This window comes from Chryseobacterium mucoviscidosis, assembly GCF_002177115.1.
Taxonomy (GTDB): domain Bacteria; phylum Bacteroidota; class Bacteroidia; order Flavobacteriales; family Weeksellaceae; genus Chryseobacterium; species Chryseobacterium mucoviscidosis.
Genome location: NZ_MVAG01000084.1, coordinates 57672 through 115342, shown reverse-complemented (window position 1 = coordinate 115342; position 57671 = coordinate 57672). Strand labels below are relative to the sequence as shown.

60 protein-coding genes (2 of these 60 cut by a window edge) are annotated in these 57671 nt (G+C 35.5%); 21 read left to right on the top strand and 39 right to left on the bottom strand.

All coding sequences use genetic code 11. The features are described from left to right. The 11 genes from B0E34_RS05080 to B0E34_RS05030 form a co-directional block, all read left to right on the top strand. Nucleotides 1-326: the end of a phage tail-like protein gene (locus B0E34_RS05080; protein WP_087707487.1), read on the top strand. Its footprint begins 868 nt before the window's first position; only the last 326 of its 1194 coding nucleotides appear in the window; its start codon lies off the left edge, out of view; it ends in the stop codon at nt 324-326. Nucleotides 327-355: 29 nt separating this feature from the next. Next, nucleotides 356-2941, top strand: coding sequence for a T9SS type A sorting domain-containing protein (locus tag B0E34_RS05075; RefSeq protein WP_123956540.1), 2586 nt, complete (start codon nt 356-358; stop codon nt 2939-2941). Nucleotides 2942-3868: 927 nt separating this feature from the next. Continuing rightward, complete coding sequence (gene rpoB / locus B0E34_RS05070) at nt 3869-7690, top strand: DNA-directed RNA polymerase subunit beta (RefSeq protein WP_087707482.1); 3822 nt, start codon at nt 3869-3871, stop codon at nt 7688-7690. An 84-nt stretch (nt 7691-7774) separates the two neighbouring features. Next, entirely contained in the window at nt 7775-12040 is a 4266-nt protein-coding gene (gene rpoC, locus B0E34_RS05065; protein ID WP_087707479.1) for a DNA-directed RNA polymerase subunit beta', read from the top strand. Nucleotides 12041-12126: 86 nt separating this feature from the next. Beyond that, a complete protein-coding gene (locus B0E34_RS05060) occupies nt 12127-12432 on the top strand; it encodes a DUF3467 domain-containing protein (protein WP_029295596.1) in 306 nt (101 codons plus the stop codon). A 139-nt stretch (nt 12433-12571) separates the two neighbouring features. Then, nucleotides 12572-13222: a Crp/Fnr family transcriptional regulator gene (locus B0E34_RS05055; RefSeq protein ID WP_087707476.1), complete on the top strand. Its 651-nt coding sequence runs from the start codon at nt 12572-12574 to the stop codon at nt 13220-13222. Nucleotides 13223-13343: 121 nt separating this feature from the next. After that, complete coding sequence (locus tag B0E34_RS05050; protein WP_087707474.1) at nt 13344-14189, top strand: DUF5777 family beta-barrel protein; 846 nt, start codon at nt 13344-13346, stop codon at nt 14187-14189. A gap of 3 nt (nt 14190-14192) precedes the next feature. Beyond that, nucleotides 14193-14531 (top strand): c-type cytochrome, encoded by a 339-nt coding sequence (locus tag B0E34_RS05045; RefSeq protein ID WP_087707472.1) that lies wholly within the window; start codon nt 14193-14195, stop codon nt 14529-14531. A gap of 9 nt (nt 14532-14540) precedes the next feature. Then, the gene (locus tag B0E34_RS05040; protein ID WP_087707469.1) at nt 14541-15086 is read left to right on the top strand and encodes a YceI family protein; all 546 of its coding nucleotides are present in this window, start codon (nt 14541-14543) and stop codon (nt 15084-15086) included. Next, complete coding sequence (locus tag B0E34_RS05035; RefSeq protein WP_087707466.1) at nt 15083-15610, top strand: ankyrin repeat domain-containing protein; 528 nt, start codon at nt 15083-15085, stop codon at nt 15608-15610. Before B0E34_RS05040 ends, B0E34_RS05035 begins: the two co-directional genes overlap by 4 nt. A gap of 3 nt (nt 15611-15613) precedes the next feature. Beyond that, complete coding sequence (locus B0E34_RS05030) at nt 15614-16357, top strand: T9SS type A sorting domain-containing protein (RefSeq protein ID WP_087707463.1); 744 nt, start codon at nt 15614-15616, stop codon at nt 16355-16357. Between the two features lie 28 nt (nt 16358-16385). Here B0E34_RS05030 and B0E34_RS05025 read toward each other — a convergent pair whose 3' ends face one another. After that, the gene (locus B0E34_RS05025) at nt 16386-16565 is read right to left on the bottom strand and encodes a hypothetical protein (RefSeq protein ID WP_087707460.1); all 180 of its coding nucleotides are present in this window, start codon (nt 16563-16565) and stop codon (nt 16386-16388) included. 131 nt (nt 16566-16696) lie between these two features. Here B0E34_RS05025 and B0E34_RS05020 point away from each other — a divergent pair, with 131 nt between their 5' ends. Then, nucleotides 16697-17980, top strand: a complete 1284-nt coding sequence (locus tag B0E34_RS05020; protein WP_087707457.1) for an alkaline phosphatase family protein — start codon at nt 16697-16699, stop codon at nt 17978-17980. 492 nt (nt 17981-18472) lie between these two features. On the opposite strand, the gene B0E34_RS05015 is transcribed toward B0E34_RS05020, so the two are convergent. Beyond that, complete coding sequence (locus B0E34_RS05015) at nt 18473-19357, bottom strand: NAD(P)H-binding protein (RefSeq protein ID WP_087707507.1); 885 nt, start codon at nt 19355-19357, stop codon at nt 18473-18475. A gap of 102 nt (nt 19358-19459) precedes the next feature. On the opposite strand from B0E34_RS05015, the gene B0E34_RS05010 reads away from it, so the two are divergent. Next, nucleotides 19460-19843, top strand: coding sequence for a winged helix-turn-helix transcriptional regulator (locus B0E34_RS05010; RefSeq protein WP_087707454.1), 384 nt, complete (start codon nt 19460-19462; stop codon nt 19841-19843). Between the two features lie 140 nt (nt 19844-19983). Here B0E34_RS05010 and B0E34_RS05005 read toward each other — a convergent pair whose 3' ends face one another. Continuing rightward, nucleotides 19984-21039 carry an NAD(P)-dependent alcohol dehydrogenase gene (locus tag B0E34_RS05005; protein WP_076390724.1) on the bottom strand — a complete coding sequence of 352 codons (1056 nt, stop codon included), beginning with the start codon at nt 21037-21039 and terminating at the stop codon, nt 19984-19986. A gap of 197 nt (nt 21040-21236) precedes the next feature. Between B0E34_RS05005 and B0E34_RS05000 the strand changes: the two genes are divergently transcribed. Together B0E34_RS05000 and B0E34_RS04995 are read left to right on the top strand one after the other, a co-directional pair. Beyond that, nucleotides 21237-22139: a helix-turn-helix domain-containing protein gene (locus tag B0E34_RS05000; RefSeq protein ID WP_087707451.1), complete on the top strand. Its 903-nt coding sequence runs from the start codon at nt 21237-21239 to the stop codon at nt 22137-22139. 152 nt (nt 22140-22291) lie between these two features. Then, nucleotides 22292-23620, top strand: a complete 1329-nt coding sequence (locus tag B0E34_RS04995) for a carboxylesterase family protein (protein WP_087707448.1) — start codon at nt 22292-22294, stop codon at nt 23618-23620. Nucleotides 23621-23791: 171 nt separating this feature from the next. On the opposite strand, the gene B0E34_RS04990 is transcribed toward B0E34_RS04995, so the two are convergent. The 5 genes from B0E34_RS04990 to lpxK form a co-directional block, all read right to left on the bottom strand. Then, nucleotides 23792-25264: an alpha-amylase gene (locus tag B0E34_RS04990; RefSeq protein ID WP_087707445.1), complete on the bottom strand. Its 1473-nt coding sequence runs from the start codon at nt 25262-25264 to the stop codon at nt 23792-23794. 44 nt (nt 25265-25308) lie between these two features. Then, nucleotides 25309-26406 (bottom strand): DNA polymerase IV, encoded by a 1098-nt coding sequence (dinB, locus tag B0E34_RS04985; protein ID WP_087707442.1) that lies wholly within the window; start codon nt 26404-26406, stop codon nt 25309-25311. Between the two features lie 250 nt (nt 26407-26656). Beyond that, a complete protein-coding gene (locus tag B0E34_RS04980) occupies nt 26657-27172 on the bottom strand; it encodes a TlpA family protein disulfide reductase (protein ID WP_087707440.1) in 516 nt (171 codons plus the stop codon). A gap of 392 nt (nt 27173-27564) precedes the next feature. Further along, the gene (locus tag B0E34_RS04975) at nt 27565-28377 is read right to left on the bottom strand and encodes a purine-nucleoside phosphorylase (RefSeq protein ID WP_087707437.1); all 813 of its coding nucleotides are present in this window, start codon (nt 28375-28377) and stop codon (nt 27565-27567) included. Beyond that, on the bottom strand, nt 28361-29386 hold the full coding sequence (lpxK, locus tag B0E34_RS04970; RefSeq protein WP_087707434.1) for a tetraacyldisaccharide 4'-kinase: 1026 nt from the start codon (nt 29384-29386) through the stop codon (nt 28361-28363). The genes B0E34_RS04975 and lpxK overlap by 17 nt, the downstream gene beginning before the upstream one ends. A gap of 379 nt (nt 29387-29765) precedes the next feature. Between lpxK and truA the strand changes: the two genes are divergently transcribed. Further along, on the top strand, nt 29766-30500 hold the full coding sequence (gene truA, locus B0E34_RS04965) for a tRNA pseudouridine(38-40) synthase TruA (protein WP_087707432.1): 735 nt from the start codon (nt 29766-29768) through the stop codon (nt 30498-30500). A gap of 329 nt (nt 30501-30829) precedes the next feature. Here truA and B0E34_RS04960 read toward each other — a convergent pair whose 3' ends face one another. Continuing rightward, on the bottom strand, nt 30830-31030 hold the full coding sequence (locus B0E34_RS04960; protein ID WP_087707429.1) for a hypothetical protein: 201 nt from the start codon (nt 31028-31030) through the stop codon (nt 30830-30832). Between the two features lie 140 nt (nt 31031-31170). Between B0E34_RS04960 and B0E34_RS04955 the strand changes: the two genes are divergently transcribed. Further along, nucleotides 31171-32928: an ABC transporter ATP-binding protein gene (locus B0E34_RS04955; protein WP_087707426.1), complete on the top strand. Its 1758-nt coding sequence runs from the start codon at nt 31171-31173 to the stop codon at nt 32926-32928. A gap of 47 nt (nt 32929-32975) precedes the next feature. Here B0E34_RS04955 and B0E34_RS04950 read toward each other — a convergent pair whose 3' ends face one another. Further along, nucleotides 32976-33848 (bottom strand): CPBP family intramembrane glutamic endopeptidase, encoded by an 873-nt coding sequence (locus B0E34_RS04950; RefSeq protein ID WP_087707424.1) that lies wholly within the window; start codon nt 33846-33848, stop codon nt 32976-32978. A gap of 461 nt (nt 33849-34309) precedes the next feature. Here B0E34_RS04950 and B0E34_RS04945 point away from each other — a divergent pair, with 461 nt between their 5' ends. Then, on the top strand, nt 34310-34522 hold the full coding sequence (locus B0E34_RS04945; protein WP_029295611.1) for a hypothetical protein: 213 nt from the start codon (nt 34310-34312) through the stop codon (nt 34520-34522). Nucleotides 34523-34571: 49 nt separating this feature from the next. Here B0E34_RS04945 and B0E34_RS04940 read toward each other — a convergent pair whose 3' ends face one another. From B0E34_RS04940 to B0E34_RS04925, 4 genes are all read right to left on the bottom strand, one after another. Further along, the gene (locus B0E34_RS04940) at nt 34572-35864 is read right to left on the bottom strand and encodes an MFS transporter (RefSeq protein WP_087707421.1); all 1293 of its coding nucleotides are present in this window, start codon (nt 35862-35864) and stop codon (nt 34572-34574) included. Nucleotides 35865-35915: 51 nt separating this feature from the next. Continuing rightward, on the bottom strand, nt 35916-36578 hold the full coding sequence (locus B0E34_RS04935) for a hypothetical protein (protein WP_087707418.1): 663 nt from the start codon (nt 36576-36578) through the stop codon (nt 35916-35918). 77 nt (nt 36579-36655) lie between these two features. Then, on the bottom strand, nt 36656-37450 hold the full coding sequence (locus B0E34_RS04930; protein WP_087707416.1) for a DUF3575 domain-containing protein: 795 nt from the start codon (nt 37448-37450) through the stop codon (nt 36656-36658). Nucleotides 37451-37815: 365 nt separating this feature from the next. Beyond that, nucleotides 37816-38010: a cold-shock protein gene (locus B0E34_RS04925; protein ID WP_076390738.1), complete on the bottom strand. Its 195-nt coding sequence runs from the start codon at nt 38008-38010 to the stop codon at nt 37816-37818. 289 nt (nt 38011-38299) lie between these two features. Here B0E34_RS04925 and B0E34_RS04920 point away from each other — a divergent pair, with 289 nt between their 5' ends. Next, a complete protein-coding gene (locus tag B0E34_RS04920) occupies nt 38300-39247 on the top strand; it encodes a beta-1,6-N-acetylglucosaminyltransferase (RefSeq protein ID WP_087707413.1) in 948 nt (315 codons plus the stop codon). Between the two features lie 14 nt (nt 39248-39261). Here B0E34_RS04920 and B0E34_RS04915 read toward each other — a convergent pair whose 3' ends face one another. The 23 genes from B0E34_RS04915 to B0E34_RS04805 form a co-directional block, all read right to left on the bottom strand. Continuing rightward, on the bottom strand, nt 39262-40323 hold the full coding sequence (locus B0E34_RS04915; RefSeq protein ID WP_087707410.1) for a 3-oxoacyl-ACP synthase III family protein: 1062 nt from the start codon (nt 40321-40323) through the stop codon (nt 39262-39264). A gap of 433 nt (nt 40324-40756) precedes the next feature. Further along, nucleotides 40757-41758, bottom strand: coding sequence for a T9SS type A sorting domain-containing protein (locus B0E34_RS04910; RefSeq protein WP_087707408.1), 1002 nt, complete (start codon nt 41756-41758; stop codon nt 40757-40759). A 252-nt stretch (nt 41759-42010) separates the two neighbouring features. Next, nucleotides 42011-42355: a hypothetical protein gene (locus B0E34_RS04905; protein ID WP_087707405.1), complete on the bottom strand. Its 345-nt coding sequence runs from the start codon at nt 42353-42355 to the stop codon at nt 42011-42013. Then, a complete protein-coding gene (locus B0E34_RS04900; RefSeq protein ID WP_087707402.1) occupies nt 42352-42771 on the bottom strand; it encodes a hypothetical protein in 420 nt (139 codons plus the stop codon). The genes B0E34_RS04905 and B0E34_RS04900 overlap by 4 nt, the downstream gene beginning before the upstream one ends. Nucleotides 42772-43093: 322 nt before the next feature. Then, the gene (locus tag B0E34_RS04895; protein WP_087707398.1) at nt 43094-43870 is read right to left on the bottom strand and encodes a hypothetical protein; all 777 of its coding nucleotides are present in this window, start codon (nt 43868-43870) and stop codon (nt 43094-43096) included. A gap of 53 nt (nt 43871-43923) precedes the next feature. Beyond that, entirely contained in the window at nt 43924-44943 is a 1020-nt protein-coding gene (locus B0E34_RS04890; protein WP_087707395.1) for an RNA ligase family protein, read from the bottom strand. Nucleotides 44944-44994: 51 nt separating this feature from the next. Continuing rightward, the gene (locus tag B0E34_RS04885; protein ID WP_087707392.1) at nt 44995-45522 is read right to left on the bottom strand and encodes a hypothetical protein; all 528 of its coding nucleotides are present in this window, start codon (nt 45520-45522) and stop codon (nt 44995-44997) included. Between the two features lie 32 nt (nt 45523-45554). Beyond that, a complete protein-coding gene (locus B0E34_RS04880) occupies nt 45555-45962 on the bottom strand; it encodes a hypothetical protein (RefSeq protein ID WP_087707388.1) in 408 nt (135 codons plus the stop codon). Continuing rightward, on the bottom strand, nt 45959-46510 hold the full coding sequence (locus B0E34_RS04875) for a bifunctional (p)ppGpp synthetase/guanosine-3',5'-bis(diphosphate) 3'-pyrophosphohydrolase (RefSeq protein WP_087707385.1): 552 nt from the start codon (nt 46508-46510) through the stop codon (nt 45959-45961). The genes B0E34_RS04880 and B0E34_RS04875 overlap by 4 nt, the downstream gene beginning before the upstream one ends. A 59-nt stretch (nt 46511-46569) precedes the next feature. Beyond that, nucleotides 46570-46929 (bottom strand): hypothetical protein, encoded by a 360-nt coding sequence (locus tag B0E34_RS04870; RefSeq protein WP_087707382.1) that lies wholly within the window; start codon nt 46927-46929, stop codon nt 46570-46572. A gap of 7 nt (nt 46930-46936) precedes the next feature. After that, the gene (locus B0E34_RS04865) at nt 46937-47818 is read right to left on the bottom strand and encodes a hypothetical protein (RefSeq protein ID WP_087707379.1); all 882 of its coding nucleotides are present in this window, start codon (nt 47816-47818) and stop codon (nt 46937-46939) included. A 37-nt stretch (nt 47819-47855) separates the two neighbouring features. Beyond that, nucleotides 47856-48365: a hypothetical protein gene (locus tag B0E34_RS04860; RefSeq protein ID WP_087707376.1), complete on the bottom strand. Its 510-nt coding sequence runs from the start codon at nt 48363-48365 to the stop codon at nt 47856-47858. A 29-nt stretch (nt 48366-48394) separates the two neighbouring features. Next, the gene (locus tag B0E34_RS04855) at nt 48395-48742 is read right to left on the bottom strand and encodes a hypothetical protein (protein WP_087707373.1); all 348 of its coding nucleotides are present in this window, start codon (nt 48740-48742) and stop codon (nt 48395-48397) included. 22 nt (nt 48743-48764) lie between these two features. After that, nucleotides 48765-49610, bottom strand: coding sequence for a metallophosphoesterase family protein (locus B0E34_RS04850; RefSeq protein WP_087707371.1), 846 nt, complete (start codon nt 49608-49610; stop codon nt 48765-48767). A gap of 211 nt (nt 49611-49821) precedes the next feature. Next, on the bottom strand, nt 49822-50379 hold the full coding sequence (locus B0E34_RS04845; protein ID WP_087707368.1) for a hypothetical protein: 558 nt from the start codon (nt 50377-50379) through the stop codon (nt 49822-49824). Nucleotides 50380-50429: 50 nt separating this feature from the next. Then, nucleotides 50430-50735: a hypothetical protein gene (locus B0E34_RS04840; protein ID WP_076390755.1), complete on the bottom strand. Its 306-nt coding sequence runs from the start codon at nt 50733-50735 to the stop codon at nt 50430-50432. A 26-nt stretch (nt 50736-50761) separates the two neighbouring features. Further along, complete coding sequence (locus tag B0E34_RS04835) at nt 50762-51508, bottom strand: hypothetical protein (RefSeq protein WP_087707365.1); 747 nt, start codon at nt 51506-51508, stop codon at nt 50762-50764. 34 nt (nt 51509-51542) lie between these two features. After that, on the bottom strand, nt 51543-52076 hold the full coding sequence (locus tag B0E34_RS04830; RefSeq protein ID WP_123956538.1) for a hypothetical protein: 534 nt from the start codon (nt 52074-52076) through the stop codon (nt 51543-51545). Between the two features lie 545 nt (nt 52077-52621). Further along, a complete protein-coding gene (locus B0E34_RS04825) occupies nt 52622-52852 on the bottom strand; it encodes a hypothetical protein (protein WP_087707360.1) in 231 nt (76 codons plus the stop codon). Between the two features lie 44 nt (nt 52853-52896). After that, nucleotides 52897-53421 (bottom strand): hypothetical protein, encoded by a 525-nt coding sequence (locus tag B0E34_RS04820; RefSeq protein WP_087707357.1) that lies wholly within the window; start codon nt 53419-53421, stop codon nt 52897-52899. Continuing rightward, nucleotides 53418-53879 (bottom strand): DinB family protein, encoded by a 462-nt coding sequence (locus B0E34_RS04815; protein WP_087707355.1) that lies wholly within the window; start codon nt 53877-53879, stop codon nt 53418-53420. The genes B0E34_RS04820 and B0E34_RS04815 overlap by 4 nt, the downstream gene beginning before the upstream one ends. 15 nt (nt 53880-53894) lie before the next feature. Beyond that, entirely contained in the window at nt 53895-54497 is a 603-nt protein-coding gene (locus B0E34_RS04810; protein WP_087707352.1) for a short chain dehydrogenase, read from the bottom strand. A 141-nt stretch (nt 54498-54638) separates the two neighbouring features. Next, nucleotides 54639-54821 (bottom strand): SymE family type I addiction module toxin, encoded by a 183-nt coding sequence (locus B0E34_RS04805; RefSeq protein WP_087707349.1) that lies wholly within the window; start codon nt 54819-54821, stop codon nt 54639-54641. 309 nt (nt 54822-55130) lie between these two features. On the opposite strand from B0E34_RS04805, the gene B0E34_RS04800 reads away from it, so the two are divergent. Next, nucleotides 55131-55388: a hypothetical protein gene (locus B0E34_RS04800; protein ID WP_087707348.1), complete on the top strand. Its 258-nt coding sequence runs from the start codon at nt 55131-55133 to the stop codon at nt 55386-55388. 253 nt (nt 55389-55641) lie between these two features. Here B0E34_RS04800 and B0E34_RS04795 read toward each other — a convergent pair whose 3' ends face one another. Together B0E34_RS04795 and B0E34_RS04790 are read right to left on the bottom strand one after the other, a co-directional pair. Continuing rightward, on the bottom strand, nt 55642-56334 hold the full coding sequence (locus B0E34_RS04795) for a hypothetical protein (protein ID WP_087707345.1): 693 nt from the start codon (nt 56332-56334) through the stop codon (nt 55642-55644). Then, nucleotides 56334-57353 (bottom strand): ComEC/Rec2 family competence protein, encoded by a 1020-nt coding sequence (locus tag B0E34_RS04790; protein ID WP_087707342.1) that lies wholly within the window; start codon nt 57351-57353, stop codon nt 56334-56336. The genes B0E34_RS04795 and B0E34_RS04790 overlap by 1 nt, the downstream gene beginning before the upstream one ends. 218 nt (nt 57354-57571) lie before the next feature. Here B0E34_RS04790 and B0E34_RS04785 point away from each other — a divergent pair, with 218 nt between their 5' ends. After that, nucleotides 57572-57671 carry the beginning of a phage lytic cycle repressor MrpR family protein gene (locus B0E34_RS04785; RefSeq protein ID WP_087707339.1) on the top strand. It continues 743 nt past the right edge of the window, so the window shows 100 of its 843 coding nt (coding positions 1-100); its start codon is at nt 57572-57574; its stop codon lies beyond the right edge, outside the window.

Here is a 57671-nt window from a genome sequence, read left to right as displayed (position 1 = left end):
CAGCCGGCGCAATTGCTTTCGGAACCAATGCAAGTGCAACCATTGCCAATCAGACTGTTTATGCCAATACCTCACATGCATTTTCCGGACAGGGTGTAATTGGAACAGCAATTACGGACGTTGGTGTAAATATGACTCCCAACGGAACTAATATTCCGGATCTTGAAATCAGTAAAGGGATTTTAATTAAAGCCACCGGTGTTCCTGTAACTTCAGACTGTAACGCAAGTAATGAAGGAACTATTGTTTATGGTAAATCCGGAAATACAGGAAGCTTTTACGGATGCAGAATTTCCGCAGGAGTATATGCGTGGCAACAATTCTAAAAAATACACAAACTTTAAAATCTATAAAAATGACAAAAAAATTATTTACGAAAATTACAGCATTTCTCATGCTGTTTCTGCTGTCTGTGAAGATTTTCGGACAGGGTTACACACCGATTCGAGGAATGGGAGTTGAAGCAAAACCACTTAACGCAAACGGAATATGCCTGGCTTGTTACAGCGGAAGCACAAATCCCCTTATTGATGCCAATTTGGATAACAGCGTAAGTATGGGAAGCTTTACCACCTTGGTAAGCGGAAACGGAGTTTCTGTTAAAAATACAAATACCACTTATCCTGCAGGATATATTACTGGTTTTAATGTAGATTTAGGAACCAGCGTTTTTACGGCAAGTCTTTTAAGCAATTTAAGAATCAGCACCTATAAAGCAGGAGTTCTTCAGGAATCTTCAAATAGTGCAACTTTACTGTCTGTTCCTGCATTTGGAGGAACCAAAACAAGAATTTTCCTTCACTTTAAAACAACTAAAGATTTTAACGAAGTAAGACTGTATCAGGTTAATGCCCTTTCTATATTCAGTGCCCTGAATATTTATTATGCATTTGCTTTTGATCCCAATAAAGTTCCTGTAGATAATAATGGCATCTGTGATGATATTATTACAGGAAGCGGTGTAGATGGAAATGTTTCAGGAAGCAGCAGCTTTTTAGCACCTCTTTCTTTCGTGGTCGACAGGCAAAAGATTGGCGACGGAGATAAAAGTTCTTACGGTTCTGTTGTTTTACCGGCAGGCTTGTTGGGATCATACTCTGTAGGCGTATTAGATAAGAATCAGGTTTATCCCGCAGGAAACAAAGCCGGGTTTGTTATTGAACCGGACGATCAGGGTAAATTGCTAAGTGCTGAATTTTTGAAAAATATAACAATTGAAACCTATTTATTCGGGCAGTTACAGGATTCTAAAAATTTATTTGATGGAGGCGGGCTGATTAATATCAAAGTGTTGAGATTCGGTTCCAACAAACAAAAAATTTCCCTCAATACAACCAAGCCTTTTAATGAAGTAAGATTAAAAATTACGCAGACAGTAGGCGTGAATTTCGGAGCTTTAAAAGTATTTTATGCCTTCGAAGAACCTCAGGATTGCGACTGTAATGAGTATATTCAGACTTCGGGAACTTCAAGATTAGGAGATATTGTACAGGGTGCTTCATGGACAGGTGCTTCTGGAACGATTTTCGGATTAACCAATATTACCAACACGGGAAATGTTGTAGATACCAACACAACAAATTTTGCAACAGTAAATTTTTCTCCAATCAATTTATTAATTCCAACAGTTAGGTTAACCGTTAAAAGCAATACAGGAGAATATCCTGCCGGGACTTTCGGCGGATTTACCTTAACGAAAAGTGCTAATTTGTTAACTATAAATGCTCTAGATTATATTACCATTACTTTTTATAAAGGAACAACGGTTACAGAATCCAGAACTTCGGGAGGTTTATTCAGCGGACAGTTTATTACTTCGGTTTCCAATCAGTTTTATGTTGGTTTTACAGCAACAAAAGCGTTCGACAGAATGAAAATTGAAATCAATCCCGGAATAGGAATCACTTTGGCGCAGCAATACTACATTTATAATGCATTTGTTCAGCTTGATGACGATCAGGACGGTGTTCCGAACTGTAACGATAAATGTCCGAACGGAAACGACAGTATTGATAACAACGGAAACGGAATTCCGGATTGTGCTGAAGGATGTTCTGTGGTAAATGATAAATCTTCTGCGTTAGACAGCGATGGAGATGGTGTTGCAGATGCTTGTGATAATGATTCTGATAACGACGGCATTCCGGATGCATGGGAAGACCTTAATGGAAACGGAAAATTTGAAGATGATGATGTAGACGGAAATAAACTGGTTATTGCAGAACTGGGAGACGGAATTTCAAGTTATCTTGATCTTGATTCTGATAACGACGGTATTTTAGATTTATTTGAATCTGGAATTCCAACTTCAGTTATTGATCAGATTGATGCGGATCATAACGGAATTATCGACAGCGGTGTTGCGGTAGGAGATAACGGAATTGCAGATATTCTGGAAACATCTCCGGATTCAGGCGTTATGAAATATCCTTTAAAAAATACAGATGGAGACGATAAACCGGATTTTGTGGATCTGAAATCCAATAATATAGACTTTGATCTTTATACCATCGGAAAAGATAATCTGGATGATCTTGGAGAAGGATTTATTTCGAGAATAAACGACGCAGATGCAGATGGAATTCAGGCGGTTGTAGATACAGATCTTGTTGCGAAAGGTTCTCCGAATTCCCCTCTTTCACCATATTCTTCATTTGCGAAAAACAGTGCAATTGCAGCTAAAGCTTCTGTGGGAGAAGTAAAGACAGTAGCAAATGATGTTAAAATTTATCCTAATCCTGTAAAAGCAGGTGAAGATTTAAATGTAAAATCTGATGAAGAAGGTACATACACATTGTTTTCAGCTCAGGGACAATTAATCCGCTCAGGTAAATTTTCAGGAAATACCGAAATTGCTACTTCTTCTTTATCGGCAGGAATGTACATTATAAAAGTAGAAACAAAAACGACTGTAAAATCATACAAAGTCATCGTGAGGTAATTTCAATAAATAAAGCTTTTCTACACATAAGTCATTCGCAAGAATGACTTATGTTTTTAAATATCTGAAATTAAATGTTTTATTGATTTTTTTTAATTAACTTTATAAAAAAAGTAATTACCGTAAACAAATAGTAATTATTCTTAGTTTCTTGCAGTAAATATATATTATGACGGCTTTTTCGAATATTGATCATTTGCTAATCTATTTCGATAAAATCGGTCGTACATTAAAATACAGCTAAATCTTAGGTTATTATAATGATTTTAAGATTGAGTTTTTTTTATTAAGGGTAGGTCATCCATATTTTTGGATGACCTTTTTGTGTAAAAAATGTATAGAAATAAAATATTACTGTCCCAAAATTTTTCTTCATTAAAAAAGTTTGAGTTTTTGCTGAATGAATAAGGTGTACAGATTAGAAAACAGTTGATATTTAAAAAGAATCTTAGCGATCTCCTGCTTTAAAGAACAGTATAATTAATAATGAAATCGAAATTTTAAAACCACAACGATAAGGCAATAGGAAAATCATAAAAACAATTAACATCTTCAGAATGAAGTTGTTTTATTTGTATATGAAAATAAAATGTTGTAAATTTGCAGTCTCTTTTGGCGCGAATAATTGTTTGTAAATCTATAAAATATTGAATATCACCTCTTTCATTTCCATGAAAGAGATTTCGTGTGTATAGATATTACGGCGGTATCTGCCTCAAAAGTAATAAAAATATTTTGCATTACGCTGTGAAAAGATATACCAGTGTTGCAGTTAGGAATAAGATTCTGAGAATCAAAAGGAAAAAATAAAAGACTGTCTCTAATAGCGCCAATATTATAAGGTCTTTTACAATTTCTGCTCTCAAACTCTTCTTTCTGATATTTTTTAATGAATCAAAATATTTTTTAACCTTTCTTAAAAGTTTTATGAGTAAAACAACACCTACAACTAGGGGAAATCAGAGAGTAAATTTCTCTTCAGCGAAAGGAAAAATCATCACTCCGGACTTCCTGGATATCCAGATCGAGTCTTTCAGTGAGTTTTTTCAGCTTGATACGCTTCCTGAAGACAGGAGAGACGAAGGATTGTATAAAACATTCCAGGAAAATTTCCCGATTACCGATTCAAGAAACCAATTCGTATTGGAATTTTTGGATTATCTGGTAGATTCTCCACGTTATTCAATCGATGAGTGTGTGGAAAGAGGTTTAACGTATTCCGTTCCTCTTAAAGCAAGACTTAAATTGTATTGTACAGACCCTGAACACGAGGATTTCCAGACTGTGGTTCAGGATGTATACTTAGGTCCGGTTCCTTACATGACGCCGTCCGGTTCATTCATTATCAATGGAGCAGAGCGTGTAATCGTAACTCAGTTACACAGATCTCCGGGGGTATTCTTCGGACAGACTTACCACGCAAACGGAACTAAACTTTATTATTCAAGAATTATCCCTTTCAAAGGATCTTGGATGGAATTTACGACAGATATCAACAGCGTAATGTATGCGTATATCGACCGTAAGAAAAAATTACCATTAACAACTTTATTAAGAGCGATCGGGTATGAATCTGATAAGGACATCCTTCAGATCTTCGACCTTGCTGAAGAAGTGAAAGTTTCTAAAGCTGCCCTTAAAAAAGTAGAAGGAAGAACATTGGCTGCGAGAGTATTGAACACTTGGTTCGAAGATTTCGTAGACGAAGATACCGGTGAAGTTGTTTCTATCGAAAGAAACGAAATCATCTTAGACAGAGAAACGATTCTTGAAAAAGAACATTTAGATCTTATTCTTGATGCAGGTGTGAAATCAATCCTGATTCACAAAGAAAACAGCAACGAGTTCTCTATCATCCAGAATACATTACAGAAAGACCCTACAAACTCTGAAAAAGAGGCAGTAGAGTACATCTATCGTCAGTTAAGAAACGCAGATCCGCCAGATGAGGAAACAGCAAGAGGAATCATTGAAAAATTATTCTTCTCAGAGCAAAGATATTCATTAGGTGAAGTAGGACGTTACAGACTAAACAAAAAATTAGGTCTTAACATTCCTACAACAACTGAGGTTCTTACAAAAGAAGATATCATTGCGATCGTAAGACACTTGATCGAATTGGTAAACTCTAAAGCTGAGGTGGATGATATCGACCACTTATCAAACAGAAGAATTAAAACTGTTGGTGAGCAATTGGCAGGACAGTTCGGGGTAGGTCTTTCAAGAATTGCAAGAACAATCAAGGAAAGAATGAATGTTAGAGATAACGAAATCTTTACTCCGCTTGATCTTGTTAACGCGAAAACTTTAACATCAGTAATCAACTCGTTCTTTGGTACCAACCAGCTTTCTCAGTTCATGGACCAGACCAACCCACTATCAGAAATCACGCACAAGCGTAGACTTTCTGCATTGGGACCTGGAGGTTTATCTAGAGAAAGAGCAGGTTTCGAGGTTCGAGACGTTCACCATACACACTACGGAAGAATTTGCCCGATTGAAACTCCGGAAGGACCAAATATCGGTTTGATTTCATCTTTAGGTATTTATGCAAAAATCAACAGATTAGGTTTCATCGAAACTCCTTACAGAAAAGTAGAAAATGGTAAAATCGAGCTTAATGCAGATCCTATCTACTTAAATGCAGAAGACGAAGAATCTAAAGTAATTGCTCAGGCAAACGTTGAACTAAGCGACAACGGTGAATTCGAAACAGACAGAATTATTGCAAGATTAGATGGTGACTATCCTGTAGTTGAGCCATCTCAAGTAGACCTTATCGACGTTGCACCAAACCAGATCTCTGGTATTTCTGCTTCATTAATTCCTTTCTTGGAGCATGATGATGCGAACCGTGCGTTGATGGGATCGAACATGATGCGTCAGGCAGTTCCTCTATTGAAGCCACAAGCTCCAATCGTAGGTACAGGGCTTGAGCAGCAGGTTGCAAGAGATTCAAGAATCTTAATTAATGCTGAAGGTACAGGTACGGTAGAGTATGTGGATGCCGACAGAATCGTTATTAAATATGAAAGAAGCGAAGACGAAGATTTAGTACAATTCGAGTCTGCTACTAAAACATATAACTTAACTAAGTTCAGAAAAACCAACCAGAGTACTACCATTACCCTAAGACCAAACGTAAGAGTAGGTGATGTAGTGGAAAAAGGACAGGTACTTTGCGACGGTTATGCTACTGAAAAAGGAGAATTGGCTCTTGGTAGAAACTTAGTGGTTGCGTTCATGCCTTGGAAAGGATACAACTTCGAGGATGCGATCGTAATCAACGAAAAAGTAGTTCGTGAAGACTGGTTTACTTCAATTCACGTAGATGAATATTCTCTTGAGGTTCGTGATACCAAATTAGGTATGGAAGAATTGACAGCAGATATTCCAAACGTTTCTGAAGAAGCTACTAAAGATCTTGACGAGAACGGTATGATCAGAATCGGTGCTGAAGTGAAGCCTGGAGACATCATGATTGGTAAAATTACTCCAAAAGGTGAATCTGACCCGACTCCTGAAGAGAAACTTTTGAGAGCAATCTTCGGTGACAAAGCTGGTGATGTAAAAGATGCTTCATTGAAAGCAGATTCTTCATTAAGAGGTGTTGTTATTGACAAGAAATTGTTCTCAAGAAACATCAAAGATAAAAAGAAGAGAACTGAAGAAAAACTTAAGCTTGAAGAAATTGAAAACACTTACAAGGCTAAGTTTGATGACTTGAGAAACACTTTAATTGAAAAATTAAACACGCTTGTAAGCGGTAAAACTTCTCAGGGTGTGAAAAACGACCTTGATGAGGAAATCATCGGTAAAGGCGTGAAATTCACTCATAAATTATTAACTTCAGTTGAAGATTATGTAAACGTTAGCGGTTCAGACTGGACAGTTGATAACGATAAAAATGAATTAATCAAACAATTAATTCACAACTACAAAATCAAGTACAACGATATTCAAGGGGTTAAAAACCGTGAGAAATTTGCAATTTCAATCGGAGACGAACTACCTGCAGGGATCATGAAGTTGGCTAAAGTGTACATCGCTAAGAAACGTAAACTGAATGTAGGAGATAAAATGGCGGGTCGTCACGGTAACAAAGGTATCGTTTCGAGAATCGTTCGTGAAGAAGATATGCCATTCCTTGAAGACGGAACACCGGTAGATATCGTATTGAATCCACTTGGGGTACCTTCGCGTATGAACATCGGTCAGATCTATGAAACAGTACTTGGATGGGCTGGTCAGAAATTAGGATTGAAGTTCGCTACGCCAATCTTCGACGGAGCTAGCTTAGACCAGATTACGGAGTACACTGAGAAAGCAGGTCTTCCTAAATTCGGTCACACTCACCTTTATGATGGGGGTACCGGAGAAAGATTTACTCAGGCTGCAACAGTAGGGGTAATCTATATGTTGAAATTAGGTCACATGGTTGATGATAAAATGCACGCACGTTCTATCGGTCCTTACTCATTGATTACTCAGCAGCCGTTAGGAGGTAAAGCTCAGTTCGGAGGTCAGAGATTCGGAGAGATGGAGGTTTGGGCACTTGAAGCATTCGGTGCATCAAATATCCTGAGAGAGATCCTTACCGTGAAGTCGGATGACGTTATTGGTAGAGCGAAAACTTACGAAGCTATTGCAAAAGGTGAATCAATGCCTGAACCAGGTATTCCGGAATCATTCAATGTACTACTTCACGAGTTACAAGGTCTTGGATTAGACGTAAGACTAGAGGAATAATTTTAAATTTTAAATTATAAATGCTGAATGGAAACATTCGGAAATTAATCTAAAATCTAAAATCTAAAATTTAAAATCTAACAAATGTCAAATAAAAATAAATCAAGTAGATTTAATAAAATAACCATCGGTTTAGCTTCACCCGAATCTATTCTTCAGGAATCGAGAGGGGAGGTTCTTAAGCCGGAAACTATTAACTACAGAACGCATAAGCCTGAAAGAGACGGTTTGTTCTGTGAAAAAATCTTTGGTCCTGTAAAGGATTACGAATGTGCTTGTGGTAAATACAAGAGAATTCGTTACAAAGGGATCGTTTGTGACCGTTGTGGAGTAGAAGTTACGGAGAAAAAAGTACGTAGAGAGAGAATCGGGCATATCAATCTGGTAGTTCCAATTGCGCACATCTGGTATTTCCGTTCTTTACCGAACAAAATCGGTTACCTTTTAGGAATTCCTTCCAAGAAATTGGATATGATCATCTACTACGAAAGATATGTAGTGATCCAGCAGGGTATTGCTAAAAAATTAGACGGTTCTGATTTCGAAAATATGGAGTTCTTAACTGAAGAAGAGTACCTTGATATCATGGAAACTCTTCCGATCGAGAACCAGTATCTTGATGATTCCGATCCGAACAAATTCATCGCTAAGATGGGTGCGGAAGCGGTTGAAGAATTACTAAAAAGAATCGACCTTGATGCATTGTCTTTCGACCTGAGACACAAAGCACACAACGAAGGTTCAAAACAAAGAAGAACGGAAGCTCTGAAAAGATTGAACGTTGTAGAAGCATTGAGAGGTGCTAATACAAGAATGATCAACAGACCGGAGTGGATGATAATGCGTGTACTTCCTGTTATTCCACCAGAACTAAGACCATTGGTTCCGTTGGATGGGGGACGTTTCGCTACTTCCGATTTAAATGACCTTTACAGAAGAGTAATCATCAGAAACAACCGTTTGAAGAGATTATTGGAGATCAAAGCTCCGGAAGTAATCTTAAGAAACGAGAAGCGTATGCTTCAGGAATCTGTAGATTCACTATTCGATAATACAAGAAAATCTTCAGCCGTAAAATCTGAATCAAACAGACCGTTGAAATCACTTTCAGATTCATTGAAAGGGAAGCAGGGTCGTTTCCGTCAGAACTTATTAGGAAAAAGGGTAGATTACTCTGCGCGTTCCGTAATTGTTGTAGGTCCGAACTTACAGCTTCATGAGTGTGGTATTCCTAAAGATATGGCTGCGGAATTGTACAAGCCGTTCATCATCAGAAAACTGATTGAAAGAGGAATTGTAAAAACAGTAAAATCTGCTAAGAGAATCATCGACAGAAAAGAGCCGGTAGTATATGATATCCTTGAAAACGTGATGAAAGGTCACCCTGTTCTACTGAACAGAGCACCTACGCTTCACAGATTGGGTATTCAGGCATTCCAACCTAAGATGATCGAAGGTAAGGCAATCCAGCTACACCCATTAGTAACTACGGCCTTCAACGCCGATTTCGATGGTGACCAGATGGCGGTACACTTACCGTTAGGCCCTGAAGCGATCCTTGAAGCTCAGTTATTGATGTTAGGTTCTCAAAACATTTTGAACCCTGCAAACGGTTCTCCAATTACGGTACCTTCTCAGGACATGGTTCTTGGTCTTTATTTCATGACCAAAGAATTGAGTTCTACAGAAGATATGAAAGTAAAAGGTGAAGGTTTGGCATTCTATTCTCCTGAAGAAGCGGAAATCGCTTATGCGGAAGGAAGAGTATCTTTAAATGCTAAAGTAAGATGTAGACTTCCGGTTAAAGAAAACGGAGAAATCGTAACAAGATTAATCGAAACTACGGTAGGTAGAATCTTATTCAACCAGATTGTACCAAAGCAGGTAGGATATATCAATGAGCTTTTAACGAAGAAATCATTGAGAAACGTTATCGGTAAAATTCTTGCAGATACAGATTTCCCTACAACAGTGAAATTCCTGGATGCAATGAAAGACTTAGGATATTCAAACGCATTTAAAGGAGGTCTTTCCTTCTCATTAGGAGACATCGTAGTTCCTGTTGAGAAAAAGCAGATGATTGCAGATTCTATTGGAACAGTAGATGAAATTAGAGCCAACTATAACATGGGTCTTATTACAGATACAGAACGTTATAACCAGGTAATCGACGTTTGGACTACAACCAACGCCAACCTTACCGAGATGATCATGGGAAGAATGAAAACTGACCAAGGTGGTTTCAACTCTGTATACATGATGCTTGATTCCGGAGCGAGGGGTTCTAAAGAACAGATCCGTCAGTTATCAGGGATGAGAGGTTTGATGGCAAAACCGCAGAAAGCCGGTTCTACCGGAGCGGAGATCATCGAAAACCCGATTCTTGCCAACTTTAAAGAAGGTCTTTCCATTCTAGAATACTTTATCTCTACCCACGGTGCCCGTAAAGGTCTTGCGGATACCGCTCTTAAGACTGCCGATGCAGGTTACTTAACGAGAAGATTAGTAGACGTTGCACAGGACGTTATCGTTACAGAAGACGACTGTGGAACTTTAAGAGGTACAGAAGTTACCGCACTTAAGAAAAATGATGAGATCGTTGAAAGAATCTCTGAAAGAATCTTAGGTAGAGTTTCATTACATAATATCTATGATCCTGAAAGTGATGAATTAATTGCTGAAGCAGATCAGGTAATCAGTGAGGCGTTAGCGAAGAGAATCGAAGAAGCAGGATTAGAAGCAGTTGAAGTTCGTTCGCCACTTACTTGTGAAGCTAAAAAAGGAATCTGTGCGAAATGCTACGGTAGAAACTTAGCAACAGGGAAGATGATCCACATGGGTGAAGCAGTAGGTGTAATTGCAGCGCAGTCCATCGGGGAACCGGGAACTCAGCTTACGTTGAGAACCTTCCACCAAGGGGGTACTGCAGGAAACGTATCAGAAAACCCATCAATTGTTGCAAGAAGAGACGGTATCGTTGAAATGGATGAGGTAAGAACCATTACTTCTGAAGATGAAAACGGTAACACTGCTGAAGTTGTAGTTTCCCGTTCAACAGAATTCAGATTAGTTGCTGATAACGAGTCCAGAACTCCGTTAATGGTAGCTAACGTACCTTACGGTTCCATATTATCTGTAAAACCGGGTGATAAAGTGAAGAAAGGCGATGTAATCTGTAAGTGGGATCCGTATAACGCGGTTATCATTGCAGAAACTGCTGGTAAGGTAGAATATGAAGACATCATCCAAGGGGTTTCATTCCAACTGGAGATTGACGAACAGACAGGATTTGAAGAGAAAGTAATTTCCGAATCCAGAAATAAGAAAGCCGTACCTACCTTGAAGGTGGTAGATTCTAAAGGAGTTGAACAGAAAGCGTACAACTTACCGGTAGGAGCCCACTTAATGGTAAATGATGGTGAAAAAATTAAGGCTGGTAAAGTCTTAATCAAAATCCCGAGAAAATCTGCAAAAGCAGGGGATATCACCGGAGGTCTTCCGAGAGTTACCGAATTATTCGAAGCAAGAAACCCTTCAAACCCGGCGGTGGTTACAGAAATCGATGGGGTAGTTTCTTACGGAAAAATCAAGAGAGGTAACCGAGAATTGATCGTTGAAGCTAAAACTGGAGAAAGAAAAATTTATTTAGTTAAATTATCCAACCAGATTTTGGTACAGGAGAATGACTTCGTAAGAGCTGGTTCGCCACTTTCCGACGGTTCCATTACTCCGGACGATATCTTAAGAATCAAAGGTCCAACTGCGGTTCAGGAATATTTAGTAAATGAAATTCAGGAAGTTTACCGTTTACAAGGGGTAAAAATCGACGACAAGCACTTCGAAATCATCGTAAGACAGATGATGACAAAAGTATCTATCGTTGATGGAGGTGATACTCAGTTCCTTGAAGGTGCTCTTGAGCATAAATATGACTTCTTGGAAGAAAACAACAGAGTATTCGGTCTGAAAGTCGTAGTAGATGCCGGAGATTCTAAAGTATTCCAGCCGGGGCAGATGATTACAGCAAGAGAATTAAGAGACGAAAACTCTAAACTTAAGCGTGAAGATCAGGCTTTAGTTGAAGTAAGAGAAGCTTTACCGGCTACAGCTACACCTGTATTGCAAGGTATTACAAGAGCAGCTCTTCAGACGAAATCGTTCATGTCTGCAGCATCGTTCCAGGAAACAACTAAGGTTCTTAACGAAGCAGCAGTTGCCGGAAAAGTAGATGATCTTAACGGTCTTAAAGAAAATGTAATTGTAGGACACAGAATTCCTGCAGGTACTGGTCTTAAAGAATACCAAAATGTGATCGTAGGTTCTAAAAAAGAATTCGAAGATCTTAACTAAAAATAATGATTCGGAAATTTGAGGTTTGAATTTATTTTTATATTTTCACAACCTCAAAATTTCGAATAAAAAAATATTTTATAACAATGGACAACAATCAAAATCCACAAGACGGAAACATCAACATCGAATTAAACGAAATGGTAGCAGCGGGGATCTATGCTAACTTAGCTTTAGTAAACCACTCTCCATCTGAGTTTGTAGTAGATTTCATCCAATTAATGCCGGGAGTACAGCAAGCTAAAGTAAGATCAAGAGTTATCCTTGCTCCGCTTCACGCTAAGAGAGTACTTTCTGCTCTTCAGCAAAACATTGCTAACTACGAGCAGCAATTCGGAGAAATCAAAGAAGTTGAGCCTTTCGTATTAGGAGGAAACAACGTAAACGCTTAAGATTTACTCTCAAAAATAAAGAAAGCTGTTTCACAAAAGTGGAGCAGCTTTTTTCTTTTAAATGATGAATAGTTTCGCATTCTCTTCATTCTTATATTGATATTTTTTTAAATTTGTTTTTAGAAAGGATATAAAGAATATGATCAATAATCAGTTTATTATTAACAAATTTGGCTTTTTAGGAAATGATTTTTTAAAAGAGCTGGATAAACACGCCATCGTTACAGAAATTAGAGCAAAAACCGAGATCGTAAGAGAAGGACAGAAAAATAAATTTGTTCCGTTTCTTATTAAAGGTTCCATAAGGGTTTTCAGCCTGAATGACGGTCGAGAACTGATCTATTATTACATCCGTTCTAATGACAGTTGTCTCATGACATTCTCCTCAATCTTTACAGATTGCACAAGTCGCATTTACGCCGTTACGGAAGAAGACTCCGAAGTATTGTTATTCCCGGTGTCTGTTGTCCATGAATGGCTCATTAAGTTTCCGGAAATCAACAGGCTTTTCTATTCAGAATACGACAAAAGATTTATTGATGTGATGAATATGGTAAATGATGCCGTTTTTCATAAGTTGGATAAAAGAGTTTTAAACTATATAAAACAACAGATTTCAGCAACCGGAAACAATCCCATCAAACTTACCCACAGAGAAATTGCAAACAGTTTGGGAACTTCAAGAGAAGTAGTAAGCCGTGTTCTTAAAAAAATAGAAAACGAAGGCGAGATTATTCAGACCAAAGAAGGCATAAAAATACCTGTAAATGAAAATGTTAGTCAAGGCTAATAAATGATATTTAATTATTTTAACATTTTCATTGATAAAAACAATACAGTCGGTGACTTTTATCACACAATTGTAAGTCGATAAGTCGATAAGTTTGTTGTACTAATTTAAATAAATGTGTATGACAAAAACTCTCTTATTTTTGTCAATGTTTGCTTCAGTTTTTTCCTTTGCACAGGAAGACCTGCTGAAAGATATTGATACCGTTCAGACGAAAAACACCGATGTTTCCCAACCCGCTTTTAAAGCTTTACAAATTGTAACCGGGCAATCTACCAAACTTCCCGCAAAGAATGAATGGTATATTGTTGTGGCGCACCGCTTCGGTGATGTAAGCAAAGGTTTTAAAGACTTCTTCGGGCTGGATGATGCTTCCACAAAACTCGGAGTTATTTATGGCATTACGGAAGGGATTTCAGTAAGCCTTTCCAGAGAAACCAACCTGAAAACTTTTGAGGGCGGTGTAAAATACAGACTTGTAAAACAGAATGAAAACGTGCCTGTAGATATTGTAGGCTATAATGTTTTGGCAGTAAATACAGATCTCAGCAAAGATAATTATCCACATCTTCAGTTTGGGGACAGACTTTCTTATCTTACACAGGCTTTAATTTCCAGAAGGTTCAGCGATAAATTTTCTCTTCAGTTAACACCGTCATACGTTCACAAAAACCTTTACGAACCTACTATTGAAGACAAAAACCAGTTTTTGGCAGGTTTGGGAGGACGTTATAAAATCTCCAAAAGAGTTTCTATTAATGCAGAATATTTTGTGAATTTCGACAATCACAGTTTCTACAAAAATCCGCTTTCTTTAGGGATGGATATAGAAACCGGGGGACACGTGTTCCAGCTTTTATTCACCAATTCCCAACTCAATTCGGATATTGGTTATCTAACCAATGCCGCCGGAAAATGGGATAAAGGGCAGATTTTCTTTGGGTTTAATCTTTACAGAGTATTTTAGAGTATGAAAAAATTGATATACATCGTTTCATCAGCATTAGTATTAACGGCTTGTGAAAGCAGAACATATGAGGAAATTTCGGATAATACTCCGATTGCAGAAGTGGTAACTTACAATAAAGATGTGAAGCCCATTATGGATGCCAATTGCGTGAGCTGTCATTCACCGGGAGTTCAGGCGCTGGCAAACTACTCTCAGGTGAAAGCAAATATTGATAACGTTATAGACAGAATAAGCCGCGCTAACGGAGATCCTTTAAAAATGCCTCAAGGCGGAAGTTTATCGCCCTCACAAATTACGATCATCACGAAATGGAAAGCCGATGGGCTTCTCGAAAACTAAAAATTTAATATGAAAAAGCTAGTTTTACTCATTACAGCGTTATTCTTTACCAACTTTGCCTTTGCTCAGAAATATATGGCTAAAACAGGGAAAGTAACGTTTGAAGCATCTGTTCCTTTATTTGAAGATGTTTTTGCACAGGACGACAACAATGTGGCGGTAATTAATACCGATACTGGAGATTTTGCATCTGTTTCTGTGGTTAAAAATTTTCATTTCAAAACCAAATTAATGGAAGAGCATTTCAATGAAAGTTATGCTGAAACGGCGAAATATCCGAAGGCAACTTTCACAGGAAAAATTCTGAATTTTGATAAGTCTAAATTATCTGCAACACCTCAGAAATATACTGTTCAGGGAAAATTAAATTTTCATGGGGTGGATAAAGTATATAATTCTGCAGCTACCATTTATGCAAAAGACGGGAAAATTTATATGTCGGGTGGATTTGTAGCCAAAACAGCCGATCATAAAGTAACCATTCCGAAAATGGTATCTAAAAAGATTGCTGAAAACGTGAATGTTCAATACAATTATGTTCTTACAAAACAATGAGAAATGTAATTTTATGGATAGGAATGTTTCTGAGCTTTACGTTGACAAACGCTCAGGAAAAGGCAAAATCTATTTTTGATGTTGCCAGAAGCGGAACTATTGCTGAAATGAAAGACATGATGAAGCAGAATCCGGATATCATCAACCAGACCAACGAAAGCGGTTTTTCTCCTTTAATTCTGGCTTGTTACAGAGGAAATGTAGAGGTTGCCAAATTTTTAATGGACAATGTAAAGAACATTAATTATAAAAGCCGTGAAGGAACAGCATTGTCAGGACTTTCCGTAAAATATAACAAAGATCTGGTAACCTATATTTTAGAGAAAAAGGCAGATCCGAATATTGCGGATGCTACAGGATCGACCCCGCTATTTTGGGCGGTAAAATTCGGAAATAAAGAACTGACGGAATTACTGCTGAAATACAAAGCCGACAAAACCCTGAAAGATGCACAGGGAATGACTCCTTTTGAGTATGCTTTACAGACAAACAATAAAGAAATAATTAACCTACTTAAAAATTAAAATATGAAAAAAGTTTTACTTACATTATCAATGGCTCTTGCAATTTCTGTAGGAGCGCAGTTTTCGTCGGGTACAGTTAATTTATCGGCTGCTGCAATGACGGTGAAATTAGACACGAATGCAACTACCGCTACGCTTACTTTAACCGGAGACAGCAATTCAATGCTCGGAATCGGTTTCGGATCAAGCGGAATGGCAAACGGATCAGATGGATTTATTTACAATTCATCTTCAAACAGAGATTATACATTCGTAGGATTTTCCTCACCTTCTGCAGATGCTACGCAGGATTGGACTCAGGTTTCAAACACCGTTTCGGGAAGCACAAGAACAGTAGTAGCTACAAGATCTCTTGCCGGAGGAACCGGAGACTTTGCCATTCCTAATTCTGCGGGAACCATTAATATTTTCTATGCAAGAACTGCAGGAGGAACGGGAATATCTTACCATTCTTCAAACAGAGGCTACGCTTCTCTTACGATGGGAGCTGTTTTAGCAACCGGAGAAGTCGCTGCACAAAGTAAAAAAGTAGTTCTTTATCCAAATCCAGCAAAAGAAACCATTAATTTCAAAGATGCCGATAAAATAAAAAATATTGATGTTTTCGAATCTACCGGAAGAAAGGTAAAAACCATAAAAGCTGATGGAAAAGAAGTGAATATTTCCGACTTGAAATCCGGAAATTATTATCTGGAAATTACGTTGAAAGATGGTTCAACATCTTTTGAACAGTTAATTAAAGAATAAACGGAGACCACTGAAAGGTGGTCTTTTTTTATGAAAGATATAAAATGATAATTGTGACAAAAACGACTAATATAATTCCTGCTAAAGTATTTTTTAATCCCTCAGATTTAGGATGGGAACTGTATTTCTCGTTCATTCTTTCAGAATCGCAGTGGTAAATAAATATCCAGCGAACAAAATTTCCTAAAAGATCAAGTAAAAATTCCAATATTTTATATTTTAACCAAATATAAATATTCTTTATTTACACTCATTCTAAAAAATGCTTTTAATCTTTTTTTAACCGAAGAATCTTTTCTTTCAGGATTCTAGACCCTAATTTTGCAGAAAATATAAATCATGAAGAAAAGCCTTCAATTCTTACTGTTAATTTTTTCACTGACAGTTTTTGCCCAAAAAGATAATGTTGATACAGAAGAAGTTGTAGTTCCTGATCGTTACAATACGGCTGAAGCTCAGACAAAACCTTATGTCATCATGATTTCTACCGATGGATTCCGTTATGATTATGCTAAAAAATACAACGCAGAAAATCTGTTGAAATATTCCAATGAAGGAGTTCAGGCAAAAGCGATGATTCCTAGTTATCCAAGCATTACATTTCCCAATCACTGGACATTGATTACCGGATTGTATCCTTCTCATCACGGACTCATCGATAATTATTTCTACGATTATCAAAAGAAGGAAAGTTACGCCATGAGCGATAAAAAAAATGCTGAAGACGGAAACTGGTACGGCGGAACGCCGCTTTGGGGACTGGCTGAAAAACAGGGAATGCTTTCCGCTTCGTTAATGTGGGTAGGTTCTGCAAGTAATGCAGGAGGAAACAGACCTACTTATTATTATCATTACCACGAAAAATTCTCACCATCTGAAAAAGTGGACAAAGTAATCGAATGGCTAAAGCTGCCAATGGAAAAAAGACCACATTTCATTTCATTGTATTTTCCTGAAGTTGATGCAAGCGGACATCATTTCGGTCCGGATTCCAGAGAGGCGGAAGATGCTGTTCATCTGGTGGATGGAGCTATTGGCGAACTGGTTCAGAAAGTTCATGATTTAGGCTTACAAAATGTAAACTTCGTCTTTGTTTCAGATCACGGAATGATAAAAGTGGATGGAGGAAGTCCGTTAGAAATTCCCGCAATGCTTTTTAATAAAGAAAGATTTGATTTTTACAATTCGCAGACTTTATTGAGGGTTTACGTTAAAAATCCAGATGAGGTTAAAAGGGTTTATAAAGAATTAAAAGCTAACAAAACAGAAGATTATGAAGTCTATCTGGATAAAAAGCTTCCCAAATATCTTCATTTCTCAGCAAAAGATGACCAGTATAAAAGAATCGGACAGATTTTATTTATTCCCAATGCTCCCAAAATATTTTTGGAAAAAGGAAAAAAATCATCGGTTGGAAAGCACGGCTATAATCCGCAGATAGTTCCTGAAATGAAAGCCACATTCTTTGCGTGGGGACCGGAATTCAAAAATAGTATGGTGATCGATGAATTTCAGAATATCAACGTTTATCCTTTAGTTGCAGATATTTTAGGGTTGAAAATCGATCAGCCGATTGACGGAAAACTGAAGGTTCTGAAAGGGATTTTGAAAGAAAAGGAATAAATCAAGGTTGAGGTAAAGGTTTAGTTTAAATAACTCATTGCTAACAGTTTCGGCGAGCCAAAGGCTCGCCGAAACTGATTTGAATGTAATGATTAAATGACATAGGAAAATGGAGCGTTAAGAAAATTTAAATTTAGTCCATTAAGAAATTCCCACTGTTTGATGCGCGAGACAAATGTTAAATCAAAAGGCAAATCTTTAATTCGCGCAAGTTTTGGGAATTTTAGGATTAAATTTTAATGTTTAGCGGAAGTTTCCGAGTCTTGAATTTTTGTTTCTTTTGTTTCAAGACAAAAGAAAATTTGAATATCCGTTAAACAACCTATTACTTTGCACTGATATGAAAATCAATTATTTATAACAGGCACTTCGACAAGCTCAGTGTGACACCTCTAATACTAAACGCTTGATTTTTAGAGATGTCAAGCTGAGCCTGTCGAAGCTTTAGGTTAATAAACGGACAATCAATAAAGAAAAAGTTATAAAATAACATTAAGCATTAAATTTATCCGCAAACTCTTTCGCAAACTCCTCCAGTTTAATTTCGCCATCAACAATAGAACCATGTTCAATAAAATCCTTCTGAACAATTCCGGTACGGATTCCTCTTCCCATTTCCGTATACAATTCTGCCATTTCCTGTGGAACTCCTGCCTGAAGCATTCCGTGTAAAGAATCTTCATCTTTAAATTCTATCCAAGGAAGTTCCGGTTTTCCGATGGCATTTCCGAAAATATTTGCAAAATCCTGAGCTTTGCGAACATCGCTTACAATATATTTTACATGTTTGCCTTCAGAATTTTTTAACAGTTCTTCAGCAGCAGCTTTTGCAATATCTCTGGGATGAACCAATGGAACTTCCGTGTGATCCGGATAATTCGCGCCAAGAATTCCTGCGTTTTTAATCAGCGGAATATCATTAAAGAAGTTGATGTAGAAATATCCTGCTCTTAAAAAAGTGACGGATGTATTTTCCAGTTCATTATAGAATTTCTCAATAGCATGAAGACCTTTTATTGGTCCGTTTTCCACAGGAGATTCTGCTCCGATGCTGCTCAGCATTACGATTCTTTTAACTCCGGTTTGTTGAACGGCTTCAGCATATTTTTTTCCGGCGTTCGTCGTATTTTCAACAAGATTTTCAAATCCCATATTGGGTGGAGTCATCAGAAACGCGGCATCATTTCCTTTAAAAGTTTCAACTAAAAAGTTGAGGTCTGTAATAGAACCGATAGCGGCTTTGGCTCCCAGATTTTCAATTTCACTTTTTTTAGATTCGCTGCTGCTGATTACGGTGATGTCATGTCCTTCTGAAATTAATTGCTCTGCAAGAGGTTTTGCTACATTTCCCAATGAACCGGTGATGATGATTTTCATAATTTTTATTTTTTTGTTGATAATTATTTTTTTATTTCCTGATACAAAGGTATATTTGTACTTACTTTTATACAAGTACTTACCCTAAAGTATGTATTCATTATGATAGCCATAAAAGAAACATCCACCATTCAGCAGAATAAAAAATACGCACTGGATTCCTGTCCCGTAACGTATGTCATGGAAAAAATCGGCGGATTCTGGAAACCGATTATTTTATATCATCTTTCCAACGGAGACAAAAGGTACAGCGAACTGAAACGCGCCATTCCTGCGGTAACCGAAAAGATGCTGATTCAGCATTTAAAGCAATTAGAAAATGACGGACTGATCATCAGAACTGCAAAGCCGGTTGTTCCGCCCCATGTTACTTATGAACTGAGTGAGGCAGGAAAAGGTTTAATTCCGGTTATCAGTTCCATGGCAGAATGGGCATTTAAACATATGGAAGGAAAATATGACCATTTAAGAAAGGTAGCATTGTAAAAAATTAACCATCAGAAAAATTTAACCATCAGAAAGCTTAATTTCCATAAACCATAAACCATAAACCATAAACCATAAACCACCAACCGCCAACAAAAAAAGCCCTCCGAAGAGAGCCTCAGTTAACAATATACAAAGAATTACAAAGATTGCATATCAATTACGAAACGGTATTTCACGTCGCTTTTCAGCATTCTGTCATACGCTTCATTAATATCCTGCATTTTGATTAATTCAATATCCGATACAATATTATGTTTTCCGCAGAAATCCAAAAGTTCCTGAGTTTCGGCAATTCCTCCGATTAAAGATCCGGCAACCGAACGACGCTGGAAAATAAGCGGTCTTGTACTTGGAGCTTCATTTTCGAATTCTCCTACAAATCCTACCATAACCAGAGTTCCGTTTAAAGCAACAGTCTGCATGTAAGGATTAATGTCGTGTTCATAAGGAACAGTATCAATAATCACATCAAATTTCCCTTTTACAGCATCCATCTGATCCTGCTCCGTAGAAATCACCACATGATCTGCTCCCAGTTTTTTAGCATCTTCCGTTTTTCCCGGAGTTCGCGAGAATAATGTTACTTCAGCACCCAAACCTTTTGCCAGTTTAATCGCCATGTGTCCCAAACCTCCCAAACCTACAACAGCAACTTTAGAATCAGGACCTACATTCCAGTGTCTTAACGGAGACCATGTTGTAATTCCTGCGCAAAGAAGAGGAGCAACAGCCGCTAAATCTAAATTTTCAGGAACACTTAATACGAAATGTTCATCTACAACTACTTTCTGAGAATATCCGCCGAAAGTATGACCTCCCAAATGTTTGTCCGGTCCGTTGTAAGTTCCTGTGAAACCATTCTGGCAATATTGCTCAAGATCGTGTTTGCAGCTTTCGCACTCGCCGCAAGAATCTACCATACAGCCGACTGCCGCAAGATCTCCGACCTTAAATTTAGAAACTTCATTTCCTACATTTGTAATTCTCCCTACAATTTCATGTCCCGGAACCACAGGATACATTGATCCGCCCCAGTCGTTTCTTGCGGTGTGAAGATCGGAGTGACAAACGCCGCAGTATAGAATTTCAATTTCTACGTCTTTTGCCGTTACTTCTCTTCTTGCAATATTTAATTCCTGTAAATCGGCAGTCTTGGATTCTGCTCCGTAAGCTTTTACTGTGAATGTACTCATTTTGTTTAGTATTAATTATTTTGATTAGTTTATTCTTTGATTCAGAATAGGAAATTCGTTATTTTCTTAGCTGCAAAATTCGAACCTTTTAGAACAAATCATCTTATATAAATTACGGAAAGATGTACCAATTTTACAGACGAAATAAAACGTAGGATTAAAAGTGGTAATTTTGAAAAGCAATTAAAATTTACTTCATGAAAAATCAGGAGGTTGAAATCTACAATACGGTTTCAGAATACAATAAAATGCTGAACCATGAGACGTTACATCCTTTGGTAAGTGTAATCGATTTTTCCAAATCCGATCCTATTTGTCAGCATTTGAGACAATTTGGTTTTTACACGGTCTTTTTAAAAGATGTGATGTGCGGCGATATGCAGTACGGAAAACACAGCTACGATTATCAGGAAGGAACATTGGTTTTTATCGCTCCGGGACAGACGTACGGAATTTCTAATGCAGGTACCTACATTCAGCCAGCCGGTTTTGCTCTTATTTTTCATCCTGATTTATTAAAAGGAACCAACCTCGGAAAAAATATCAAAGACTATAATTTTTTCTCCTATGAAGTTCATGAAGCACTGCATCTTTCAGAAAAAGAAAGAGAAATTATTCTTGAATGTTTTAAAAATATCAAGCACGAACTGGAACAGACAATTGATAAACACAGTAAATCTTTAATTGTAAATAATATCGAGCTTTTCCTGAATTACTGTATGCGGTTTTACGACCGACAGTTTATCACCAGAGATCATATCAATCAGGGAGTCATCGGAAAATTTGAAACTCTTCTGAACGATTATCTCACCTCCGAAAAGCCTAAAAATATAGGCTTTCCTATGGTAAATTACTTTGCAGAACAGCTTAATCTTTCAGCGAATTATTTTGGAGATTTAATTAAAAAAGAACTGGGTGTTTCCGCTCAGGAATTCATCCACAATAAACTGATTGATGTGGCAAAAGACCAGATTTTCGATTCCGCCAAATCCATCAGTGAAATTTCGTACAATCTGGGGTTCAAATATCCGCAGCATTTTACAAGGCTTTTTAAAAGCAAAGTAGGTGTTTCCCCAAGTGAATATAAATCTTTAAACTGATTGGTTGAAGCAAAAACCAGAACAATATTTCATGGCTTACTTAAGTGATTTTAAGAATTTATTTGTGAAAAATTGTCTACAACAGGGACATTGATGTTTCATTAAATTGAGAAAATTACTACATTTAAAAAGCAGAAAAATTTTGTTTCATCATGACGCTACAGCAAAATACAGGAATTCATACTTTTCATACTTCTATCGGTAAAATCTCTGCAATAAAGACAAACGGGGTGATCAAAGCGAAAAGCATCCGTTACGCGAGATCAGAAAGATATAAAAAGCCCGTTCCTGTAGAAGATATTCAGACTCACGAAATTCCGGATAAAACACCGGTCTGTCCTCAACACATCAGTCCGTTACTTGAAAGATTGATCCAGAAAACGAATGTAGAACATTTCGAACCCGATGAATCTCCTCAGTTTTTAACAATTACCCGTCCGGAAAATTTTGAGGCAAATGAAAAACTTCCTGTGGTAGTCTGGATTCACGGAGGTTCTTATGAAATTGGCTGCGGAGATCTGCCCACTTCCGATCCTTCGGTTTGGGTGAAAGAGCAGAATCTTATTGTTGTTTCCATTACATATCGTCTCGGACTTTTCGGATTTTTGGGAGGAAACGAAGAAAGACCTGCCAATTTAGGTTTGTTTGATATCATGGAATCTCTGAAGTGGATTCAGAAAAATATCCACAGTTTTGGCGGAAATCCGGAAAATATTACCCTTTTCGGGCAGTCTTCCGGAGGCGATGCAATTGCACATCTGATGATTTCTGAAGGAATTGACGGTCTGTTTAAGCGGGCAATTATCCACAGCGCACCGCTTGGTTTCAGGATAAAAAGAAGTAAAATGTCTTTAGAATTTTTCAGGAAGACCGATTTTCTGAAAGATGAAAAAGATCCCCTGAAAATGGTGGATGAATACGTGAAATTTTTACCGTCATTCAGAAAATATGGTTTAAAAACGGCGATGCCTTTCTGTACGCAATATGGTTTTGCTCCTTTATGCACGGAAGAAGAAAGTCTGCCAAAATGGAAAGAAAATGCGAAAAAATATGATGTATTGATCGGTTCCAGTCATGACGAAACTGCTTTTTATGTAAAAACGGCTCAGGAAGGACTTTACACCTATCTCCACGAAAAAATTCTCAACAAAATCGTTCGTAAAACAACGGAATCCATTTATGAAAAACCGGCAGAGATTTTTGCTGAAAATTATGCTTCGGGTGGTGGAAATATTTATCAGTTTAAAATTAAGTCCGTTCTGAAAAACAATTATATCGGAGCTTCCCACTGTGTAGATCTTCCTTTGATTTTCGAAAATCAGGAAGCATGGAAATCGGCAGAACTTTTAAAAGATGTTCCGTGGAAGCACATTCAGGAAAACGGAAAAAAACTTCGCGCATTGTGGGCGGAATTTGCAAGAACAGGAAAAATTTCCGATCATTCAGAACGACCGGAAATTCTTGAAATCCGAAAAGTTTAGTTTTATTTTTAAACACGAATACTACGAATTTTCTACATTTTTTAAACACAAGTGTCAAAAATATTTTCATGAATAATACAATTGAATTTTAGATAGCTTCATTTAAAATTATGCTATTTGCAAAAGTATTCATGTCATTTGTGAAAGCCATTTGTGATATTCGTGTTCAAATTATTCAGCAAGCCAGACACTCACATTTCCTGCCGGAACCGGGAAATTTCCCCAACCGTTTTCATCGATGGTAATTTTATCCTCAAATCTTCCCAAAGCATCATAAAACGTTTGTCCGATGTATCTTTCTCCCATTTCCATAGGTTTTTCGTACGCGTCTTTATTGCTTAAGACAACCGCACATCCGGAATGTTCCTCATCACCTTCACGAACCCATCCAAGACAATTGGCATCCTCAAAATAATCTCTCTGTTCACCGTAAGCATTGTTTTTTCGGGCTTTCAGAAGTTCTTCAATGCCATCCACTTTATTTAAAAATATTTCCTGATCATTGCCTTCCTTATCTTTATCCACATAATGCGCTCCGTAGAGATCCGGATAAAACACACACGGATAACCGTCTTTTCTCAGCAGAATCAATGCATACGCCAAAGGTTTGAACCATTCTTCAACTGGAGCTTCAAGATCCTGTAAAGGCTGCGTGTCATGATTATCCACAAGACTTACCGAGTGAAGCGGATCTGCCTGAGTAAGACTTTCGTCAAAGATTCTCCGCAAATCGTAAGAATTTCCTTCGTTGGAAGCGGTGTGAAAATTATTCTGTAGCGAACTGTCGAACAGACTCATGCATCCTTCGGTAACTTCTATGTATTTCTGCAAGAGATTCAGATATCCGGGAGCCCAATATTCGCCGACCGCAAAAATATTTTTTCCGGTATTGGAACGAAGCAAAGTAAGCCATTCTTTATAAAAATCAAATGAAATATGCTTTAAGGCATCCAGTCTCACGCCGTCGAAATCGGTTTCATCAAAGTACCATTTTGCCCAGTTGTTCAGTTCTTCGCGCACGAACGGATTTCTGTGTTCCACATCATTGTACATCAGATAATCGTAATTTCCTTTCTCATCGTCGATCATTTCTTCCCAGTCGGTTCCGTATTCGTTTTTAATTTTAAAAATCTGCGAATCCATTCCTTCTGCATAATCCACGCCGCTGAAACAGGTGAAATTCCATTCAAATTCAGAAAATTTTTTATTTCTTCCGGGAAAGGTAAATTTGGTATAAGACTGTATTTCTATTTCATCCGAGATTATTTTTTCTCTGTTTTCTTCATCTACTTTTAATGCTTTAAAGGTTTCCAGTTCATCGCCGCCGCCTTTATGTCCAAGTACAATATCTACAATTACTTTAATATTGTTTTCTTTAAGCGCTTTTATTGCTTTCAGGTAATCTTCTTTCGTGCCGTATTTGGTGGGAATCGTTCCTTTCTGATCAAATTCTCCGAGGTCATAGAGATCGTAAGCATCGTAGCCAATAGAGTGACCTCCTGTTGCGCCTTTGTAAGCGGGCGGAAACCAGACGGATGTAATGCCGAGTCCGGCTAAATATTTTGCGTTTTGTTCTGCTTCTTTCCACAGCTTGCTGTCTCCTTCAGAATACCAATGGAAATACTGAATCATCGTTTCATTCATAAATTGTAAAATTTGGTTACTACAATTTAGTGAAAAAAAACGGATTATTGATCTTCGAATTCTTTAAACGGAATTTTTAGTTGAACAGAAACCTGTTTTTTTTCTTCGGTGTTGAGGTGGGAGAGAGATAATCCCAACAGTCTCACCGGTTTATCAAAAGGTCTTAATTCCCAAAGTTTTTTTCCGGTTTTAAGATATTGTTCGGCAGAGGAAAAATATTCTTCTTTGGTGATGCTTCTTGTATAGAGTGAGAAATCTTTGTATTTAATTTTTAAAGTTAAAGATCTTCCGAGAATATTATTTTTCTGTAAGCGCGTGTGAAGTTCTTCACTCAGGCTTTCCAGTTTTTCATTGACCTGCTGTTCATCAAAAAGATCTTCAAAAAAAGTTCTTTCTACCGCCACACTTTTCTGGATTCGGTGCGGTTTTACTTCCGAATGATGAATTCCGCGAACCACGTTGTAATAATAAGCTCCGGATTTTCCGAACAGTCTTGTTAAATCTTCAATGGATCTTTTCTTTAAATCTTTCCCTTTGTAAATGCCTAAGCTGAACATTTTATTAGCCGTTACTTTTCCGACTCCATAAAATTTTTCTACCGGAAGTTCTTCCAGAAAGCCTTCGATTTTGTCGGGATGAATGGTTTTTTGTCCGTTTGGTTTGTTGATATCTGAAGCAACTTTGGCTAAAAATTTATTCACAGAAATTCCGGCGGAAGCAGTAAGTCCGGTTTCGTCAAAAATTTTCTGACGGATCTCTTTGGCGATCTGATTGGCTGATTCCATTCCTTTTTTATTTTCTGTAACATCGAGATAGGCTTCATCCAAAGAAAGTGGTTCCACCAGATCGGTGTATTCGTAAAAAATTTCACGGATTTTTTTTGATATTTCCTTGTAACGCGCAAAACGCGGAGGGACAAAAATAAGGTGCGGACATTTTTCTTTTGCCGTTTTGCTGGGCATTGCAGAACGGACTCCGAATTTTCTGGCTTCGTAACTTGCCGCCGAAACCACACCACGATGTCCGCCTCCGACTGCAATTGCTTTTCCTTTCAATGCAGGATTGTCGTGCTGCTCCACAGAAGCATAGAATGCATCCATATCGACGTGAATTATTTTGCGCATGGGAAAAGAAGAATCCATACCGCAAAGATATGGATTCCTGTATTTTTAATTATTTTCTTTTGTCCTGAATTTATTTAATCGCAAGGATAGACAAAGATTTATAGAAATGAAATGTTTTTAAGATAAAACAAAGCCGTTTCACTTATTTTCGAAATACAATTGAATAAATTTTGTCTTACTTTATTTAAGCGAAGCGCCTTTGTATAACTTAAAATAATAGACAATATAAAAAATAAAGCTTTGTTTTACTTTGCGGTAAAAATAAGAATTACTTCAAAAGTTGATTAATTGTTGCCTGAATTTCAGGATCTTCAGGAGTAATGGCGTAATATTTTGCAATGGCGGATTTCTGATCGATCACCATATATCTCGGAATCCAGTTCAGATCAACATAATTATTGAAATCGTTTTTCCAGCCGGAGGAAAACCAGTAGTTTTCTTTGTCTTTCATTTCAAATTTTTCCAGACTTCTGTCAAAGCCTTCTTTGGAACGGTCTAAAGATAGAAATACAAAATCTATGTTTTTATTGTTTTCTTCCAGTTCTCTGGCTTTCGGAAGTGCATTTAGACAGTCTCTGCACCATCCTGCCCAAAAATCAATAACCAGAACTTTACCTTTATGCTGATCCAGAATCTGCTGAATGGTAACCGTTTTTCCGTCTTCATCTTCCAGCTTCTGCGCCAAAGCTTCTTTGGAGAAACCCTTTTTCAGAACTTTCGGCGCCTGTTGAGAATAGCCTAATCCGAAAATTCCCATCATTAATAGTAACAACAGTTTTTTCATGTTCAAAAAAATTATGTATGCAAATCTAGACAATGCCGTCCAATCTGGACTGATTTTTTGATGACTTTATAAGAATTGATTGGATTGAAGATTTCTATTGAATTTACAATTAAGAAATTCACAAATTTTATCGTTCTGAAAACATCGACAAATATTAAGTCTGTTTAAACTTTATTTAACCGCAAAAGTCACAAAAGATCTAATAAATTTTTTATTTAAAGTTGATTATTATAAATGAAAAAGAAAACAATAATTTTTAAAAATCTTTGATTTTTATTCTTTTGAGCGCTTTAATTATTCTGGAAATTCGCTTTAACATTATCTTTTGTCCCTTTTGCGGTTAATTCTGAAAATTAGTTGAAACAAGTTTATTGTTAATAATCTTAGGTTTACTAATAATTTTTCACCAAACCTTTTACCACTGCAATTACATTCGGCATGGCTGTATTGGCTGCGTTCAGAACTTCTTCGTGAGAAACGGAGTGGGCAATATCGGGACCGCCTAAATCGGTCACGACGGAAATACCAAAAACATCCATTCCCATATGTTTAGCAACGATCACTTCCGGAACGGTACTCATTCCTACAAGATCTCCGCCAATGGCTTTAATCATTCCGTATTCTGCGGGAGTTTCGAAAGTGGGTCCCTGTAAAGCTACATAAACACTTTGGTGGACGGTAATATTCTGTTCAGAAGCAGTATTTTGTGCAACGGAGATCATTTTTCTGTTGTATGGTTCGCTCATATCCACAAATCGGGGACCGAAAGAATCAATGTTTCTGCCGCGAAGCGGATGTTCAGGCATCATATTGATGTGATCCCGGATGATTGCAATATCACCGATCTTATAGCCTGGATTAATTCCGCCTGAAGCATTGGAAAGAATGAGATTTTTAATTCCCAACAGATAAAAAACACGGATCGGAAAGACCACCGTTTCTATTGAATGCCCTTCGTAGTAATGAAAACGACCGCTCATCATCAGAACTTTTTTTCCTTCCAGAATTCCGTAGATCAGTTTTCCGCCGTGTCCTGCAACGGTAGTCTGCGGAAAGTTGGGGATTTCACTGTATTCTAAAGTATGAATAGCTTCCACTTCATCCTGCAGTTTGCCTAAGCCGGAGCCTAAAACAATGGCAAAATCGGGAGTTTCTTTAATGATGTTTTTAACGAAATCTGCGGTCTGCTTAATTTTTTCTAACATAATCTAAGATGATTTGATTGAATTCTTCCTTTTTATCAATAATTACATTGATCGGCCAGTAGTACACAATATCTCTAAGATAATCAAAACTTTTCAGGCGCACGTAGTCTTTTTCAGTGGTTAAAATCAATTTATATTCCCCTAATTTTTTATATTCCGCTACGATATTTTTGATGTCTGCTTCCGTGAAATTATGATGATCTCTGAATTTTAAGTGTTTTACCCTTTGCGAAAATTTTGCAAGATGGGTGAGGAGAGGTTTAGGATTGGCAATTCCTGTAATTAAAAGAATATCATAATAATTCAGGTTGTTGTCGGGAAGCATTTTTTCTCTTCCGTATACATTTTCGTCGTATCCGATGGATGAAAAGAATACTTTTTGGGTACGATCCGGTCTTATTCTGGAAATGTAATACTGTTTGGTTTCCTCAGTAAGTTCATCGGGACATTTGCTCACCATGATGATATCCGCTCTTTTGGATCCGGCTCTGGATTCTCTTAAATCTCCCGCCGGCAAAAGATGATCTTTGAAGTAAGGATCATTAAAATCGGTCATCATGATGTTGAATCCTGCTTTTATCGCTCTGTGCTGCATTGCATCGTCAAGAACCAGAACATCAAGATCCATATCGCTGATTACTTTTTTGGCTCCGGGAACTCTTTCTTCGGAAACGGCGATTACAAAACGGTTTTTAAAACGTTCAAACAACTGCATGGCTTCATCGCCTACTGTTTTGTAATTGCTTTCATAATTCGTGACAGCATATCCTTTCGTAAGTCTTCCGTATCCTCTGGAAAGCACACCGGTTCTGTAATGCTTAGACAGGAAATGTGCAAGATACATCACCATCGGCGATTTTCCGCTTCCGCCCACAGAAAGGTTTCCGACACAGATTATCGGCGTTTTGAATTTCACAGATTTAAAAATTCCCAGATCATACATTGTGTTTCGGATACCCGTTACCATGTGATAACCGAGGGAAAAAGGATAGAGGTACCATCTTTTCATACGTTTGCAAAAATAGGAAATTTCGCAGGGATTTGGATGAATATGGGAGCTACTTTTCGATTTTTATTTAAAAAATCTGTTATTGATTATCATCAAATTAAAGTATTTTTGTAGAGTTATAATCTGCTGTGCATTTTAACTTGTCTTTCTGTAATAAGTGAAATGCCTTTGTTTATCTTTAAAATGGTTGGGAATTGTAGATAAATAAAAATCTTTGTAGTCTTTGCGTCTAAGTTCTCGCAAGGTTAAACAAAGTTTTATTAAAACAAATCTTTTTTAAGTTAAACAAAGCCACTTCGTTTATGGAAGAAATACAAATTGATATTGATTCAAATTAAGTTATATGTAGAAATAAACAACAGATATTTATTTTATTACCTTGAGATATTTTATAGAATTTTCCTACAACGGCAAGAATTATTTCGGTTACCAGATTCAGCCGAATGCTATTTCTGTACAGGAAGAGCTGGAAAAAGCACTTTCCACGATTTTACGAGAAGAGATTAAGACAACGGGAGCGGGGAGAACGGATACGGGCGTTCATGCGAAGAAGATTTTTGCTCATTTTGATACGGAGAAAGTTCTGGATCAGGAACTGGTGAGAAGGCTGAACAGTTTTCTTCCGGCGGATATTTCCATTAAAAGAATTTTTCCTGTAAAAGATGATTTCCATGCGCGTTTTGATGCTACTTACCGAACGTACGAATATTATATTTCGCTGGAAAAAAATCCGTTTACGGAAGAATCGGCGTGGCAGCACTGGAGAAAACCTTTGGATATTACAAAAATGAATGAAGCCTGTAAAATTTTATTTGAATATGAGGATTTTACCAGCTTTGCAAAATTACATACCGACAATAAAACCAACTTCTGCAAAATGTACAAGGCAGAATGGGAACAGAATGGAAGTGAACTGAAATTTACCGTTTCTGCGAACCGCTTTCTGAGAAATATGGTGAGAGCTATTGTGGGAACAATGGTTGAGGTAGGTTTGGGAAAATTGCAGCCTGAAGACGTAAGAAAAGTCATTGAAGACAAACACCGGAATTCTGCGGGAACTTCTGCACCGGCTCACGGATTGTATCTCGTGGATGTTGGATATGACTTTGAGTAATATTTGAACACAAATTCCACAAATAATTCCACGAATATTCACAAATAATTTTAGATTTTCTTTATTAGATTTGAGTCATTTGTAAAAAAATATTGGTGTAATTTGTGTTTAAAAGAAAACAAAAAAACGAAAATCATGAACGAAATCGAAAAACTTGCCTGTGCATTACAACATTTCGCGGGACTTTAGGAGTATGATTTTCAGCCGTCATTGGTAGTTTGCCTCGTCGGACATTCACATTTGCTTCCCTGAATATTGGTTTGCGCTGTCGGAAGTTCATTTTTGTACGCCCAAGAGTTGGTTTGCGCTGTCGGACATTCACATTTGTTTCACTGAATATTGGTTTGCCCTATCGGAAGTTCATTTTTGCCTGCCCAAGAATTGGTTTGCCCTGTCGGACATTCACATTTGCTTCCCTGAATATGGGTTTGCCCCGTCGGAACTTCCGACGATAAGAACCTGTAAAATCTTGCCGCCGGAGATCTCCGGTGATCCGTGTTTTTTGCTTTGCTTAGTTTTAAATTGAGCATTTTTATTGTTTTTCATCTATACCATAAATAACACCTATCTGAATTTTTCATGGGTATTTCACAAACTTGTAAAGGCAGACAAATTTGAAAGTCTTATTTTTGCATAGAATTTTATATAATTCTTTTCTTCAATTCGTACAATGAAAAAACAAGATACCTGGGGAATTGTAAAGAGGCTGTTCTTTATCGGAATGAAGTTCCGTTCTTGGTTCATCCTTACTTTAGTGATTTCCATTTTTCTGGCAATAGTTTCTACTTACCGTCCTTATCTTACCATGGAAGTGGTGGATAATGATATTACCAAACTGAAAGATAAAGCATTGATGCTAAAGCATATTTATCTTTTGATCGGTCTGGTTTTCACAGAGACCATTTTAAACTTTTTTCTGGTTTATTTCTCTAATTTCATTTCGCAGAATGTAATCAGAGACATAAGAGAGAGGTTGTATAATAAGCTGATTTATTTTAAAACGTCTTTCTTCGATAAAACTCCGATCGGGCAGTTGGTGACGAGAGCTGTGGGTGATGTGGAAACCATTGCAACGGTGTATACGGATGGTTTTTTGATGGTTTTCGGAGATGTACTGAGAATTATTTTTGTACTGGTAATGATGTTCAGCACCAATGTTCATCTCAGTTATATTACATTGGCGATTTTACCTTTAATGGTCGTGATTACAAGATTTTTCCAGAAAAGGCTGAAAAAAGCATTCGGAGATGAAAGAAACTGGACTTCGAACCAGAATTCTTTCGTTCAGGAAAGACTGGCGGGAATGCCGATCATTCAGGTTTTCAACAGGCAGGAAGCTGAATTTAAAAAGTTTGATGATATCAATATTACTTTAAAGAGTGCGCTGTTAAGAACGGTTTTTATCTTCTCGCTGTTTTTCCCTGTGGTGGAATTAATTTCGTCTCTTTTTATCGGGTTTATCCTTTTTTACGGAGGGTATATTACGATCAGTGCGGGAGTTGTGATTGCATTTATCCAGTATATTTCGATGCTGATCCGTCCTTTGAGACAGATTGCCGACCGTTTCAACAATATCCAGCGAGGAATTGTAGGTGCAGAAAGAGTTTTAGGATTAATGGATGAAGACAATGCGATGCCGAACAACGGTAAAGTGGAAAAAGATCATTTTGACGGAAAAATTGAATTTAAAAATGTACATTTTGCGTACGATGAAAAGCAGGAAGTATTAAAGGGGATTGATTTTAAAGTAAATCCGGGTGAAACTGTGGCGATCGTTGGCGCAACCGGAGCCGGAAAATCTACGATCATCAGTTTAATTACAAGATTGTATGATATCAATTCCGGAAATATTTTAATTGATGATGTGGATCTGAAAGATTACGAACTGTATAATTTAAGAAGCCACATCGGAGTCGTTCTGCAGGATGTTTTCCTGTTCCACGGAAGTATTTTTGAGAATCTTTCTTTCGGGGATGAAAGCATTACGCTGGATAAAATAAAGGCAGGAGCAAAAGAAATTGAAGTTGATGAATTTATAGAACAGCTTCCGGGAGGATATGATTATGTGGTAAGCGAGAGAGGTTCGTCCATTTCTCTGGGACAGAGACAATTGCTTTCTTTCTTAAGAGCCTATCTGTCTGATCCGAAGATTCTGATTTTGGATGAAGCCACGTCTTCCATCGATCACGAAAGTGAAAAACTGATTCAGAGAGCCACAGAAAAAATTACGAAAAACAGAACGTCGATCATTATCGCACACCGACTTTCAACCATTGAAAAAGCCGATAAGATTATCGTGATGGAGCACGGAAAAATTGTTGAAGAAGGCAAACATCTCGAACTTCTGGACAAAAACGGTTATTACTCCACGCTTTACAAAGCTCAGTTGAGACCTGAAGTGGAACTGGAAGAAGAAACTAAGAAGTAATTTGTTGTAGATATAAGAAGGTTAAAATCGATTGGTTTTAACCTTTTTTATTTGATTTCGTATTCTTTCTGTAAAATTTTCAAAAATTCATCCTTGGAAATTCCTTTTTCGGATTTGAAATGAATATTCATCAAGCCTTCGTCTGTATTAAACTGATCTTTTCTGTAAAGATGATCCAATAAACTCTGAAGTGAATATTGTCTGGTTTCAATGCTGTATATTCTGTCATCAACTATTTTTGTTTCAGATAATACAGGTTCGTTGTCATTTATAAAAGCTTTCTGTTCAATTCTTATATCGTAATCCTGTGTTTTTTCAGCAAAAGGAGACATAAAAAGCAACATGATGCAAGGAATAGAAATTCCGAACAGAAGATTCCATAACGCATGATAAAGCATACTGTAAAAAATATTCAGTCTTACACGAATGTAGCTTAAAATAAGTCCACCCGATAACTGAGAAGCCACAATGAAAGGAGAAAGGGCATAGAATTTCCATGAGTCGTTTACATAATTGTCCAAATGCACCAATCCGAAGATGATTGAAGAAATATAAACCAGAAACGGAAAAATTCTGTTCCATTTTTCCCTGTTGATAAGATGTGAAAAAAGTTTTTTGTAACGGAGAGCATATCTGAAAATAAATTCTTCTGAAAGCGGAGCGAAAATTACCATTAAAAAGACCGCCTGAAACCATGTTAAATTTTCAAAAGCATCGGATGGTTTTAGAGTGATGCATTTTTCTGCCAGATAATTTAAAGGAAGTACAACAGCAAAAAAGAAAATCATTTCAATAATCAGAAGATTGAAGATGAAGTAAAATTTTCTTTTTGAAGAAAGTTCTATCTGAACGTCATTTGGTTTTTTTATAAATTGTAAAAGATCTTTGATGTCACGCTTTAATCTTTGGAAATAATTCACGGAGTAATTTTAAAACACGAAATTAAAATTTTAGCGTTAATGAAAGTTCATTTTTTGTGAAATTTATCAACATTCATATTTTTTTCAGATGTTTTGGATCGTAAAATCAGGATTTCTCATCTTGAAGATTTTGCCGAATTGAAGCACGATCGGAAGTTCTTGAATTCAGGTTTCTCTGTATGGAAAAAAATTAAACAGGGATAAAAATAGTTCTGAAAAAGCAATTTTAAGCGCAATCTGTGGAATTTTTCAAGTTATTTATTTAAACGTTAAATATGCTGAATCTATATCTATATTTTAAAATAAATTTGATTTTATTAAAAAAAGTGATAAAATAATGTTTAAATCTTATGTTTGTAAGGAATATTTTGTTAACTTTATTCAGAATTTAAACACAACCCCTTTATTTTGGTAGGGTGTTTGATGTAAAGAGGTAATTTTAATTAAATCCAAAAATATAGATGAAGAATATACAAGATGAATTTCAGGTTTTTAAAGACGAATTAAGAAAGTTGAATATCGAAGTACAGAAAGTGGTGAAAGTAGGGAACGGCAGTATGGATTTCCACGAAGTTTTTTATAAATCGCCAAGGTATGAAGATGTGAAGAGTGTTTATGTTCAGAGGCATAATCTGGACAATATTTTAGAGAAATTTAAGCAGGCTTATCATTAGATAAAAAACGCGGCTCAGGGAACCTGAGCCGCGTTTTTTTTATTATCAATTAATCCTTATCCAGTGTTGAGGTTTTTCTGGTGTCCTTCATTCTGATGTATACTACAAAAGAAAAGAAAATACAGGCGGTAATATACCAGTAAAAATAGTGCTCCACATCTGCCTGTTTAAACCAAAGTGCAATATACTCTGCCGTTCCTCCGAAAACGGCAACCGTTAAAGCATAAGGTAACCCGACTCCCAAAGCTCTTACTTCGGACGGGAAAAGTTCGGCTTTTACTACGGAATTGATAGAGGTGTAGCCGCTCACGATAATTAAAGACGACATAATCAGGAAAAACGCACCCCACATGGATGTAGTGTGACTTAAGGCATTTAGCAGGGGATAGGTGAAGAGGGTTCCCAGAATTCCGAATGCCAATAATAAAGGTCTTCTTCCGATCTTATCCGACAGCGCTCCGAAAACAGGCTGTAAGCAAGCGAAAATAAACAGAGAAATAAAAGAGATCAGGGTAGATTCTTCTTTGGTAAGATGAACGGTATTCACCAGAAATTTCTGCATATAGGTTGTGTAGGTGTAGAACGCTAATGTTCCTCCCAGTGTTAATCCTACAACGGTAATTAATGCTTTCGGATGTTTAAGCAGTTCTTTTAAAGTCCCTTTTTTCTTCTCACCCAGATCTTTTTTGTTTTCAAAAGCTTCAGTTTCATGAAGATTGGCTCTTAAATATAAAGCGATAACAGAAAGTAAGGCTCCGATTACAAAAGGAATTCTCCATCCCCAATCTTCGAGTTGGGTTTCCGTTAAAAGCAATTTCTGTAAAATAAGCTGAATTCCCAAAGCAATTAACTGTCCGCCAATTAAAGTCACATACTGAAAGCTGGAATAAAATCCTCTCCGGTCTGAAGTTGCCATTTCGCTGAGGTAGGTTGCCGAAACACCGTATTCTCCGCCAACACTCAGTCCCTGCAATAACCTTGCGATTAATAACAGAAGAGGAGCCAAGACACCAATGGTTTTATAAGTTGGCGTTAAAGCAATTAATAAAGATCCGAAAGACATCAGCAAAACGGAAAGCGTCATTGCTTTTTTTCTCCCGACTCTGTCGGCAATACTTCCGAAAAGCCATCCTCCAACAGGACGCATCAGAAAACCTACGGCGAAAATTCCGGCTGTGTTTAAAAGCTGCGCCGTCATATCCGAATCCGGAAAAAAAGAATTTGAAAAATAAATGGCAAAGGCAGCGTAAGCATACCAGTCGTACCATTCTACCAGATTTCCGATCGATCCGCCAATAATTGCTTTGATTCTTTGGGCGGTGGTGATTTGTGATGAATTCATGCAGGAAAGATATTTCTTTTCTTTAATTGTGAAAAGTATTTTAGATTTAATTTATCTGAAAATTGTATAAAGGAATTGACTTCCCCATTCAGGAAGCATATATGTCCTTAAATTTTCGTCTTTGGGTAACAACTCCATTCCCTGCAATCCATTATGCATTTCCATATTTCCAACACCTTTGATGCTAAACATTGCCATCATCAGATGATAGTTTTTTTCATCCATCAGTCGATAGATTTCAGGTATATCATCCTCAGTTTTGCCGGTAAGATGAGAGAATGCACTTGCATAAAAATGCTGATATATGGGATCATTAGTTTCTATTAATGAACTCACATAATAATATTTAATGATGTTGTAAATTTTTTCGTACAGATGATCTTCTGTTTTCAGGATAAACTGTTTTCTGTAATTTTTTATCGGGACAATTCTTTCGTGCGAAATATAAAAGTATTCCGAATATCCGGAATAGATGACCTCAACTAATGGTTTATGATTGAAGCCGGAAAATTTTCTGACAATAAAGTTCTCGGCTATTTTATTTTCTGGAATCAATGCTAAGTTTAATGCCCCTTTTTGTTTGCACTGTCTGTAAAAATCTTCCGCTTCACTACAGTTTAAAGAACTTTCGGATAATTTATCATATTTAATGAAATACCTGTATCCTAAAACAAACTGAATAGCATAGTGAATAGAAACGTGAGATGAATACATGCGTGTTTATTTTCGACCAATATAAAAATAAAACTGCTCTACGGAAAGAACGGTATAAAATAGTTAAATAAAATTTTTTAAAATCGATATCCCAGAGACAATCCGCTTCTGAAGCCAAGCCATGGTCCGTCTACATTTATTCTGGCTCCGTTTGCATTGGTTTCTACGGTGTAATTCACATAAGGAATATCCAGATCTTCAATTTCTTTTTTTAGCTGCGCCTGCATATCGGGAGTCAGGATCACATCACTCGTCATGGTAAAATCGCCCTGTCCTTTTCCGTAATGCGCTCCTGCAATCCAGAAATCCAGAACTAAATTTTTGCTTGGCGTAAGGAAAAACTGAACACCCACCATTACGCCGCCACTGTTTCCGTGTGCGCTTCCGTTTCCTTTCAGAGGAATCTGATAGGTCGTTCCGCTGAAGGTATAATCATAATAAAAATCGAATGTGTTGGAAGTAATTTTGGAATATCTGTAATAAGGGGCTACGTAAAATCCTTTTCCGTAACCGGCTCCGAGATAAAACCGCGGTTCGATGGTAAAGTTGAACGATTTTACTTCGAGATTCTGAAATCTTTTTTCGTCTTCATCACTCAGAAAAGAATTGATGAATGGAACTTTTCCTTCAGGCATGGTTCCGAATCCCATATTTAAAGAAAACCATTTATTAAAAGCTCTTTCGTATGATAGATTGATGTTTCTGAAAACATATGCGGTAACATTCGTCTTGATAATGTTCATTTTATCCGGGTTTTCAGGTGCTGTCATTTTAATGATATCCTTTTTAGCCGGAGTTTCAGGAGCCATAGTTTCCTGTGCAGAAAATCCTGAAAAGATAAAAGAGGAAAGAAGGAAGAAGTATTTTTTCATGATCTTATATTTAGTAGGTGATAATTTTCAGAGAGCAAAAAACGGGCAAAAAAAAATAAAAAATACACTTTTGCGTGAAAAATTAAAATTATGTTAATAGTTTGTCTTATTTTGAAATGCTTTTTTAAATTTAAAAGAAATCATCAATAATATGATTGTAATTTCTTTAGTAAAGTAATGCTGTTTTTTAATGTGCTTTAATCTGAGATTATTATACAAATAAAAACCTCTTGTTTTCACAAGAGGCAGATGAACATAAAAAAATAAAAAGTAATTTCTACTTAATATAGTCAAACATTATACGAACTTACAGATTATCTATAAAGATTATGTTTCAAAAATTTTTTTGTAGAGTATGTGGAGAATTAAACTAACTTAACGTTAACAGCGTTTAATCCTTTCTCGCTTTTTTGTACTTCAAAACTGACTTTATCGTTTTCACGGATTTCTCTTGTGCTTAGTCCTGAAGAATGTACAAAAATGTCTTTGCTCCCGTCTGCAGGAGAAATAAATCCGAAGCCTTTTGCTTCGTTAAAAAATTTTACTGTGCCTTGTTGCATGGTAATGGGTATTAAAATTATGGTATTATAAATCTGTCGACTTCACAGATTCTACTTGAAATCGCTCTGATAATCGGGTGGCTGAAAAAGTAAACTGAAAGAAAAATTGTGATCTTAAACTATTACAGAATAACGAAGGCAGAAACCTGTTTTATTGATACTTTTGCAAAGATAGGATAAAATAAATGAATACTGTTTAATTTAATAGGTTGATTATCAAAATTTTATTCATACCTTTCACGCCCAACAGAATTGTTTGCATAATGCCGATGATTTTAATCTAATTCTTATGCAAAAATATTCAGATGCAATTCTGGCAAATCCACAGAAATCTCCTTCCGGATCTTTAAAGCAGGTAAGAATTGCCTATTTTATTATGCTTCATCATAAACCAGAGGTCTTTAAAGAGATGTTTGAAAAGATTTACACAAGAGATCAGATCTATCTTATCCACATAGACCGGAAAGCAAAAGCAGATTTAACGGAAGAAATACAGAATTATCTCGAGCGTTTTCCCAATGTTTATATTTTGGAAAGTGTAAACATCGTTTCGGGCGGTTTCAGCATGATCCAGACAGAACTGAATGCGATGGAATATCTTCTGAATGCAAGTGTTGAGTGGGATTATTTCATCAATTTAAGCGGTGAAGATTCTCCTTTGAAATCGCAACAGATTATCCGGCAGTTTCTTACTGTTAATAAAGGCAGGAACTATATTTTCTATTACGACCAGAAGTTTTACAGACCGGATACGCTAAAAAGAATACAGAATCATTTTACCGAACTTACCCACAAAATTTCTTCCTATGTTTACAGAAGAGAATTTATGAAGGGTGTTGTACCCTACATTGGAGGAAAATGGTTTATGTTTACAAGAGAAACCTGCGTTTTCTTAACCAATAACAAAAAGGTTATGGATTTTGAGGATTATTATCTTCATACGCTTCTTCCGGCAGAATCATTCTTTCAGACGGTCTTAATGAATACAGACTTTACGGATATTATCGTGAATGATGACAAAAGAGCCGTTATCGATCATCCTTTTTTCGGCAAAGATCTTCACGCAGATCATTTTATAGAATCTCTAAAGTCCGGAAATCACCTATTCATCAGAAAAATGAATAAGCAGACTCACCAGAATCTTCTCGATTATATTGAAGAAAGTTATCTTCTTCCACTCACAGAAGTAAATGAAATTGAAAGAGAATTAAAAAAGCATGACCGTCAGAATAATTAATAATTTTCTTCTATCTAAAATTGATAAACAAAGGCATTAATGTTCATTCCTGCGCCTACAGAGGCAAACAAAACAATATCTCCTTTCTGGATTTCGTGATTTTCAAGCTCTCCTTTTAAGATCATCGTAAGCAAAGATGGGATGGTTGCCACGCTGCTGTTTCCAAGTTTCTGTATTACCATAGGCATGATGTTTTCGGGCATTTTTAATCCGTACAATTTGTAAAATCTTTCCACAATGGCTTCGTCCATTTTTTCATTTGCCTGATGGATGATGATTTTATTCACCTGATCGATGCTGTATTTACTTTCATCAAGACATTTTTTCATGGCATCCGGAACATGCACAAGCGCAAATTCATAGATTTTTCTGCCTTCCATTTTTATATATTTTGTGTCCTGACAGGCTTCATTGTTGTAGGATTTACCAAAGAATAAATAATCTTTTTCCTTAAGTGTATAAGACGCCGAAAGATGAGACTGTATACCGGAATTGTCCTGATCGTTATATTCCAGCACAACTGCACCTGCTCCGTCTGCATAGATCATGCTGTCTCTGTCGTGGATATCAACAACTCTTGATAATGTTTCTGCTCCTATAACCAGGCATCTTTTGGCAATACCGGCTTTAATGAAAGCATTTGCCTGAATAACTCCTTCAATCCATCCGGGACATCCGAATAACACGTCATACGCAACACAAAAGTTATTCTCAATTTTCAGAAGATGCTTTACTCGTGCAGCAAGACTTGGAACCATGTCCGATTGTACGGTTCCAAAGCGGACATCGCCAAAATTATGGGCAAAAATAATGTAGTCTAATGTTTCAGGATCTATTCCGGAATCTTCTATGGCTGCTTTTGCAGCAATTAAGCCAAGATCAGAAGTTACCTGATCTCTTGATGCATATCTTCTCTCCTCAATACCTGTAATTTTCTTTAATTTTTCGGTAAGCGAGGCATTGTCGTCTTTCAGGATAATTCCCTGATCATCAAGAAAAATATGATCGTTAAAAAATAAATTATCAATTGTTTCAGAAGGAATGCAGTTGCCGATTCCAATAATTTTACCAGTCATGTGAAAACTTTATTTTGGATCTATAAACAAAATATTTCATACTTTTTATCTTTCTTATCATTGTAAATGAATAAAACAATTAATTTTACTCTTACTACAGATGGTTTTTTTCTGATGAATACAGCTCAATAAAAACTTTTTATTTAAAAGCGGTAATATTATTATTTTCTAGACGAATTTCTAACTCTAAAGGTAGCAGATTAAAAATGAAAAATACTATATTAAATGTGCTTTATTTATAAATTTATATGAGTTGCATCATACTATTTTTTGCGAACCATGTAATGTACAGATGAGTTTTTTTGATAATTCAAATCTCAGAACAGATTAATTGTAAAGCTTAATCATCTAAAAGCTTACTGTATAACGGATTGATAATAAAGTAATTCAGCCCGAAAAAATCGGGCTGAATTTTATTTAACAGGAAAACTCTTTATTTTTTAATAAATTTTGTCGTCTCTGGTTTATTTTCTTTGCCTGAAACCTCAATGAAATAAGATGCCGGCGGAAGATCAGAAACCTGTATTTTTCCGGATCCCAGATCTGATGTTTTAACGAGTTTACCATCCAGACTGTAAATTTTTGCCTGAGTGTAATTTTGGGTATTTCCTTTAATATTGATAAAATCGTAAACAGGATTCGGATAAATTTCCAATCTCTGCTTTTGGGCAGACCAATCTCCGGCTGCCAAAACTGTTGTGTTTAGAGCCTGTGCCGAATTCGTTGTCTGGTTATTAATTCCGGCTACAGGAATGTTTACCACAGTTTCATTGGTGGTGAGAAGCGGAAATTTATATGAACTTCCATAATAGGAGTAAGAAGTATTTACAATAGTTCCTATCGGAAATAAGAAAGAGGTGTCGTTAGGAAGATAAAGGTTGAAATTCTGTACAGATTTTACCCTTAAAACATTGGTAAATGTAGAAGATGCCAAAAGTAGATTTCCCCACGCATCGGCGGTAAGGGTTATTGTTCCTTTGCAAAGGCCGTTTGCAGAAGTGGACGTGAATGTTCCCTGTGCCTGATCTGTCTCGCTGTATCCGTAAGCGGCAGGATAGGAGATAAATGTACCGTTGTTAGATGATAAATTAAGCGTGGCATCCGTGGTTACAAGGCCTGTAATTTCAAGTTTGGAAGCCGACTGTTTGTAGTATACGGTGTTGGAACTTCCGGTGAGCTTGAGAGTGGATCCGGGAAATGTTGAAATTTCAGAAGCAGAAGGAGTAGAGTAGTTTCCGGGTGCGGAACCGCTTAATACCAACGAAGAATTGTTAAACGTAATGTTTGCTCCTGTTCCGGAATTGTTGGGCGTTCCGGTGGCAAGAAGATAATTGGGATTGTCTCCGGAAACAGGATCATTAAAAGCTTTGGTAACGGTAGTCTGCGCGTTGCATACTCCATACAATGACAGCATCAATAGTAAAATTTTTTTCATTTTCGATTTTTTCTTAAAGATAATCAAAAAGTTACGTTCAGAAAGTATTTTTTATTTTAAAATTTCAGTAAATCTTAAAGAATAAATTTTTTATAGGCAAAATGAGATTTTGGGTAAATAAAATTCCCTATTAGGATAAAAAAATATAAAAAAAGCCGCTCAAAAAAGAATGGCTGATCTGGGTATGAGATTGAGATTAGTTTTTACTGTATGTTTTTGGCTGATCTTCTTTTTTCTGTAAGATAGATATCTTCAATTGTAACGACTGTTATTCCTTTTTTTCTGCGAAATCTGCAATATTTTTCTACGATAGGCATCTACTTTTTGTGCAATATGTTGTTCCAATATTTTCTGCTCCTCGTAAGTAGGAGTATTTTTTTCATTTTCGAATATATTGTAGATACAATAATTCGAAATAAGGGTATCTGTGATTTTTCCAAAATCTTCGACAAAAACTTCTTTGTTCTCGTTACTTTGAAGTTGTTGAGTATAACCGTAAAAGTTTTCAGGATTTAATTTTTTTAATGTTTTATCTGTATTTCGAATATATACTCTTTTGTCTGTATCATCTGTCTCTGATATTGTAGTATCAATCACCAAGATTCCGTCTTGAGGAATTTTAAGTATCCATCTCCATCCTTCTTTTTGATGTTTAGTGCTGCCTTTTTCATCAAAAACAACAATGAATGGCTTGGATATATTATAATTAGTAAGATATATGAAACCCTCTTTCTATTAGTAACTTCGTAAATATAAGCTGCTGAAAAATATAATATTACAGGAAGGGTAACAAAAAAAATATTTTTCCGGCTATGATAAGGAATCAGTATGAATAATGAGCCGAAAAAGTAAATCAGTAATGACATCATAAATTCCTGAAATGCCAAATAAATATTAGAAAATAAATAAGCGTGAATACCGATTAAAACTGCGAAAATTAAAATAACCAATCCACAATAAAAAAGAATTTTCTCTCCATCTGAGTGAGGAATTGGTGGATTGCTTCTTTTCATAATTAATATTTTTGTATTTTATTCGTTTTTGTAAAAGATAATGAAACTTTTGAACGGAAATTATAATTCAACCGTTTGGTCTCTAAAATAATTTTGCTCTTTTTAATAAAATTATTTTTTATTTTAATGTAGGTTTCGTGTTTATTTTTTTTATCCGAAACAGCAATAATTCATTGTCCGATAATATTTTGTATTTATAACCAATTTCCTTCCAAATGGCAATTAATTTTTCTTTCGCTTTACTGTCGTCTGAAACTACGATGCATTTTGAGTAAAATTAATTACATCTAATTTTATTTAAAACTAATGATTCAGGTTTCTGTTACATCTCTATCGTGTGCCATTTCATTACTAAACTTCCATCTCCTTTTTTGTCTGAGATTTCGAGAAACTGAAATTTATTTTTAGAAATTTTTTTATATAGTTTATGAAAATCCTCAAAGGCTTTAAATTTACCGTTGTTATAGTAAAAAGTAAATACCCCGACAGATTTCCACTGGCTGTTTTTCAAAGTCCAGATTCGGATTGACTTAAAATTACTGGCGCATGATGAATAATATTCTGCAATTTCGTTTCCGCCATCTTCGTCTATATCTCCAATGCTGAAAATACTCTCTGTATGACAACAGTTTGATTCAGTTTTTATCCTTGGAATTTTATTATTGGTAAAATAATAAGATTGTCCTTCTTCGCACAAGTTCAGACTGGGCAAAATGAAAACGGAGTCATTTTTTTTATCGCCATCCAGATCGCCCAGATTTTTAAAATTTTTGGTGAAACTGACATCTCCTTCAACAGGAGATTCATAAAAAGAGTTTTTCAAAATTATATTCGGCAGACATTTTTTTTGAATATCTTTAGAATTATATTGAGAAATATCCAATTTGAATTTTCTTTTAAGAATTGAGTCGTTAATGTATTGAATATCGTTTGATAATATAGAGTCGCCTGATTTATTGATTTTAAAATTCTCAATTTTATCTTCAAAAGAAAGTGTTTTTTGAAAATTCTCTTTAGCTGTTATTTTTCCGTTGTTTTCTTTTTTATTTGTACAGGCAAACCATCCCAAAAGTATAATTAAAAAGATTATATTTCTCATTGTAAGACTGTGACTTGTTTTTTTTTAGTTGAATGGTAAAAATCAAAAATATTCTACAAAATCATTTTATTAATCTCAGCATTAATTCTCTCCACAATCCACGCTTGATCATCGTAAGACAGATCATTTAAAAGACCGTCATTGTTTTCATTAAAATCGGTGATCACATCTTCCAGAAATTCCTTTTTAATTTCGGAAACTCTTGAATGATTATTTAAATCTAAAGTTCCGATTTTAGAAACAGCACTTTTCAGTCTGTTTTGAGTGACGTAGTTTCTCAGTTCGTCTACAATAAAGGAGAGTTCCTCTGTTTTGGAAGAAACGTTTGGAATGAAAGACCATTTTTCAGCTTCATGAAACTTTTCTTCCTCATCAAATTCAGGATTTTTCAATTTGATAATTGGTCTTTGAAAATCATTGTTATCCAATTGATTAAAAGGCTTTATTACGACGCCTTCAATTAAATTATCGTTCAGTTCCGGAAGATTAAATTCTTTGGGAACAGCAGAATTGATCCTGATATTGAAATTCATCGCTTCATTAAATTTTCCTATCAGCAAAGGTTTTGCATAAAATATTTTAAATTCATCAAAATAAGCAACGGAACTTTCGTAATCCAGATAATATTTAGAATCTGAACCACCGGTTTCGATAGCAATATCAAAAGCGCAGAATTCAATATCGGGAGTGTAGTAAACTCCGGTCTGGATCGCATGTACATCTTTTACAGGTTCTATTTCAGTATGAGGATATTTCCCTCCGAAAAGTTCTCCGTAGATGATATATTTTGCGGCAGTAATGTCGCTGCTCAGTTTTTCAAAAAGACGGAGAATATTATTTTCCAGTTTACTGATCACGAGCTGAAAACCAAAAAAATCGTCACTCCAGTTGAGGTATTCTTTTCTTTTGGCAAATTTAAGACTGCCGTTTTCATAGACGAAGCTGAAGTTGGCGCCATGTACTTTTTCTGTAACCACCCATTTTAGTTTTTCCATTTTGGAAAAATCGCTTTCGCTAAGACCTAATTTTTTTAGGTTGTTGGGCATTTTTTCGTACCCCGAAAATTCACTCATTGTTTTATCTTATAAGAAGTTTCTTAATTTTGTAGAATTAACCTGTCTTTTTTACTCGTAAATTCTGCCCAGTTCTAATAAGTCGCCCAAAGTTCGCCAACTTACTTCAAACTCTTCATTATTACTTTCGTCATCGCCATGATCTAAGTAACATCTCATACCACATTCCAAAATAGAATCCGGATCAAAATTGTACCATCGGTTGCCTGTTTCAGAATCGATTCCAAAATAACGCCATTCATCTTCCAACTGTTTTCCTTTCATTTTGTGCAGCTCTGCAATCTGAAACTTTATAACGGCAATTGTATAATCATATTCGCCACTGGTTGAAGTACTTGTCTTTGGATTGATGAATGTTTTTTCGTCAGGTGCTTTTATAATCTTTAACCATTCAGTACCAAATTTTTTCGGCTCCGAAGTAAATGCATTCATTAGAAGTTTCGATAATAAATCGGCTGTCAAAGGTTGTTTTCTTATCTGTTCCACAAGCTCCAGTAAAGCTAGAAGATATGTTTCTAAATCTCTTTTTTCTATATTGTTGTTGCGATTGATGCAATTGTAAAATTCATTATACGTCATATTTAATAAAATGTATTTTTAATAAAAGCAGGCTAATCCATAAAAATATCTAAATAATCCTGTAGAATAGCATCATTGCCTGTTATCTCAATTGTGAGTTCTTTAATTTTTTGTATCAGTTCAGATTCGTTTGTATTTTTATCGATATCTACCAGTCGCAATGCAATTTGCGATTCGTCATCTTTCAGATTGATTTTTATTGATCTTCCGTCAAGAATAGTTATTCTTGTGGGTACAGAAGGTTTTCTGTAACACTCTTTTATAAGATTTACGATTTCAAAAAGCTTTTCAGTTTCCTCAATTTTTCCACTCCAAACTCTGCCATCTTCTTGGAAATATTGCGATTTGGATAAAATAACTAAAAGGATATAAAAATCTTCGTTTTTCTTGATTTCAATATCAAATTGCCCATCAAGAGTATGTATTTCAATCTTGATCATTTGTTTTTATAAGCTTCAATTTTTTCTGATAATCTTTTGGCTAAATAATCATTACCATCTTTTAAATGCTCGTAAATAATTTTTGCTTCTTCAAGGTATTTTTCTTTTTTGGCTTCTTTCCAAAAATAGGGTGGAGCATATAAATTACAGATTCTGTCAGCCATTTTAACCGCCCAGATTTCTTTGGGCTGTTGCTTTATTCGGTGTAAGCTATCCTTCATTTGGTGTTCCTTTTCAAGCTCTGTATTTTTTGTGAGGGCAAGTACACCTTCTTTCACGTCTTTACCATATTCTTTTTCGAGATCTTCGATTGGGTAATCTGTATCTTCTATGGTATCGTGCAAAAACGCACATTTGATGGCGAGATCAAAATTAAAATCAGGAGTATTTTTAGAAGCATTGATGATTTCAAATACCACGCTTCCGATGTGATTAATGTATTCTATTTTTTGGTTTTTGTTTTGTCCGCCGTATGTTTGTCCGTTGTGCAGAATGCTTACTTTCTGCCATATGTCCTGTAAATCGTCTATTGTAAAGTTGTTGTTCATTTTTGTGATTGTTTGTATGTAGATTTTATTTAGATAGAGCTGATTTTTCCAATTAAATTTTACTCTATAACCAGTTTCACATAAGTAATTCCGTCTTCTCCGATATATTCGGAATTATAAACTCTCTTTCCGATAATTGATTGAATAGCGTTCTGAACATCTGCTAATTCTCCTGCTAATTCAAGACTGATATTTTTTGAGCTGTAAAAAGCATCTTCATCAAGAAAATCAGAAACGTGCAGATAAAATTTATCCAAAACATCTTCAAGCGGATATTGAGAATCTTCCTCTTCTTCCAGATCAAAATTTACTGCAAAAACATAGATGTCCTCTTCTGTATTTTTATAGATTTTATCTTCAATAAGTTCATATTTAGAATTTCTGTGCTTCTCCAGATCAATTGGTTGTATGTTTTTCATTTATGATTTAATATTGTGGTTTTTTAAAAATATCTTCAGGCTTAATATTTTCATCAGCAAAAAAATCTATGATTTTATTATAATCTTTTGTTGCTGATTCTTCAAATTCTTTTAAAAATTCATGCAGTGTTTCTGTTCGGTCATTTGGTAATTTCAACTCAGAGCTTCTGTGTTCAACCGAAAAAAATGTAGCCAGTAGAAATTCCATGTAAATAACAAAGTCACAATAGGTAAGATCATTATAAGATGCACTGTGGTCTTCACCTAAAATAATGCTGAGATTGGGATCGTCTTTTGATAAAACAACAGCCGTATCGTTATAATAATTGAAATAGTCTAAAAAGCACATTTGTAAACCTTCCTCTTTATTTAGCCCTTCATTATATCCTGTATAATCAAAATCAGATTCAATAGAGTATTTATAAGGATCTATAAATGCCTGAAGAGGAATCAGAGCACAGAAACCTTCAAAATCGGCTCTGTCATCTTCTCCGGGGGTTGCTGAAAAGAAAGATTCAATATTTTTATCTTTTGTGTGGATGTTTTCCAAACCGGAAGAATGCAGATTAGAATGCCATATGATATTCAGTCCGTTACTGATTTTGTAAAATGCTCTGATATAATTGTTAAATCTAAATTTTTTATCAAAATCGTATTTTATTTCATCTATGGCTTCATGATTATCTTCAAATTCATAATCATCAATAACGGATTGTACATTGTTGTTTAACATTAGCATAATTTCCTCTTCAATTTGATCTATTTCGGAATCATTTAAACCTTTATATTGGATGCTTACCACTTTATCCACTGAAGGATGTGCATTAAGAATACTAAGTTTTTCTTCTAATCTTAAGAAATAATTATTTGCCCATTCTGTTTCGTTCATCTTATATTTTGTTTAATTATAGACTTTTAGGGTTTTATTAAATTCGATCCAAATATTTAGCTCTCAATACATTAATAATGGGAACAAATAGTTGGATGTCTTCAGTAGCTGCTCTCCAACAATAATCAATATTTTTGTTTGCCAGACAAACTCCGAATTTCCATTCGGAACCATCCAGAATAATTGCTTTTTCCTCGTTTATACTTTCAGGCAGATGTATTTTTTCCAATTTTGCCAAATGCTCCTTTAAAAGGTCTGATTCTGTCTCCGAAAGTACATTTTCATCAGTGATGATTCTCAGTCTGTCCAGATTGTAAATTCCGGAAGTCCAATGTTTCAAGTTATATGCTGTGTCCCATTGCCTGAATTTTGAATAAATTTTACCTTCAGCATTTTTTACCAGAATTATTTTATATGGAAATCCGCTAATTGAGGGTAACTCCGAGAAAGAAGCAATTATTTTTTCTGCTTCTTTTAAATCAAAATTTTCTATTTCAATCTCTGCGGTTTTCATCAATTCTTCTATTTTGTTTGAGAATCTTTCCATTTTAAATTTTCATTTAATAAGGTTTTTATTTAAGCAACTCCCTCAATAATTTTTCCGAAGAACTTTTCTCTGGCTTCATCAAGATTCATATTTTGATTTTTAATGCTCCACGCATTTTCAAACAAATCGAATACATGAGACATTGCGAGAGATCGGGCAGGATCTCCGGGAAAACAGAAAAAATGAGCTTCTTCGGACACACTTCTGCCTTTCCCATTTTCCTCTAAAGTTACCCAAACAGAAGATTTTGCATCTGCTCCGGAGCCTCCAAATTCTTTTTCCAGATTCCAGTGTATATTGTCGGTTGCTCCAACCAAAATCATGTGATGATCTACCTCAATCCAGTTGATGATAAGATGGGTAAGCTTTTCTTCCATTTTGTATAGTATTTTAGTCTGGTTACTGAGTTTTCCAGTTAAATTTTGTCATTTTATTCGTGAAATTCTCGTCGACAATTTCAATGTTCAGTTCACCGTTTTCTTTTGTGAGAATAATCATGCAGCCTTTTTCCAGCATTCCGTTTTCATTGAATTCCAGCTCTCTTACTTTTATAGATTGTGTAATGCCGTTAACATCCGTTTCTTCTTTAAAAGGTTCTCCTGTATGTCCATAAAAGTGATATTGAAAAATCACGTTATCCAAAACCTCTCTGATTTCCGCCATTCCGTAACCACTTTGGCTGTCATCTTTGTCGTGAGTAATCAGGACATCAAAAGTATTGTTTGTTTTCAGTAGTTTTTTAATTTCAAATCTTTCGTAATCCTGAATAAATCGTTTTTCTGTTCTGCCTTTCCGGTCTCCGATTCTTCCGATTCCAACAAAATGCAAAACCTCATCTTCCGTCTCTAATTTTTGTTCCAAGCCCGATCTGCAGACAAAAACTCTTCCGTAGATATCAATAGGAAATATACTTTGGTCAGGATTTTCTTTTTCAAGTTCGTCTAAAAAATCGTGGTCTTCATGATTTCCACGAACGCAGATCATGTTCATATTAAGCTCATTCAAAAATGCCCTGATCTCGGGATTTTCTTTTGTGAAATCGTCATGAAAACCGAGTTCGTCTCTGTCGTATTGTGCGTGTTTTATCGTTGCTTTATCAAGATTTTCAATAATAGGGTAGGCTCCTATGTCTCCGCACTGCAAGATGAAATCAATTTTGCTGCCTGTTTCTTTCTGGTAAAGATCAACAAGTTTGAAAGGTAACAAAATTTTACCGTGAATGTCTGAGAAAATGGCAATTTTCATATTTGAGTTTGGTTATTTTATTTTCGGTATCAGTTTTAGCCTTTCAGAAAGCTAATCTGAAAAACAAATATATCGAAAACAATTAAAGGAAAAACGTTAAGTATACAGAAATAAAAATCCCGGATCTGAAGTCCGGGATTCTGTATTGTTTACTCTGGAACTTTTACAGAACTAAGAGCTGATGAAAATACTCTTTGTAGAACTTTTATAATTATTTTGCTACCGTTGCTTTTGCAGCTTCATACATCACTCTTATATCCTCATCGGTATACTTTGTAAATTTATCGGGTGATATATCATAAGTAATACCATCCGAGATCATAATGGCATTATCTCCGGCTTTTACCCCATAAGTAAATGATAGACCGCTTGCTGTACTTCTGTTCAGGAAACCGTTTTTATCTTCTGCTTCAAATTTTACAAAGCCAGGATTCATTTCTTTATCGCTTGCTAATGTTTTAATATCTGCCACTTTCTCGGCAATATTGCTGTATTTTTCATCTTCATTAAATGGGTTTGAAAAATCTTGTTTAGAAAAAGTCATTTTGAAAAATTTTCCTCCATAAACAGCAATATCTTTTCCATCCTGAATTATTCTGGCTCCTTTTGGAGCTTTGGTAATTACATTATACCCTTTGCTGCTTAAGTCAAGATCTACAAGATCTGATATTTTGAAATGATTTTCATTGATCCCTTTTTTAGAAGTTTGTGCCTGAAACAGCGTAAACGAAAATCCGAAAATCAGTAAAAGTAAATTAAATTTTTTCATTGTATAAGTTTTGTAGAATTTCAACAACAATTTGTTAAAAATTTTATTGTTTAAATTTTAAAGAGGTTCATGGAAATGATAAATCCTACAACTCCTGCAACCAGCCAGACTATTTTGTGACTTTTCGGAGCTTCATTTATCCATGCTTTTGGATCTTTAGTCTTATTCCTGCTTTCGGCTGTTGTAATGTCCCCACCGGGGAAAAATAACATGGCAATTCCAATTAAAACAAAAACCGGTGCTGCTATTACAAACTTAAAAACAGATCCTGTGGTTTGCATCATTTCATATCCCATGTAAGTAACATAACCTCCGCCCAGAATAGCAAGAATTCCAAATAATCTTCCTAATTTCATACTCTATTTTTTTATTAAGATTTGTTTTATTGTCTGTAATGAGGCTTTACTACAATGCTTGTAATTTTCCCATTTTCCCAGGTTGTATACACTTTTGCTATGTTTTTAATAATATCGGTTACTTTAAAGATATACAGCTTTCCATCCGGTGAAAAGTAATTTACCTCAGCTTTCATGCTCAAACGGTTAACAGGTAAATCTCCCTCGTCTTTCGTGATCGAAAGAACGTCTTTACCATCTTTTACATATGGAGCAAAAGCATTTAAAAGATTTATTTCTTTAGCGAAAGAGTCTACTATTTTCTGAGCTTCGGGAGAAATTGCAGTAGTAGATTTTGTAATTTTCGGATTCGTCAAAACAAATTGCGTTTCGGAAGGATCTGTGATCACTAATTTATCAATCGAGCTGTTGTCATCAACAAGGAAATAATCATCGGTAAATCCTTTGTCGATATCATGTTTGTAATCTGACAAAGATAAATCGTCATCATATTTTACCTCCGAATCTTTACTGAAAGCTTTTATGAAGATCATTTCATTTTTTGGATTTTTCACTTCTGCATAGACGTATTTTTTTCCATTGGGAGCAATCAAAAGGGTAGAATCTTTGTCGTTTCTGAGAATTTTGCTTTCTTCTACTTTTAAAACGGTAATGGGATTTTCATACACTTTGAATTCTTTTCCCATTTCTATGTTTTGAGGTTTTTCTCCACAAGAGATAAGCGTTATGGAAACAGCAAAAAAAGATGCAGCTAAAACAGATTTATTTTTCATGTTATTAATTTTAAGAATATTTATTTATGATATTTTAAAAAGCTTCTCCTGCCTCTTTCTTTGATCCGTTGTATTCAATTAAAGTCGTAACCGCTTTTTTTAACCTTTCTACCAAAATCTGATCTGGGGTAAAATTGAACGGAGCTGAATAGTCATTATAGTTAGGACCGCTTATGGAAAATACCTGCTTCAGTGTGGCATTCTTTTCACCATCACAAATAACTGATAGGCAGCCTTTTCCTGTTACATAGAAATCGTCTGAATATTCAGAATTCATTCCTGTAATTTTATTCAGATCGATCGTTGTTGTGCAGAAGTTTGTTTCTCTTTCATATGGCTTTTTATAGACAAATTTTCCGTCGGAATAAGAAACAAATATTCTGTATGATCCTAGGTTTTCCTTCATCTTTCCGGCTATCCAATCCATTGTTTCCTGCTTGCTTGGTTTTGAAGATTTGCTTTCTGTGGCAGGTTTTGTAGCTTTTGCAGGTGTTTTTTTCTGAGCATTTGCATTCATGCTTGCAACTGTTAGTAATAATACAACTGCAAACTTTAATTGTTTGGTCATTATGTTTTATTTAAATGTTGTTTTTTTTAAGGATTTAAAATTCTGGCTTTGTGTTTTTTAATCTTTTAACGGATTTTTTAAAAAAGATTATGACTGTAAGCGGTAGATTTTAAATGGAAGTTTTCTTGTGTCTTTACGTGTTAAAATATAGAATAACACTTTTACAAATAAAAAGTAATTTTTGTGGTATAATCTAAATATTTCAACGGTTTTTAGTTTTTAATTTTGGCAAATATAGAATTTACTTTACAAATCCGCAAATTTAATGAATGAAGGAAAATTAAATTAATGCTTCACAATTTAATTTTATAATTTTTAAAGATAGCTTCCTCATTCATTTTCAGTTCGATAAGTTTTTGGATGTGGTAGGCTTCTTTTTCCTTGCCTAATTTTATGGTTCCTTCAACTAAACCGTTATTTTTATTTTTACAGTTTGATAATGTGGTATCTGTATCTGCAAATCATCTATTTTTGTTGATTATAATATCATTAATTCTTTTTCAGCATTTTGAAGTTCAATTTGTAAAGTTGAATGTTTCAGATTCTCAATCCAACGCTTCGATCCACTTGCCCAGTTTTTCAGCAATAGAATCATTGGTCATATTTGCGATTTTCCATTGGTCGCCATCAAATTTTGAAATGACAATGAAACTTTCTTCATCAAATTTAAAAGTGTAATAAATAAATCCGTCCGATTTATCTACGTTTCCTGTAATTTCAACTTTGTATGCTCTGTTGTTGAAAATTAAGTCGATTATTTTATCTGGTTTCTGCATCTTGCTTTTGTTCTAAATAGTGGGCGACTGATCTTTATTATTCCTCAAAATTCTTTAGAAAAACCATCCTGAATTATTGAAATCACCAGTTCTTCTTTATTTAAAATCGTTGAGCACCAAAATCCTTTTCCCCAGATTCTTTTTCCGGAAAATTCTTCGGTATATTTTGAACGTAATAAGGCAGAAGAGGTTTTGCTTTTCAGTCTTGAAATTTTCTGATTCAGTACTTTTATATTAGAAAGCACGAGTATTTCAACTTTTGATTCGTTAATATGAAGCGCTTTAATTTCAAGTCCGTCAATTATCCTGTCGCTGTTCTCCCTGCAAAATTCATGAATATCAATTCTCAATTGGTTTATAGATTTTTCCTGTAAAAGAATCCTGTTGTTTTGTGGATTTTTATTTACATATTCATAGGATAACTCATGGGACAAAGTGTAGCTTATATTTTGCAGGCGTAATTTCGAGTAAGTATCAGTAAGTTTTTTCCAACGTCCATTTTTATCCCAGACAGGATATTCGTTATAGGTTGTCCAGATAATGTGGAAAAGTTGGTTGTTATTCGTCATTTACTTTTCAAAATATCATTAATGATTTCCAGATGATGATTCGTATGTATTTCCAGAAATTTAATTGCCTTTTTCAGTTTTAAATCTCCGAAAAAAGGATGGTTGAAATATTTATTGGGATCAAGATTTTCCATTTGCCTGATTTTCGTTTTGGTGAATTGCAAATGCTGCTCTAAAGTCTGCTCATCATAATGTCCCGGAGTTACTACTTTTGGGGATTTTGCACGGCCTCGCGGAATTTTATTCAACGCAAAAACCATAATTTTCGAAAGTTTGAAGCTCCATTTATAATTTTGGGGATCAGATTTTTCTATGTTTTCAATAATGGCATTAATTGTCAGCAGAATATGTTCGATTTGCCATCCTACAGTCGATTTCGAAACTTCAGGATTGGAAATAGTATGCTTTGAGATTTTTTCTTCGAGATCATTTAAATATTTCGGCAGTTTATTCATCATTCAACCTTTTATTTTTTAGTTATAAATTCTGATGATTTCGCCGTTTCCTTTTCCGTTTACGCTTCTTACGTAACCGTTGATGACTTTTTTCATCGGAATAGGGTTATGTCCCGGAAAATAATCTCTGTATTTTTCGTAAGCGTCTTCCACCATTCCGGAAGATACAACGTTGAGTCTGATTCCGTTTTCCAGTTCCAAAGCTGCCGCCTGTACAAAGCTGTGAATTCCGCCATTCACCATTGCAGCACTTGCAGTCTGTACAACAGGGTCGTCCGCTAAAATTCCTGTAGATAATGTTATAGAACCGTTGGAATTCAGATAATCTTTTCCGATGCGGACGAGATTAACCTGCCCCATCAGTTTGCTTTTCAGTCCGATATAATAATCTTCTTCGGTAAGGTCTTTAAAATCTGCCCATTTTGCTTCACCGGCGATACAGATGATGGCATCCAGTTTTCCGGTTTTTTCGAACATTTCTTTAATGGAATTGCTGTCTGCAATATCCACCGTTACATCTCCTGAGTTTCTTCCGGCAATTACCACTTCGTTGTTCTCTTTAAAATGTGCTGCTACTGTTTTTCCGATGGTTCCGTTACCGCCAATGATGAGTATTTTCATTCTGTGATGTTTATTATTGATGATTTTCAGATGTAATCAAAGGTACGGAAAGTATTTTATCAAAAAGAGTGCAAAATTTGAGTTTTCTATAATTGAATTTCATCATTAAATGTTGCGAATAACAAATACATCGTACTGTATTTATAAGTCATCAACGGTAATAATCAGTTTATTTTTCTTCTGCTGAATATTCACCATTTTTCCTTTTCCGAAACCCAGTTCATCAAGCCATTTTCCTCTGAGGCGGATTTCCGGAACGATGATCACTCGGTTGCTGCTTTTCTGAAATCTTGAATGGATTTTTAGTTTTCTTGAATTCATCATGGTGTTTTTGTTATCTGATAAATTTGGTTTTGGTTATTTGTTTTTACATTTTTCTGGCTGTACAGGAGGAAGCTGTAAAAAGACATGAACTTCCTTCCTATACAAACCAAGGGTATATGATAAATTGTGTTTTTAATCTCTAAATAAGCAAATTTTTGTTCATCTAATTATCTTGTTTTTCGTCAGAAGATATAAGATTGTTCTAATCAATTATTTGTTCTACAAATGTAATAAAAATATTTTTATATTACCGAATTCGGTAATGATAATTTATACTAATAATTTCAATTTGCACAAAAGAGTGCAGTTATGAATGAATTTAAGACCGATGAAATCAAAAAACTGGTTTCAGAAAAAATAAAAGAAATAAAAGGAGAGGTTCCTTATTCTAAGATTTCTGAAAAGTGCAATATTACAGCGGCAAGAATTAGTGATGTTGCCAATAACAAAATCGATTGTCAGCTCAGTACTTTCATTGAAATTGCTACCGGATTAAGAGTTCATCCAAAAGAATTATTTGATATTATTTTTGATTTTGAAGAGTATTATTCCGAATTGGATAAATAAACACGATGTCGCGGATTTGTAATTCGTTATTTTAATTTTTATATTCCGAAAGTATAGGTTGCAAATTTTTACGAACGAGGTTCTTCGTTAGAAAAATGTCACGGATTGCAAATCCGCGACATCTGGTTTTTAGTACAAAAGTTCAATCGAAGAACGAATGTTGAACCTTGCAAAAATGTCCAATCGAAGCCGTTCAGTCCCGCTTTTGGCAATACCTTGTTATGCGATGGCCTTCTTCTACCGCTTGTTTGCATTAGATTGTTAAGAATTGTTCATACAGGATTTTCGCATAGTATTTTCCATACCTGTTTACAATTATTTTGCTAAATAAAATAGGCAAAAAGTAAATTGAGGTTAGTATCCAACCTAAATTTCTTGTTGTTATGTCTCCTTCGAAATACGAGGAAATAAGTATAACAAGAGAAATAATAAATGCTAACAATGAGCCACCGATTAAATTTCTAAAAAAACCGTATTCGATATTGTGTTGTAACAGTAAGGAATTGTCTCTAAGAGCATTTCTAATTTGGGAAACGCTTGTAGCAATTAACTTTCTTGCCCTGAGTTGGTCAGCAGATTCTTCAATTAAATTTAATAGACTAATAGCAAATTTATCTTTTATTTTTTCTTCAATTTTTTGCTTTATACTCGTTTCAAGTTCGTTGTTTGATTTAAGCAATAAATTGGTTGTTGGCATTTTAATTTCATCTTTGAAATAAAGTCTTTGAAATATCTCTTTGGAAAGAAAGCGATTTATTTGGACGAGTAAAAAAACAATTGCAGAAGAAAGTATGACGTCAGTTACTGTTGGAAGTGCGGAGTATATATTTTCAAGTTTATCATGATATAGAGTTGAAATATATTTGTTGTATAGTATTATTGCTGGTACTGACGTCAATACAGTCGAAAAAAGTCTTGCCTTAATGTAGTAACTATTTATTGCCATTATTTTGCTAATAAGTGTCCAATTGAATATGCATGATGAGTTTTATTAATAGGAGGAACATCTCTATTACGATGTGCACAGAAGTCTTTTGCAAACTCAAAGTTTTTTACAAATATTTCTATGTGCTCTGTAGTAATATCTAATATTACGTATCCAGCTTGATTGTTTGTTATTCGTATTTCAGGATATTTTGAATAGGCTAAGTGCTTCGAACTTGCATTACCCAAAAGTGTAACTGTCGGAGTAAGTGATTTTAAAAAATCAAAATTTCTACCAGAATCTCTTCCATGATGGGGCGCAAAAAGAATATCCACATTTCTTACTTTTTCGGTATAGTTTTTAACTATGTGTTCCCAAGTTAAATCTTCACTATCTCCTGCAAATAGAATCTTCCAATGTCCGCCGTTTGCTTTGGGAGGAGTATAAAGTAAAACATATGAGGAATCATTCCAATCACCTTTTTCATTGCAACTATTAAGGATTGATGGTGTAGGAGATAAAATTTCGATGTAGTCTTCGTTGTAGTAAAGATTTGAGTTGCCCGCATAATATGTCAACCGAGTACCTGGTGTAATTTTTCCGTCTCTGACATTTTTATAGAACTTCCAATCTTCCATGTTGTAACCACCTGAATTTGCCTTATCAGATATTTCCTTTTTATTGTTTGTGTCCCAAATATTACTGATGTTAAACTCGTCAAAAAAGTCTTTAATTCCATCAAGATGATCCATATCTGGATGTGAAATAATAAATCTAAAAATATTCTTGATTCCCTTTTGTTTTAGGTAAAATATTGGATTGTCAGGTGTACCTTTCTGTTTGTAATCTTTTTTGTCTGAGGGAACCTGGGTTCTTAAATACATATCTTTCCTAATCTGTGAATTTTTAACAGCAATTTCTTCTGCCGTATCATAGTCATTATAGGCATTACTTATATCAATAACTGTTGTTCTACCAGAGTCATGCTGGATAATGTTACAGTCTCCTTCAAGTACGTTTAGAAAATGAATTGTCGCCATTATTATTCGTTGGTTTATGTTGTAATGTTGGTTTTAGGTTTTCGCATCTAAATTTACGCATTGCATAAAATTCACATTTATAACATGCGTCCATTCATTTTATAATGAATTCAATAATAGTGTTTAAACTACTGATTTAAAGATTGTAAAGTATATTTTTTTGAGGTTTTATTTTTTTTGTATGGGTGAAGTTTTATATATTTGATGAAAACTTAACCATGGAAATTATTTCGCTTGTAGATTCTTACAAAGAGAAATTAATTATTCAAAGATACAGTTCATCATCTGTAAAAAACTATTCAAGTGCTCTTCAGAATT

Excerpts from the sequence above, each read along its gene's own strand:
- B0E34_RS05075 (WP_123956540.1), top strand. The coding sequence starts at position 356 with ATGACAAAAAAATTATTTACGAAAATTACAGCATTTCTCATGCTGTTT.
- rpoB (WP_087707482.1), top strand. The coding sequence starts at position 3,869 with ATGAGTAAAACAACACCTACAACTAGGGGAAATCAGAGAGTAAATTTC.
- rpoC (WP_087707479.1), top strand. The coding sequence starts at position 7,775 with ATGTCAAATAAAAATAAATCAAGTAGATTTAATAAAATAACCATCGGT.
- B0E34_RS05060 (WP_029295596.1), top strand. The coding sequence starts at position 12,127 with ATGGACAACAATCAAAATCCACAAGACGGAAACATCAACATCGAATTA.
- B0E34_RS05055 (WP_087707476.1), top strand. The coding sequence starts at position 12,572 with ATGATCAATAATCAGTTTATTATTAACAAATTTGGCTTTTTAGGAAAT.
- B0E34_RS05050 (WP_087707474.1), top strand. The coding sequence starts at position 13,344 with ATGACAAAAACTCTCTTATTTTTGTCAATGTTTGCTTCAGTTTTTTCC.
- B0E34_RS05045 (WP_087707472.1), top strand. The coding sequence starts at position 14,193 with ATGAAAAAATTGATATACATCGTTTCATCAGCATTAGTATTAACGGCT.
- B0E34_RS05040 (WP_087707469.1), top strand. The coding sequence starts at position 14,541 with ATGAAAAAGCTAGTTTTACTCATTACAGCGTTATTCTTTACCAACTTT.
- B0E34_RS05035 (WP_087707466.1), top strand. The coding sequence starts at position 15,083 with ATGAGAAATGTAATTTTATGGATAGGAATGTTTCTGAGCTTTACGTTG.
- B0E34_RS05030 (WP_087707463.1), top strand. The coding sequence starts at position 15,614 with ATGAAAAAAGTTTTACTTACATTATCAATGGCTCTTGCAATTTCTGTA.
- B0E34_RS05020 (WP_087707457.1), top strand. The coding sequence starts at position 16,697 with ATGAAGAAAAGCCTTCAATTCTTACTGTTAATTTTTTCACTGACAGTT.
- B0E34_RS05015 (WP_087707507.1), bottom strand. The coding sequence starts at position 19,357 with ATGAAAATCATCATCACCGGTTCATTGGGAAATGTAGCAAAACCTCTT.
- B0E34_RS05010 (WP_087707454.1), top strand. The coding sequence starts at position 19,460 with ATGATAGCCATAAAAGAAACATCCACCATTCAGCAGAATAAAAAATAC.
- B0E34_RS05005 (WP_076390724.1), bottom strand. The coding sequence starts at position 21,039 with ATGAGTACATTCACAGTAAAAGCTTACGGAGCAGAATCCAAGACTGCC.
- B0E34_RS05000 (WP_087707451.1), top strand. The coding sequence starts at position 21,237 with ATGAAAAATCAGGAGGTTGAAATCTACAATACGGTTTCAGAATACAAT.
- B0E34_RS04995 (WP_087707448.1), top strand. The coding sequence starts at position 22,292 with ATGACGCTACAGCAAAATACAGGAATTCATACTTTTCATACTTCTATC.
- B0E34_RS04990 (WP_087707445.1), bottom strand. The coding sequence starts at position 25,264 with ATGAATGAAACGATGATTCAGTATTTCCATTGGTATTCTGAAGGAGAC.
- dinB (WP_087707442.1), bottom strand. The coding sequence starts at position 26,406 with ATGGATTCTTCTTTTCCCATGCGCAAAATAATTCACGTCGATATGGAT.
- B0E34_RS04980 (WP_087707440.1), bottom strand. The coding sequence starts at position 27,172 with ATGAAAAAACTGTTGTTACTATTAATGATGGGAATTTTCGGATTAGGC.
- B0E34_RS04975 (WP_087707437.1), bottom strand. The coding sequence starts at position 28,377 with ATGTTAGAAAAAATTAAGCAGACCGCAGATTTCGTTAAAAACATCATT.
- lpxK (WP_087707434.1), bottom strand. The coding sequence starts at position 29,386 with ATGAAAAGATGGTACCTCTATCCTTTTTCCCTCGGTTATCACATGGTA.
- B0E34_RS04960 (WP_087707429.1), bottom strand. The coding sequence starts at position 31,030 with ATGCTCAATTTAAAACTAAGCAAAGCAAAAAACACGGATCACCGGAGA.
- B0E34_RS04955 (WP_087707426.1), top strand. The coding sequence starts at position 31,171 with ATGAAAAAACAAGATACCTGGGGAATTGTAAAGAGGCTGTTCTTTATC.
- B0E34_RS04945 (WP_029295611.1), top strand. The coding sequence starts at position 34,310 with ATGAAGAATATACAAGATGAATTTCAGGTTTTTAAAGACGAATTAAGA.
- B0E34_RS04940 (WP_087707421.1), bottom strand. The coding sequence starts at position 35,864 with ATGAATTCATCACAAATCACCACCGCCCAAAGAATCAAAGCAATTATT.
- B0E34_RS04935 (WP_087707418.1), bottom strand. The coding sequence starts at position 36,578 with ATGTATTCATCTCACGTTTCTATTCACTATGCTATTCAGTTTGTTTTA.
- B0E34_RS04930 (WP_087707416.1), bottom strand. The coding sequence starts at position 37,450 with ATGAAAAAATACTTCTTCCTTCTTTCCTCTTTTATCTTTTCAGGATTT.
- B0E34_RS04925 (WP_076390738.1), bottom strand. The coding sequence starts at position 38,010 with ATGCAACAAGGCACAGTAAAATTTTTTAACGAAGCAAAAGGCTTCGGA.
- B0E34_RS04920 (WP_087707413.1), top strand. The coding sequence starts at position 38,300 with ATGCAAAAATATTCAGATGCAATTCTGGCAAATCCACAGAAATCTCCT.
- B0E34_RS04915 (WP_087707410.1), bottom strand. The coding sequence starts at position 40,323 with ATGACTGGTAAAATTATTGGAATCGGCAACTGCATTCCTTCTGAAACA.
- B0E34_RS04910 (WP_087707408.1), bottom strand. The coding sequence starts at position 41,758 with ATGAAAAAAATTTTACTATTGATGCTGTCATTGTATGGAGTATGCAAC.
- B0E34_RS04900 (WP_087707402.1), bottom strand. The coding sequence starts at position 42,771 with ATGAAAAGAAGCAATCCACCAATTCCTCACTCAGATGGAGAGAAAATT.
- B0E34_RS04895 (WP_087707398.1), bottom strand. The coding sequence starts at position 43,870 with ATGAGAAATATAATCTTTTTAATTATACTTTTGGGATGGTTTGCCTGT.
- B0E34_RS04890 (WP_087707395.1), bottom strand. The coding sequence starts at position 44,943 with ATGAGTGAATTTTCGGGGTACGAAAAAATGCCCAACAACCTAAAAAAA.
- B0E34_RS04885 (WP_087707392.1), bottom strand. The coding sequence starts at position 45,522 with ATGACGTATAATGAATTTTACAATTGCATCAATCGCAACAACAATATA.
- B0E34_RS04880 (WP_087707388.1), bottom strand. The coding sequence starts at position 45,962 with ATGATCAAGATTGAAATACATACTCTTGATGGGCAATTTGATATTGAA.
- B0E34_RS04875 (WP_087707385.1), bottom strand. The coding sequence starts at position 46,510 with ATGAACAACAACTTTACAATAGACGATTTACAGGACATATGGCAGAAA.
- B0E34_RS04870 (WP_087707382.1), bottom strand. The coding sequence starts at position 46,929 with ATGAAAAACATACAACCAATTGATCTGGAGAAGCACAGAAATTCTAAA.
- B0E34_RS04865 (WP_087707379.1), bottom strand. The coding sequence starts at position 47,818 with ATGAACGAAACAGAATGGGCAAATAATTATTTCTTAAGATTAGAAGAA.
- B0E34_RS04860 (WP_087707376.1), bottom strand. The coding sequence starts at position 48,365 with ATGGAAAGATTCTCAAACAAAATAGAAGAATTGATGAAAACCGCAGAG.
- B0E34_RS04855 (WP_087707373.1), bottom strand. The coding sequence starts at position 48,742 with ATGGAAGAAAAGCTTACCCATCTTATCATCAACTGGATTGAGGTAGAT.
- B0E34_RS04850 (WP_087707371.1), bottom strand. The coding sequence starts at position 49,610 with ATGAAAATTGCCATTTTCTCAGACATTCACGGTAAAATTTTGTTACCT.
- B0E34_RS04845 (WP_087707368.1), bottom strand. The coding sequence starts at position 50,379 with ATGAAAAAATTTAATTTACTTTTACTGATTTTCGGATTTTCGTTTACG.
- B0E34_RS04840 (WP_076390755.1), bottom strand. The coding sequence starts at position 50,735 with ATGAAATTAGGAAGATTATTTGGAATTCTTGCTATTCTGGGCGGAGGT.
- B0E34_RS04835 (WP_087707365.1), bottom strand. The coding sequence starts at position 51,508 with ATGAAAAATAAATCTGTTTTAGCTGCATCTTTTTTTGCTGTTTCCATA.
- B0E34_RS04830 (WP_123956538.1), bottom strand. The coding sequence starts at position 52,076 with ATGACCAAACAATTAAAGTTTGCAGTTGTATTATTACTAACAGTTGCA.
- B0E34_RS04825 (WP_087707360.1), bottom strand. The coding sequence starts at position 52,852 with ATGCAGAAACCAGATAAAATAATCGACTTAATTTTCAACAACAGAGCA.
- B0E34_RS04820 (WP_087707357.1), bottom strand. The coding sequence starts at position 53,421 with ATGACGAATAACAACCAACTTTTCCACATTATCTGGACAACCTATAAC.
- B0E34_RS04815 (WP_087707355.1), bottom strand. The coding sequence starts at position 53,879 with ATGATGAATAAACTGCCGAAATATTTAAATGATCTCGAAGAAAAAATC.
- B0E34_RS04810 (WP_087707352.1), bottom strand. The coding sequence starts at position 54,497 with ATGAAAATACTCATCATTGGCGGTAACGGAACCATCGGAAAAACAGTA.
- B0E34_RS04805 (WP_087707349.1), bottom strand. The coding sequence starts at position 54,821 with ATGATGAATTCAAGAAAACTAAAAATCCATTCAAGATTTCAGAAAAGC.
- B0E34_RS04800 (WP_087707348.1), top strand. The coding sequence starts at position 55,131 with ATGAATGAATTTAAGACCGATGAAATCAAAAAACTGGTTTCAGAAAAA.
- B0E34_RS04795 (WP_087707345.1), bottom strand. The coding sequence starts at position 56,334 with ATGGCAATAAATAGTTACTACATTAAGGCAAGACTTTTTTCGACTGTA.
- B0E34_RS04790 (WP_087707342.1), bottom strand. The coding sequence starts at position 57,353 with ATGGCGACAATTCATTTTCTAAACGTACTTGAAGGAGACTGTAACATT.